We start from the raw sequence: 54,015 nt of genomic DNA, 5'->3' as shown, positions 1-54,015 counted from the left end.
CAGGGCGTCTCGCTTGTCGAAAAGGCCAGACTTGATCGCGGACAGGTGGGCCGTTTCATCGAGCATCCACGCCTGACCATTCCAGATATATCCCTCTCCTGGCCAGAGATCGGCAGTGAGGTCATCCGGTAGCTCACCGGGTTCATCCCAGATCTGTTTCGCACCACTGTCCTTTCTGTAAACCACTCCCCGGTGATCGGTCACTTCACGAGGAACGCCGTTCACCAGAACCCAGACACGGCCATTTCCAGGCGATGGCAATTCGAAAGGCAACTGCATTGAATTGCTGGGCAACTGAACGCCAAGTCCAGGCGTCTCGACAAACTCAAAGGGACCGGACAGGCAGCCCACATGATCGAACAGATAATTAAACATGAGCACCTCAGATAAGTTTGATCCGGCCCGGATAGGCAATGTTTCGAGGACGGGTGATGCCGCCATGATTCAACAGGTCTGCGTCGGAAATCGGCGAAACCGTTTCAGAAGGGGTGATGTATTTGACCGTGGAGCCCGCATAATCGGTGTAATTCCCCACGTCGAACCCCAGCAGGGCCTTCTGGGAAATGATGTTCGTTGCGAACAGAATATTGTCGCCAACGCCATTGTCGCCCTGGACCAGCGAGCCTTTTTGCCAAGACCCCGGCACACGTCCCGGATCGATCAAACCGCCTTCAGACAGTACCCGCAGGAACTCGCCGCGGGCTTCTGGCAATCGGAAGTTTGTGGCTCCATCTCCAGAGGACCATGCACCGCCGCGATCAGCTTCGGAACGCAACATGCCGGACTGCTGCGCGTGATCCCAGAGCCACGGCCAGTCCGAGCGGCTCACTAAAGAGCCATTCAAAGTGGCATAGCCACCCGGTAAAACGGAAAGAGTGGTCTCGAAGGCAATATGCCCCAGCGACGAGCCGTCCAGGCGTCCGACAGGCCACCAGCTACCCGCTGCGTCACTGCGCAGATGCCACCAGTCGCCGCCACCCATCAACACCAAAAACGGATAGCCGCTGGGTGAAAGATGTGTGTGAAAACGGATGCGGTCGGAACCCGACGCCTGAACGATCAATCGGTTGCCGCTGTTATCCATGCGCCGAACAATCACATCGCGTATACCCAGCCCCGCGTTCGCCGGCGGCAACGTCACCGTCACAGCACTGGATCCGCCATCAATCAGCACCAGGCCCAGCTCCGGGTCAGTCAACGCCCTGGATGCAGTCAGCCGTGTTACCACCGAACGCATCGGACTGGCATTGCCGACAATCGATTGAATGGCTCTGAGCAACTGACCGGTATCGGCCTCGGCGGCTGTCAGCCCGGCGCCGGTAATCACGTTAAGAATTTCTTGTGTAACGCTGTTGCCCCACACCGCCGGAATCAAGGAGCCGGGCGTTCCGGCCACCGGATTTTCATCGACGAACCGGCCATCGACCAGGCCGACGCTGGGGACGCTCTTCGGATAATCCATTGCGTTATTCCCTAGTCATAGTTGATATGCACCTTGGTATGCGCCGGTGCCGCCCGGTGGATCAGGCATTCCAGCGCCGACCCCGGATTCACGCCGAAGCGCTCGCCCCAGTAACTCGCGCCGAAACGCCGGCCGAGCAACAGCCGCCCGCCAGTGTTGAGCGTCCACATGAACTGCGCTTCCCAGGTGCCCCAGTGCGCTGCGCCGAAACGCGAACGGCCCATGCGCGGGGCTTCGAGTTCGGTGATGGTGGCATTGGGATAACCCTGGCTTTTGGCGATTTCCAGGTAGTAGCCGACGGCCTGGCTGCCGACCGCCAGCAAGCGGCGGCGCACAGCGAGGCGACGGTCGTCGAACAACGGTGTGGCGCCGAGGCACGGGTCGGGCAGGTTCATCACCTGCTCCCAGTCCGGCACCAGTTCGCTGACGCCAGCCGGGTCCATCTCGTTGAGCAGGTCGGCGGCACGGGCGTCGAGGCGCGCCAGTTCGACGGCGACGCCTTGCAGCACTTCCTCGAGCTCCGGCACGCGCTCCGGATCCCATGCCGGACCGCTCGGCAGCAAGGCGCGCAGTTGCGCCTGGTATTGCGCGGCGGTTCTTATGGCAGCCATACGCAACCCCCGAAGGTGAGCAGTTCGCTGTCACCCGCGGCCACGTTCGCCACCGGGGCCGAAAGCACATGATCGGTTTCACCCGCCGCACTGCTGATCGCTTCGCGGATATGGCTGATCAACAGATCCTCGCCCAGGTCGGCTTCACGGTTATGCAGGTCGCGCAGCTGAGTTTCGACGGCGGCACGCACGGCAGTGGTGTCGGGGATCAGCTTCAGTTGATAAGTCACCGGCTTCTGCACCGGCGGGCGTACATGCACTTCGGCGGTCACCGGGCGCAGCGGCTCAATGTAGGCCTGCACTTCGGCCAGTTGCTCGGCATTCGGCACCGGTTGCGGATCGTCGTCGCGCATGATGTACACGCCGACGGTGCCCGGCCCGAGGAAGCCGCCACGGCACCACGCGCGAGTCACGCCCGGCACTTCCAGTGCCCAGGTTTCATAGTCGCTGGCGGAACCGCCGTGGGGGATCACGCGATAGGAACGGATCACCCGCGAGCGCAACGACTCCAGGCTTTCCCGCGCCACGCCGCCATTGAGTCCCGGCGCCAGCACCACAAAACTGTTGCTGACCACCCCGGCGATCGGCTGCACCGGCGTCAACGCCAGCCCGGCCTCGGCGTTGCCCAGGCTGCCGGCATCCAGCGCGGCGATGCTGGTGCTGTTGACGCCATTGACGGTGGTGCGCGCGACGGTGACTTTGAAGGTGCGACCGTCACTCGCCTGCAGCAACGTATCGGCGTCCAGCACCGCGCCCGCCGTGGCGTTGAAGCTGACCGTGCCGGTGGCAACCTGCGCCGGTTTGCGCGGTTGGTTCAGGCGCAGGGCGGCGATGCGTTCCAGGGTCGATTCATCGGCGGTGTCGGGCAGGATCTGCTCGGCAATCCAGTCGAGGTAGCCGTACAGACCATAAGCGGCGCCGCCGAGTGTGCGGGCCAGGACTTGCGCATCGGACTGGCGCAGCGAATCGCCGGCCAGGTCGCTTTGGGTGCGCTTGATCAGCACCGGCAGCGAAGGGGTTTCAAACGGCATAGATCACCTGCCAACTGTTATCGGGGTTGATGTCCAGGCGTTCGCCGTCGGCCAGGGTCAGGACCGTGCGCAGGTTCAGGCGCTGGGCGTCGAGGCGTTCGCTGATGATGTCGATGGCGCTGCAATGGCCGTCGTCGATCAGCCATTGCAAGGCTTCGCGGGCATAGAACTCGGCGTCCATCTGGGTCTGGCGGGTCAGTTTTACCCGGCGCAGCAGCCACAGCCGCGAGCCGATACGATCGTCGGCCACGGTGGGAAAGGTGTCGCCCCACCAGCCGAAACGCTCCTCGTCGTCGAGGGCATCGTCGTCGGCGGCGCGGCGCCAGGTGAACAGGCTGATCAGCACCGCACGGGTCAGCGCGGCGTGGAGGTTCTGACTGAAGAGCATCACTGACCTCCCGCCGGCGCGCCGGTCTGGCCACTGCCCGCCTGCACGCCAACGTGCACGTGCTTGATCTGGCTGATGCCGCCGGCCACCTGATCGCCTTTGGAAACGATCTTGCCGGTCTGGTTGATCACCGGCGTGTCGAAGTTCACGGCGGTGCTGGCGCGGATATTGAGCGTGGCGGTTTCGATGTCGATGATCCGCCCGCGCTTGAAGTGAATCTTGTCGCCCTCGTCGGTGTAGATCGCCACCTCGCCGGCCGCCAGCGATTGCAGGCGGTAACGGCGGTCGGCGACCACCAGAGCGATGGCGTGAGAACGGTCACCGCCGAGAAACGTGACGACGCCTTCGGCACCGGCCAGCGGATGGCTGGTAAAGCCGTAGGGCTCGAAGTGCTCCATGTCGTCGTTCACTTCACCGGCGGTGAGGCGCATTTGCAGCGATTGCAGCTTGGATGCCGAATTGGCGAGCACGACAGTGCCGCGCGCCAGCAGGCGTGTCAGTAGGCTCATGAATTGTCCTCAGGACTTTGCCAACACAAAACCTGTGGGAGCGGGCTTGCCCGCGATGGCGGTGTGTCAGGCAAAGTAGTGTTTGCGGTAACCACCGCTATCGCGGGCAAGCCCGCTCCCACAGGGTCAGGTGATGCCAGTCAGGTTCTGCGTCAGGCTCAGGTCTTTTTCGGGGGCGTCGGATTGGCGTCGAAGGTATGCGGCGGCGCCACTTGCAGTGTGGTCAACGAGCCTTGCGCCGACAGCGAATACGTCACCTTGGAGATCAGCATGTCGCCATCGAAGCCGAGCACCGGATCCTTGACCTTCACCAGCGTGTTATGGCGCCACAGATCGCCGTTGGACTGGCGCCAGCCCTGCACCTGATAAGTGGTGGTCAGCGCCCGGCCCATGCGCGTGGCGCTTTCCCACTGGGCCCGTTGCTGGGCCAGTTCGAACGTCAGTTGCGAGCCTTCGTTGATGATCGTGGTACGCCGACGCTTGAAGCTCAGGTCGGTGGCGCTGGATTCAACCTCGCTGACCGCCGCCCCGCTCTTCTTGTCGTTGCCCTTTTGCTGGCCGATCACCTTGTATTCGGAGAACACCTGGCTGTGATCCATCGGCGCATTGGCCGAGAGAATGTTCTTGCCCAGCTCCAGCGCATCGCTGGCGCGGCCGCCGCTGCCCGGTTTGGCCAGCACCAGCCGACCTTCGGCGTCATCGGTGGAAAACACCCGGTACAGCGAGAGCAAACGGTCGATCGACTGAAACACGGTTTCACCCGGAACGATGGTGTGTTTGCTCAGGCGCGCAGTCTCGGGAATTTCGTTGACCACAAACTGCGAGTATTCCCCGGCCAGGGCCTGGACGATGTTCAACAGCGGCTGCTCCTGCCATTGGCCGGGGATGTTTCGCGCCGCGCAATCGACCAGATCCTGGGTCTTGGAACTGCCTTCGATGCTCAGGCTGATCTGCCGCCCGTCATAGCTGATCGGGGCCTTGAACACATAACCGGTGAGCACCAGATCCTGGCCGATCCGCACTTCGCACGGGTCGCCGGCCTTGATCCGCTGATCCACGGTCTGCCCCGGCCATTGCCAGGTGATGTCGAGTTTGAAGGTGCGGAACTGGCGCTCCAGGTCCGCGGTGATCTGCACGCTTTTCCAGCCGCCGTACTCCATGTTGTTGACGGTCAGCGTGACGCGGTTGTCAGTCTCATTCATGGCTCACTCCCGGGAAACCTTGACTTCGTTGGGTGAGTACCCCGGATGAGACAGACCGTTGCGCTGAATGACCTCGGTCACCCGGGTGGCGTCGCCAAACTGCTTGTAGGCCACGACCACTGCCGGAAAGGTTTCCTGGAAAGTTTTGCTGACCAGTCGCACACCGGACGAAGCCACAGCCTTGAGGTGCGCGATCAGCGCTTCCTTCACATCGGCGATGGCTTGATAGTGCGCGGGGTCGGCCTTGTCCTGGGCCTTTTGCAGCGCGTCGCTCAACTCTTTTTGCAGGACTTGCAGATCGTCGGTGACCGGCACTTCCTGACGGCTGACCGGCTGCTTCGATTGCTGATCCAGCGAAGGTGTCGAGTTGAGTTTCACCGGTGTCGACGCCACCGGCATCGAGGCCACCCACTGCGCCACTTTGACGATCAAGGTGTCCTGCACCAGGTTGGCCATGGCTTGCGCGGCGGCGTTGGTGTCCTTGCCGGTGGTGATTTTCGGCGCGTCGGCCTTGCGGATGGCTTCGATCTGTTGGGACACGTCGGCAATCACGCCACGGTAGCCCTCCTTCGCGAATGCCTTCAGCTCCTTGATATCGCCGAGCAACCCCTTGAACTCCGCCGCCACTTCCTTGGGCAGCTCCTTCACGGCCCTGACCAGCTCGGTGATCTGCTTGTACTGCGCGATCAGCGGTTTGAGCTGTTCCTTGATCACGTCGTACACCCCGGTGAGGCTGTTGCGCAGATTGGCGATGCCGATCCGCGCGGCCTTGATCAGGGTCATCGCCTGTTCGAAACGCGCCACCGCCGAACCGAGCAAACCGTCGGCCTTGATCAGCAGGACTTTTTGCGTGCTGACCGTCGCCGTCGGAAACGGCAGCGGCCGGTCGGGGTAGAACTTCAGGCTGAACGTCACCATCCCGCCGTCCTGGCGGGTATGGGTCATGTCGCACTCGCCGACCTTGACCTGCAAGCGTCCCAGCCACGGGTGCACCAGTTCGCCGCTGCCCTGCTCCAGGGCCTGGAGCAGCTTGTCGCGCTGTTCCAGGCAATCGGCACCGATGATGAACGCCGTCAGGTCGTGGGTCTTGGCCTGCTGGCCGAGGTCCTCGAAAAACGGCAGGTCGCGTTGCGGGTATTCGTGCAGCTGCCCCTTGCGACCGACCGGGGTTTTCGCCTGGTCGATCCAGAAACCGACACCGCGAAAGGATGCCGGCAACAAACGGTCACGCCAGTTCATTGGAACCTCCCATGGACAGCGAGCGATAGCCGATGCGCGAACTGAGCGCCAGCCCCGGTTGATTGGTTTGCGGTTGATCGGTGCGCAGCCCCGCCGGCGCGTTTTCGAAGCGTACTGTCAGGCCACCTTCGAGTTGCGTACGGTTGTTGGCGGCGCTTTGCTGGATCAGGGCGCTGGAGGATTGCGGCAATGAACCGCCCTGCAACGCACTGCCGCCCTCGGGTTTCGCACTGGCACCGAAGAAGGCCGGCGCCAGTTCGCCCTTGCCTTCGGCATTGGTCTGGCGTTGCGCTTCAGTCAGGGTTTCGACCTTGCCGGTGACCTTGGCGATCAGCCCGGCGAAACCTCCATCGAACAACTCCTTGATCGGCGCGATGACGGTTTGCAGCTTTTGCCACAGCTCGCCGAACCACCCGACAATCGGCCCCCAGCTCTCGATGATCTGATCCAGGGGTTTCCATTCGAACAGGCCGTGCAAAAAGTCCACGACCGGCGCGGACAGCGCCAGCACAACACCCCACAGCGCCGAAAAAACCTCACCGATCGGCTGCCAGTACTGCGCAATCTGCTCCAGCGGCGACCACTCGAACAGACCGGTGAAAAAACCTTTGACCTGTTGCACTGACGTTTGCAGTGCCGTCCAGATCGGTTCGAAGAATCCGACGACACCACCCCAGGCGCTGGTGATCATTTCCATCGGGAAAAAATCGAACAGTGCCCGCAACGTATCCCGGGTGCTTTGCACGGCCGATTGCAGCGTCGTCCACACCGGCTGGAAGTACGCAACAACACCGCCCCAGGCGCTGGTAATCATCTGCATGGGCGAGAAGTCGAACAACGACACCAGAAAATCTTTAGCCGGTTGCGCGACCTTTCGCAGGCCGCTGAACATCGGTTCGAAGAACCTGACAACACCGCCCCACGCACTGTTGATCATCTGCATCGGCGAGAAGTCGAACAGGTCTCTAAGGAACGCCATCACCGGCACACTCAAGGCCTTGAGCAGTTCCCAGATCGCCGAAAACAGACCGGTCAACGGCCCCCAGTTTTCCAGGATCAGGCCTGCGGGCGACCACGAGAAAACCGACTTGAAGAAGTCGATCACCGGCGCGGTCACGGTCTTGACCTTGTCCCAGATTCCCGAGAAGAAACCGGTGACCGGTTCCCACAGCGCCGCCAGTGCCTCCAGCGGCCGCCAGTCGAGTACCGAGCGCAACGTCGCCATTGCACTGGCCCCGGCATTTTTCACGCTCTCCCATAATCCGCTGAAGAACGCGGAAATCGGTGTCCAGTTGGCCACGATCAAACCGGCCGCCACGGCAATGCCCATGGCGATCAGCATGATCGGGTTGGTCTTGAGCACCATGCTCATGACGTCCATCACCTGAGTCATACCGGTGACGGCGGTCTGCATGGCGGAAAACGCAATCGCCCCCGCTGCCAGGCCTTCGACCAGTTTCGGGTTGTCGGCCATCAGGCTGCCGACCTGGGTCAGCACCGGCTCCAGCCCGACCACCAGCGCACCCACGGCAGGTACGAGTGCGGCATCCACCGCAGCGGAGACCTTTTCCATGGATGCGCTGAACACGTTCATGTTCTGCGCGGCCGCTTTCGGTGTTTCCGGCAGGTCGACGGTTTTCGCCGTCTCGCTGACTTCGGTCAACTTGCCCTGAAACGCCGCAGCCGATTTGATGCCGTCCACGAACGGCGTAATCACGCTGCCGCCCTTGAACAGACCGCTGATGTCGAGTTTGCCGAGGCCGGTCTGTTCGAGGTTTTTCTTGAAGTCATCGACCTTCACTCGCAGGGCGCCGAGTTTGGGTGACAGTTCGTCGATGCCCGTAAGCAGTACCGACGCTTTAGCTTTGGTTTCTTCTGCCATCACTGCACCTGCTGCATCGCATTGATCCGTTGCGCGTGCTCCAGCGATTCGCGAAGCACATCCAGTGGCCTGGCCATCATCTGTTCGGGGTCAACCTTCCAGAACCAGGCCAGGTCATAGGCGACCGAAATCAGGTCGGTGATGGCTCCGACGCCGCACTCATGAAAAAACTCGCAACGGCCCAGCTCAGCGCGTTGAGGTCAGCCAGATCCAGCTGGTTGACCGACGACGGCGGAATGCCGGCGCACACGGCGATGTATTTGGCCGCCACGTCCATGTCGAGGCTGACCTCTTCGCTCTTGTCGATCTTGTACGGCAGCGCCTTGATCGCTCGCACTTCCTGCACCGTCGGACGGCGCAGGACGAGTTCGGTCAGGGGCTCGCCGTGAGCTTCGATCGCAACTTGAAGCTTCACGGCGCCGCTCATTGCCAGGTCCCCTTGATGCCTTCGAATTTCAGTTCGATGGTGGCGTCATCGCCTTTGGAGACGGGTTCTTCGACCAGGTAGGCACCGGCCAGTACGTAGACTTTGCCGTTGCTGAATTCGCAAGTGACGGTGATGTCGGTGCCTTCGATCAGCTTCTTCAACGGGAAGTCTGCGGTGTGCAGCGCGGTCACCTTGAACGATGGCGCGATGTCGGTTTCCTTGTAGAAACCCGGCACGACGGTTTCGCGTTTGACGGCCATCAGCGGGGCTTCGCAGCCGCCGTTGATAGTCAGTTGTGCACCGTCGACCTTGACGTAGCAGGTGCCTGCAATCAGTTGACCCATGGTGTTACTCCCTTCAAATAAAAAGCCCACTCGAAGTGGGCTGGATTCACAGATTCAAACGGGCCGGTCAGGCCGCGTCGTCGTACTGCAGGCGGAACTGGTTGAGCAGTGCGAACACGCGCAGACCGTTGATGTAATCCGGCGGGAACAGCACGTTTACGCGGCTCGGGTCCTGCACGTCGCGCTCGACGATCAGGTGCTCGGCGAACAGCTCGGCGTTTTCCACGTGGCCTTCGAGTTCGAGCTTGGCGTACTGGGCGATCAGCTCGCCGCGAATGGTCGCCGGGGTGACGATCGGCTGGCCGGCGCCGAAACGGGTGCCGTCGGAAGCCAGTTTGTGGCGACCGTACTTGCTGGTGATCACGCTTTGCAGACGACGCACGATGAACGCCGACTGGTGCATGGTTTCGCTGTCCAGGTACGAGTTGTCAGCCTGGCCGTAAGCGTTCTTCTGGTAGGTGGTGATCGAGCGCTGGATGCGCACGTAGCCGCCTTCGTAGTACGCGGTGGCGATGCCGTAGTTGAGCAGCGACTGACGCTCGGTCAGGGTGAAGCGCTCGCTGGCCGGGGCCGGATCGACGCCCGGCAGACTGCCGCTCTGGGTCGGACGGCTGGCGTCGGCGGAGATGAACACCGCAGTGCGCGCGGCCAGTGCTGCAGCTTGTACCCACACCGGTTGCGGAACGCCCGGTTCCAGCGCCTGAATGGTCATGTGCTGGTCGTTGCGTGCCTGACCGGCTGCCACCAGCGTGCCGACGGTGCCGCGCTTGGCACTGTAGACGTGACCGAACAGTTGCTTGGCCCACGACCAGCGACCGGTGCTGTCGTCCATCACCGCTTGCCAGGTGTTGAGGGTGGCCAGGTCGGACCATGGCAGTGTGATGAACTCGAACGGCTCGTCGCCCAGTGCAGCAACCGCTTCAACCTGGTCAGGCACGCCGACGCCGCCGGTCATTGCGGTGATCGCGGTGGTCAGGCCGGCCGGGGTTTCTTCGCCGTTGCTCTTGCCCAGGCGATTGAATTGCAGGCTGATGTCGTTGCCGCTCTCGCCGGTCCATTTGGCGTTCAGAGTGACGACGCCTTCAGCGGCGGCTGCGCTCACCGGCAGATCGGCGGTGGCGTTGATTTTCTGTGCCAGGGCGGTGGCCGCCTGGGCAGCAGTGGCACCGTTGACCACGGTGGCCTGGACGCGGACGCCGCCGACATACAGGTTGAGCACGCCAGCCTGGGTCGCGGTGCCGGTCAGGGTCAGCACGCCTTTGGCGATGGCGCCGGTGGCGTTGTGCAGCGGCAGGCACCAGATCTCACCGATCGGGTCGGCCTTGCGGAAGGTCTCGTACATCGACGCCAGCATCGAGCCCTGGCCACCAATGCTCTTGGCCAGTGCCACGCTGGAGACCAGCACCAGTTTGCCGACTTCGCTCGGGGCGATGTTGTCGTTGACCTGCGCCACGATCAGGCGGCGCATGGACGAGGACGCGCTATTGGCGGCCGAGTTGTCCATTTCGGCATAGAACAGCGGTACACGAATGTCCGCAGGGATGTTGCTGAATCCGATCGCCATTATTTGGCTCCCTTTTGTTTGGCTGTTGCGGTTTTGAGGGTGATATCGCCGTCGGCCAGACGTCGGCGCCACCAGGCGCTGTCCAGCACTTCACGGCCTTCCAGTGGCAGCAGGTCGCCGGCTTCCGGGTCCGGCACGGCGCGGCCAGGGGCCGGCACTACGGTGATGCGGTTGCTCATGGGGTTACGTCTCCAGAGAAAGTCATTTCCACGCGCCCGTCAGGGCCCGGGTGTTTCAGGTTGGGGTCGGCCGGGTCAATCGCATCGACCCGCACAGTGACCCCGGTAAAGGACGACAAACCGTCCAGTTCGCGTTCGTGCCAACTCTCCGCAGGCTGACTTGGCAGATTGCGGCCCAGCTGGAACTCGGCAAAAAAGCGCAGCCGGTAGAACGCGCGGCTGCTGTTGATCGAGACCGTTTCGCCGCCGTCGTAAACGATGGCGCTGTAGCTGGAATCGGGTTTGAAACCCACCAGCGCACGCCACAGTTCGGCGCGCAGGTCGTGCAACAGATCCAGCGCTTTTGTGGCTTCCGTGGCATCCAGTGCCAGGATGATTTCAAAGCGGTCGCGGATCGGTTGGCTGGAGGAGTTCTGTGCGGTGCTGGCACTGGCCACGTCGGCCAGCGGTAAAACATGGGCCGAGGGCGTCGGCAGATTCGGGTCACCTTGCAACAGCGCCAGGTCGACACCTGTCGCGATATGGCCGGCAAGGCTTGGGCATTGCGCACGCAGCTGCGTGAGGATCGGGGAGATCTTCATGGGAGCGTTCCAGGTTTTATGAGTGACCACAGAGAGGTGTGGCGGTGAGACCGGGGGATCAGTCCTTGGCTTTTGCCTCGGGATCCCGGCCGTTGGCTTCGATCAGGCAGCGATAGCTTTCCTCGCGCTTGCCACTGGCGGTGACCTTTTCAATCGACCAGCGCCCGCGCATGAAATCCGGCCAGGTATCGTCGAGCACCAGCAGACCTTCGGCCGCCAGCAACGGATCGCCCGGGCAGGTGACCTTCAGCTTGTATTTCTCGCGCAGCATCTTGCGCACTTCGGCCTCGCCGATGGCTTTGGCTTCTTCTTCGCTGGCCAGTTTCTGGCGAATGACCTTGTAGGGTTCGGAACCGGTGATCACTTCGCGCAGCTTGCCGAGCGCACTGTCCCAGAATGAGGTTTTGCAACCCTGATTCTGGGTGCGGGCGGTTTCTTCCAGCGTGGCGCTGATGAAGGCGTGATCGCCCGGTCGATTGTTGTGGGTGACCGACAGCCTGACGTCCGGTATGACCTGTCCCGACAGGTTTTTCAGTTGCGCCGGTTTCGCCAGTACGTAGAGGTCGTTGAACGGTTTGGCCACCGCGTCGTACTTTTTCGCCAGGCGTGTGATGAAGCTCATGTCGGTTTCGTTCGACTGGTCGACATGGGCGATCCTGATCAGCGCCAGTTCGGGATCCACGCGCGGCGAGAATCCGTGTCTCGAAACCAGCTCGCGAAACAGTCCGCCAAGGGTTGTAGGGCCATGACTGGCCGTGCGCCGTTCCTTGAATCCGGTGTCGTCCTTGCCGCTGAAAGGCGCGGCGGTCGCGACCAGCGTCAGGCGTAGCGGGAACAGCGTCGGTGTCAGTCGAGTAACCTTGAACTGGCCTTTTTCGACCAGCCCGGTCTCCAGATAACCCACCCGCAAGCCGATGGTTCCGCCCAGGGTCGGCAAGCCTTCCAGGCCTTCCAGATCAAGTACCAGCGTCAGTTGATCGGACTCCATCCCGGCGGCATCGATGTGTTCCCAACTGATCAGACGCTGGTTCAGCAAGGCTTCGTTGGCGCCGTAGATTTCGATCGCCGGCGTAAATCCCTGTGCCATGCAGCCTCCTTAATCCCAGGCCAGAACCGGTTTGATTGCGACCGGTTTCGCGTCGAGTTCCGGCAGCGTCACCCAGACACCTGCCGGCAGGATCGGGCCGTGCTCGGCCAGGGTCGGGTTGAGTGTCCACAGGGCTTCTTCGGCGCTGTCATCACTGCGACCGGTTTCGCGGTACAGCAAAAGATTCACCGAGTCACCGGCCACGCTTCGTACTTTACGCATTGTTGAACTCCGACAATCCGATGACCCACTTGATCACCATCGCGGTGCCGTCATCGATGACCTCGCTCTGGTTTTCGTCGATGCTGTTGATCCGCCACAAACCCCAATTGCGACCAATGCCGTCAATCAACGGCAGCGGCACTCTCAACGCTTGCAGCGCACGCAGTTCATCGAGCCGCTCCATCGCCACGGCGTACATCGAGGTACCGGTGATGGTCAGGGTTTCAGGCTTTTGTCCTGTCTGATGGGATCTGGGTTTGCTGTTGAGGATCTGCAGATCAGTCCAGCCACCCTCGGATTTACGCGTCAGCGTGCTGTACGCAAAATTCCGGGACAGACCGAAGATGAAACTGCCCAGTGCCATTTGTTGTTTCATCGGGCGACTCCATCGGTCAGGGCTGCGTCACGGCGGGTGGCGAGCGGGTTGTTGGTCAACAGCGGCAGGAACTGGCCGTGGAATTGCCCGCTCAGTTGCTGCCCGATGATCGTGCGAATCTGCTCGGCAGTGTCCGGTGCCGGACAGGTGACCTGGATCAGTGGGGAGAAGGTGACTTGCTGGTTTTGACTTTGGGTGGGAGCGTTGACCAGGTTTTTCGCGACATCTCCCGGCGCAGCGAGTTTGTCGGCGGGCGGGTCTGCGAGTAGATCTCCTATCCATGAGCCCGCCATTCCACCCAAAGCACTCCCGATGCCTATGCCGAGACCTGGAAAAACAACCCCGCCGATCACAGCGCCAATGGCTGCCCCTGCCAGCTCGGCTTTTGCGCTTCCCACCGCTTTTTCATCACCTTCACGCAGGCCTTTCAGGCCTGTGTAAGCGGCGTGCGCCAGCACTACCGGGGCAGCGACCCTCCCCACCAAAGGTGCCATCCGGGACAGCATCGGCATGACCTTGGGTCCGAAGCTCCGCACTGCAGGCAAGACCCTGGCAGACGCACGTTTGATCGAAGGCATGACCTTCATCGCTGCACCGCGCAGTCGACTGCCCAGGCTTTGACGAACAGCGGGCGTGCGGGGCCGGGCACCTTTCGCAGAGGCTTTGGCCTGCTTGCCCTGACCCGACTTGCGAGCCGATCGTTTCTTTTTGCGACCGCCGCCGTTGTCATCGTCACCGGTGATCATATCGCCGATTTCAGACGGTAAACGTGCCGCGGCCAGGCGCAGAAGTCTCGTGGAGACCGCATCAAGCACGGCAGACACGCCGGTTTTCAGAGCGCCCGCCACGAACGGCGTGGCAGCCACACCCAGCAATGTCAGTGCTGCGGTGACGAACGGGAAAGTTTCGGCGGCTGCGCTCAGTCCATTGACCACCGCAGTGAGCCCGATGGCGAAGCCGTCCGTCACCGGGGCCAATGCATTGCCGACTGCCGTGGACAGCCGGTTTAGACTCGCATCCAGCGCATTCCAGCGTCCCTGCGATGTATTGCCATAAGCCTCAGCGGTTTTTCCCGTCGAGCCTGCATACAGGGACTTGTCAGCAACCAGCTTGAACGCCGTTTGAACATCCTCAGGCTTCTTCAACAACTCGAGGATTGCATCATTGTTGCCAAACAGCGTTTTAGTCAGCGAAGCCTGTTTCTCCTCAGGCTGTTGCTTGAGTTGTTCCAGAACCAGCTGGATCGTTTCGGGTGCATTGCCACTCATCCCGTGCGCGAGCGACTCCGGGTTCAGACCTATGTCGGCCCAGGCCGAGCGCTGCGCCGATGACGCGGACTCTCCCTTGCCCAGAACCGTCGTGAAACTCTTCAGCGCCGCTCCGGCATCGGTCTTGTCAGCGCCGCTGTTGAGGAACGCCGCCGCAAGTGCAGCCACTTGCTCAGGTGTCATCCCGGCAGCCTTGGCGTCCTCACCGGCGCTTTGAACGACGGAGCCGATGTCCGCGGCTTTGACGTTCAGGCCACTGTTGCCAAGGTAGTTGGTTGCGTCTGCCAGATCCTGGCTCTGCACCTGATCAAGCTTCAAAGCGGTGCGCCAGCCCGACAACATTTCGCCAGCCGCCTTGACATCCATCTTGAAGGCCGAGGCATTGATGGCGGCATCACGGGAGAAATCCTGCAACGCCTGCGTTTTCTGCTCGCCCTTCAGACCATCACTGATGCCGGACCGCAGCCCTGCGAGTTGCACTTGCAACAGATCCGCGCCGGTAGCCCCGCTGGGGGCAACCCGTTTATCACTGGCGATTTCCAGGTTCTTTTCCGAAAGAGCCTGAAGCGATTTCGTGCTCAGGTGCAGCACCTGATTCAATTCAACCAGCGCCGTCTCGTTGGCCATCGCCGATTGCAGTCTTTTCGGTGGCGGACGCTGCTCGATTTCCGCCTTGAGTTTTGACTTCGGCTCACTATTGGCGGCTGGCGGCGCCGTGACGACCTTGAACAACGACTGCTGGCTGACCAGCAGTTCCCGCAGCTTGATCTGCTCCTGCGTGAGTAAGCGAATATCCACGCTGGCCAGCGCTATAGTCAGATTCAAGTCCTGCAGCGGTTTGCCAAAGCCATCAGGCACCGCCAACCCGGATGCTGCGTTGCCACGCTCATTGGCGTATGTGAGCGCAAATTTGCTCTCTGCCATGCCGCTCTACTCCTGTTTCACGCCAAGGCGAGTGATCGCTATGTCGTAGCGGCGCAACGCCTTTTCGGCGTCCCACTCCAGAATTTCCGCCTCACTTACCGGGTAAATGAGCGGCACGATATCGAGGATTACTTCGATGTCGCGTTCTGAAAGAAGGCCGCCGGCTGGTTTAAAAAATCGTCGATGCGCACCTGCAATTGCGTCCAGTCCGGCACGCTCAACAGGGCCAGATCGGGGATCATCAGGCCGGTGCAATGGGCGGTGATGAACTCGGCGCGTTCCTTGGCCGTTTTCAGTTTCTTCATCACTTTGGTGGCCCGCAGCGCCGGCATTTCCAGGCTCAGCGAAGTCACGGTGCGGCCGGTGACGGCGAGCGGCAACAGCAGTTGCACCTGATCGGGATCGTCGGACTGTTCCGCGTCTTCGACCTGGTCGAGAAAGAACGACGCCGGACGGGTCGAGAATTCGTGCACGTACTGCGCGATGGTCACGTAGTCCGGGCGCTTGAGCTGGTCGAGTTCCTTGACCGACAAGCCGGTGGCCAGCAGCGCCAGTTCGAAGAACTGGTCGTCTTCGTCGTCGCCGGCGCGTTCCAGTGCTTCTTTCTGGGCGGCGTAGAACAGCGGCTTGAGCTGGATCGATTCGATCTGCGAGCCGTCGTCGCCGGTAATCGGCGACAACAGATCATGCTTGGGTGGCATCCACGACATGTATGAATTCCTTGGTGATTCTTGAGGGGGTGTTGCAGTCCCTTGTGGGAGCGGGGTTTGCCCACTCCCACAGGGTTTTGTGTTTGCCTTTGGCCGACGCTTACGGCATCAGCACCGCACGACGGGCATCACCGAGGATGTCGACGCCGTTGAGCACGAACTTCTGGGTGCGCACGTCGATGTCGATCACCGGAATGCCGTTTTCCAGGCGGGTGTAGGTGCGGCAGGAGAGCTCCAGCGTGGTCTTGGGTTTCTCGCCCATTTTGATCGTGCCCTCATCGAGGATCTTCAGCTTGCCGCCCACGGTGTGGTAGGTGAACCAGGTGTTGCCGTCCTGATCCTGACCGGCTTCGCGCACGTTCAGCAGGATGTCTTCGCCCAGCTTCACACCCAGTGCAAGCATGATTTCCGGGCCGGTGCCCTGCAGGATCAGCTTGGCGCCGAGTGCCTTGGCGCTCTTGGCCATTTCCTCGACGATGAAGCGCCCGCCCGTCATGTTTTCCATCTCGAAATCGATTTTCGGCGGAGTGAATTCTTCCACGGTCGCCGACAACGGCAGGCCTTGCAGGGTGGCCGCGATGGCCTGTCTTACGCGGTTGGTAAACATTAGAGAACGTCCTCCAGGAACTGCTCGATGATTTCATCGCGGGCGTTGAGTTGATAAACCATGTGTTCGTTCGGCGCGTAGCGGCCGTAGTCGATGACCACGTACCAGGTGCCGTTCTTGTACTTCTCGACGCTGTTGAGTTCCGGGTGCAGGTACACGCTGCCGCCGGGAATGGTTTCGTCGGCGACCAGGGTTTGCAGCCAGTCGTTGATGCGTTTGACTTCCTGATCCATGAACGACTTGGTCAGGTTCTTCGCCATGGCTTTCTGGCCGGCCTTCACCAGCTTGCGGCTGATGGCGTCTTCCAGACCGACGTAGCTGATGAACTTGCCGGTGATCGAGCGGTTGCCCAGCAGCGAGAAGCCGCCAAGGATGGTGCGGGCGTAGTAGCTGACGCCGTAGCGGTTGAGCAGATCGCCTTCGGTGGAGGTGTCGAGGATGTTGTATTCAACGACCCGGGACACGTCTTCGGCGTAGGTCACCTGGTTGCCCGGGCTTTCCCATTGCTTGACCTTGGCCAGCGCGGCAATCGCCAGACTGGATGGCGCGAGGAACACGTTTTTCTTAGCGGCTTTCGAGTACACGGCAGGCATGTTGTGCACCACCAGGCAACGGTCGAAACCCAGATCCGCACCGCCCAGCTCCTGGCTGTACAGCACCTGGTCGGCGACCGAGGCGTCCTTGCCGTCCAGCACCACACGGGCCTTGATGCGCTTGCCGAACGAGGCGAACTCGCTGGCCACAGCCTTGGTGCCGGTGAAGCCCGGCGCGCCGATGATGGTCAGGTCTTCCGGGACACTGCCCAGTGCCGCCAGACCGAGCTTGCGGCCGGTGGCCGGTTCAACACCGCCGATCACGGCGTTGACGGTATCGGCCGGGGTCGCGCCCGCTTCGACAATCACCACGTACACCGGCACCTTGACCACTTTGAGGATCTGGTAAACCGCGTGGTACAGCGTGCCTTCTTCGGAACCTGTCGGATCGAGCAGCGCATGGGTGGTGAAGCTGTTGATACGAAACGGTGCGTTACGCGGAATCAGCGGATCGGCTTTCGGCGCGGTGCCGACCAGACCGATAACGTTGTCGCCCAGGCCACCCATGGCCTCGGGGGATTCGGTGGCATTGACGGTAATGCCGTTGTGCTCGAAGTTCAGAACCTCAGCCATAGTCAGTCAGCCTTCTTGGCAGCGGCCTTCACGGCCTTGGTGGTAGATGTTTTCAGCTCCAGTCGACCGGCGCTGTGCAGGGCACTGGCCTCGACATCGAGCAGATCGAGTTGCTGGCCGACGCTCGACCAGTGCCCACCGCCGGTGGGGAATGGAACGAGCACGGTATAGGTTTGGCGGGTTGCCATTTTTCGTTTCTCCATAAACGGGAAAGTCCCTCATTGGGAGGGGCTTGGCGGGTGTTGAATTTTTTTTTGGGGGAAAGAAAACGCCCCGGGGTTCGAGGCGTTTATTGGAGGTTTTCAGGAGGCGTTTGCGGCGCGCCTTCCGGCCATCCCTCAATCAGCATTTCACTATTGCAGGTACCGGCTCGAGCGGCTTCGGACAAAGCTTTTTCCCGGTCGAAACAGGCCTGTACATGAGATCGGACAGCCTTTGCGACTTGCAGAATCTGTGGTCCCCTCAGATCTATGAATCCGGCAACGGCCTTGTAACTGCATTGATAAGCAGGATCGAGAATGGCTGAAACAGCCATGCCGGCGATCAGCGACTGGCTGTCTCGGGATGTGTCGATAGCGACGCCATCGACTACGATGCCCGAGCTTTCGCGACGAAATCGCTCTTGAGCAATCAACTCCAGTTGGCGTTTTACAACCAACTCTCCGGTCGCGAAACCGAACGCATCCTCCAGTTCCTGGACAGTGGGCTCATGGTCAAACAGAATTTCACCATCAGCCAGCGGCCAGTCCTGGGCAACACAACGAAAGGCCGTACCTGAATTTGAGTAGGCTCTCAACATAGAGGACTCCTTAGAAAGTGTATTGGGAGATGTGGACATCGTTGGCACGTGAGACCGACGAATAGAGGCGGTAATAGATGGTCTGTGGCGTCGTCATGACCAGATCCGAGAACGGACTGAGAACACCCTGTCCGCCGACTCCACCGATGCCGCATCCTTTCAGCCCCACCTCGGTAACATCCGACGAAAGCCCCAGTAAGCCACCACCCGGAGAATCAATGCTTCCAATGTAATGAATGTAGCCACCGACGGTTTTCGCATTCTTCGGAACAACAGAGGCCAGCGAGATAGGGGTCGGCGACATCGATAAGCCGTTTTCCAGCACAGGCGCCTGGGTAATGGAAATTGAACGCTGATGTTGAATACCGACATTCATCAATCGATTGGCATCGGTTTGCCAAACGCTGACCAACGCACTGGCGCTATAACCGGCAGGCATATTGGTGCCAGCGTAAGTCTCTGGAACAGAAGTCGATGTCGCATTGACGACCAGCAGCTTTGCAACCCTCGACTCAGGGTTGTAAATGACATAAATGCCGACACTACCGTTGACAGGTGCAGCGCCGCTGTCCATTCCACCGACGCCGGTAGTTGTCAGATTTAGCGATAGATTGAGATTCGACAGCGTGTACCGGCCGACACCCGGTTGCTCGACAACAAGTTGGTCGGCGGTCAACGTTGCAACCGACGCGGCAGCAGACAACGACATTCTCAGATTGCGCGCGGCGCCTACTTCTGCGCCGTTGAGACGACTCAGTTTGGCCTCAGTAGCCAGTGCGGCTACGTCGATACTCCCCTGATTGATCGGGGCGTTCCAGGCCTTGATGCACCACATGACGGCGAGGTTGCGTGGTCGAGCCTCGCTCCCTCCCGACGTGTTCATGTAGCTGGCAAAGTTGGAATTGCCCGCTTGCGTTCCATTGTCGGCAGCGATACCCGCGGCGTTGGCGCCACCGGTATTGCCGAAAACGGGAATCCGGGTGTAGGTGTGGGCGTGAGCCTTGTTGTCATCCGCCTGCCAGCTACCGATCCCTCGACCGACATCGACCCCTCGCCCATGGTCCCAGCCTCGCAGGAACTCACCGCGAGACTCCGGCAAACGGAAGTTACCGGTGCCTTCATCGCCCTTGTTGAATTTTGTACTCAGGTACGCCGCCAGATCCGGATAAGTCGCAATGCTCTGCACACTGCCATCCAGCTCCAGAAAGCCAGGTGGAACTATCCCCGTCGGGAATGCCATGACGGCACCCACCGGAACGGCAGATCCGAGCCGGGAGACTTCCTTGACCAGTGCCGCTACGTCGATGTTTCCCTGATTGACCGGAGCGTTCCAGGCTTTGATGCACCACATCACTGCGAGGTTGCGGGGACGTGCTTCTGCTCCACCCGAAGCCTTGGTTACAACATCATCCATATTGTTGTATTGCTGAAGAAAGTTACGCCTGGTCTCGCCGGGCGCGAATGTATCGACAATAACGTCATAGACCGTCCCGTGTGTATGCGCCTTGTTGTCGTCCGCCTGCCAGCTACCAATCGCCCGACCGGCATCCACTCCCCGCCCATGATCCCAACCCCGCAAGAACTCCCCGCGCGCTTCAGGCAACCGGAAATTCCCGACGCCCTCATCGCCCTTGTTGAACTTGCCGCCCAGATAGGCGCTCAAGTCCGGGTAGGTCGCGCTGCTCTTGACGCTGTTGTCCAGCTCCAGAAAGCCCGGCGGCGGCGTATCAACGGGGAACGCCACAATCGAACCCACCGGCAACGCCGAGGCCTTGGCAATCAGCGCTTCAACTTCAGCCTTGGTGTAGGAGTCCTTGATGCCGAAACCGGCCAGCGTGTCGGGATTCGAGCCGGCCGTCGCGCGGCCATATTCGTCGACGCTCAGACTTTTGTAAGTACCGGCAGCAATCCCGGTACGCCCCGCGAGCATCTTGAATGTCAGCGCGGTAGTGCCAAGAGTGATCGGCGCGTTGGTGGTCAGGTGCCACAGCGAATCGCCGTTGAGCGTGCCCTCTTCCACCATCACCGTCAGGCCTGGCGTGACCTTGGCGCTGACGTTGGCATCGTTGGCCCGAGTCCAGTCACCGTTGGCGACGATCCACAGACCGTTGTCTTTCGCCAGGGTCTGATTCGGCAGCAGCACGCGGTCACCCGCAATCACCGCCACGCCATCGATCTGCTGCGCACCGTTCAACACCACATTGGCGGTGGCGGCGACGCGAACCGACTGTTTGCCATCCAGTTTGCCGAGTTCTTCGGCGAGGTAGCTCATGACCCAGGCGCGAGTGGCCTTGACCACAGTGTCATCGATCAGCAGCGTCACCAGCGAGGCATTGCTGGTCTCGAAAATCGAGCGGATGTAGAACTCTTTTCCCGACCCCGACGTGGCCAATACCGGCTTGAACGACTCCGGGTATTTGACGATGGCGTAGAGAATCCCGGTGTCGGTCCACAGGCCGGCTTCACGCACGTACCAACCGCCGACGTCCGGCGGAATGGTGACTTCGGCGAGCAGCCAGCTCGGATTCTTCTCGTCCTGGAACAACGCGTTGAGCGGACCGCGCCAGACTTCGCGTTTCAGCGCGGTAGCCGTCGCGGCCGGGTTGTAGACCGCTCCGCCGCCATCGCCGACGGAAATCTGCGTCAGCTTGATCGGTACGCCCGCTGCCTTGCAGGCGGTTTCGTAGGCAATCCCTGCGTTGGTGAGCAGGGTGTAATAGTCAGCCATTCAGGCCCCCTGAGGATAAATAGTGGATGTTTCGACGGTGTACATGCCTGCGCCCAAGAACGTCTCTCCCGAGGCTTCGAGCCCTTCGATGAACACCGGATAGACCGTGGTCAACTCACCGCAGAAGGTCGCGGCGCCAATGACGTGACTGCCAAAGGCGCTGAGGCCGACCGATACCGACAGCACGTCACGCTCGCTCTTGGCATCAGCCAGACGCCGGTCGAGACGGGCGTCGATTTCTTCGCTGTAGGGTTGTTCGCTGAAGGCGCGCACGGAAAAGCTGTAGGGTTCGCCGGGCGGTGTCTGTTCGTACCAGGCGCGAATTTCCGGCCGGAGTTGCAAACCCTTGGCGGCATTCTCCAGCGCCTTGCGAGTGCCGGCCTGGCGCGCGGTGGGCCAGGCCAGTTCGACGGTCAGGCGCTTTTCCGCTTCGGGTGCGTCGGTGCTCCATTCGGCCACCCCGCGATCCGCTGCGAGATACGGCAGGAACGCGATGGGTGTCGAAGCCGGATTCATCAGTTCGGGAAACGGCGGAGCGACGCGATCAAGCAAAGCGCCGAAGCCGATGTCGAGGGCCCGTTCCAGCGCCGAGCTGTTGGCCGGCAGCAGGGTCGGACGCGGTGTCTGATCAGTCATAGCGTCTGAACCTCGACCTCGACCGCCGTGCAGTACGGTGCTTGAAACGCGCTGCACACGATCGGTGTCAGCGGCTCAAGAATCTGCAATTGCACGGCGCCGGCGCTGTGCAGCGTGTAGTCGATCCAGCTCGGATCGACCCGGCCTTCCAGGCGATGGCAACTGTCGGCGTAGGCTTGCAGATGCTGCTCGGCGGCGACTTTGGTCAGGCCCGAATCCGGGCCGGAATTGATCTTCGCCACGACGCGGATTTTGTAGCGCTGAATCTCGGCGCCTTTGACCGTGACCTTGTCGGTCTCCGGACAGACATCGGGCCGGGAAAAGTGTCGGCGCACGCCGTCGAGCAAGGTCGGGGACGGCATACCGTCGCCCTCGCGGGCAAGCACGGTGACTTGCACTTCGCCAGGCGCGGTGCGACGACCATTGCCGTCCTTGACCTGCGCGGCGAGGCCGTCCGGGTCGAAGGTGTAGGTGACGTTCACCACACCGGCCTCGGTGGATTCGACTTTCACCGTCGGCCGTTCACCGAGGGTGAAGACCTCGCGGCGATACTGCATACGCGAACCCGCCGCCGGCGCATGGGGTGCCAGGTAATAGCGTAGCCGGGCGTCATCGTCGCTCTCGTAAATCGCCGGCACCGGCGGAAACGCTGCCGGGTCGCCCGGATCGAGCAACTGTCGCTCCAGGCCCATGTCCGCCAGCCGCGCATCGAGGTTGCTGCCGGTGGCCCACCACGCCAGCATCTGCTTGATCCGGGCGTTGTATTTGCGTTCGTGGGTCTGCAGGCGAACGCAAAACGCTTCGAGCGCCATCGTCAGCAGTTCGCTTTCGTTGTCCAGGCTGGTCTTGAGCTTTTCCGCGCTCTGCGGCGAACGTGCGCCGACGTACTCGACCACGAAGGTCTTGAACTCGGCGAGCAGATCCTCGAAGGCATCGACCTTGATCAAGGAGGGTTCGGCCAACTGATTCTGGCCGGGGATCAACATGCTCATGTCACGACCTCGAAAGTCTGTTGGCGGTTTTTCCAGGTGCCGGCAAATCGCAACAGCAATCCCGCGCCCTGTCGGGTGGCGACGATCACGCCGGGCTGGAAATCGCCGATGCCGTTTTGCGGGTTGTAAAACGCCTGGGCTGCGTGGCTCTGGGCGAGCAACAGGATGTCGTCGCCCAGGTTCTGCCCCAGCAACGTGGGGATCAACGATCCATAAAGGGGCCTTTTTTGCCGGGTGCCCAGCGGCGTGGTCAGGGCTCGTGTCGCGCGCTGCACGAATTGCAGCCAATCGTCGACCGTGGCCCCGCTGTCTCTATCGATTCCGATCATGGGAAGCTCTTGATTCAGGGGCTGATGACGCGGCCCTGGTGATCCACCAACGGGCCGCTGAAGTGCACGCCCGAGGCGTCGATGGTCAGGCCGACCGCGCCCAGTTGCAGGTTGATCGCTTGCGGGGTCATCGCCAGCCGTGCCGGACCGATGCTCAGTTCAAGCGACTCGCGGGAACCATTGAAGGCGGCCGGCCCGTTTTGCCAGTGCAGCGTGTGCGTGGCGTCGTCGTAGCCGCTTTCGCTGCCGTCCTGATGAACACGACGAGTCAACGTCGGCACCGTCGAGGTTGGTGGAAAACGGTCACTGTTCAGGCCGAACAACGCCACGCTCTGCGCACCGCTTTCACCGCTGCCGTAGTTGAACAGCAGACACTGCTCACCCACCGTCGGGATCCGCGATTCGCTCTGCGCACCGGCGCTGGGGTTGAAGAATTTGATGGCCGGGGTGAGCAATCCACCGTGACTGACCCGGCAGGTGTTGCTCGCGGCGTCGACGTCCTGACAGATGCCGATGCGGCAATAACTCTCGGCGCGCCGGTGCAGGTCTTCGATCTCCGCTTCCATCTCGGCCAGGCGTTCGATGATCGGGCCCAGTTGCATTCGCAGTAATGCGTCGAACATCGATCAGGCCTCCAGCGAGGTGTATTGGTCGGGATCGTCGATGTCGCTGACTTCCCAGGTGCGGGCAAATTTCGGTGTGCCGAGCGGGTCGTCCAGCAGGGTCGGGCCCAAGTAGAGGGTCTGGTTGAACGACAGCGTCCAGGCTTTGTTCGGCTGATCGGCGCGGACGAGCAATGACGGCATTCCATCGATGTTCATCGGCAGATCGCATTGCTCGCCGGGCAAGCCCCAGCGGTTGTCGGTGATCAGGTTTTTCAGGGCGGCGATCAGATCGCACGCGGCAAACGCCGTGGCAGACAGCGCCGGAATCACTTGCAGCGACAACGTGAGCACATGGGCGATGCGACCGTTGGCGGCGCGTTCTCCCGGTGCATTTCGCTCGATGTCGATCAGCACCCATGCCTTGTCGCCGGGAGCTGTGAAGTCATCGTGATTGCCGACCTGCACGTTCAGGTCGGCGTTGTTACGCAAGGCTGTGGCCATTGCCGTGAACAGCTGCGAAGGCTGCTGGATCGGTGTGGGCATGCTTGACCTCCTTTTCTGATGTCCACGCGAAGTCCCGCCGCACGGCGTGCAGCGAGACAGGAAAGTGAATGGGTTATTGCGGGTCGCGCGGCGGAACTTCGCACACGCCGATGCGCTTGGCAGCCCAGCGTTCGTAAAGGCCGATGGCGACGTCGGCACCGGCCATTGCAGTGAGGCAACCAAATGCCCCGGCGGCCCAGATCGACAGCCCGGCGGCATACAGCAGCATGATCGCCGAGACACCGCAGATCATGCAGGCGCCGGAGCGCAAGGCCAGGCGCCGCAACAGTGACCAGCCGCGAGCGCCCTCCTTGTCGGCACGCCACATTTCGCCGGACACCCCGCCCACGACGGCCAGGAGGATGACCAGCCAGATCGGCATGTCCGCCAACGCTTGTTGCTCGTTTGTCATGTCACGCCTCCTGAAAGCGTTGATGAATGAAGAGAAGTGAAGAGGCGACACCGGACGGGTGTCGCCTCTGAAGCGGGGAAGAACAGCTACAGGTTCCGCGCATTCATCAGTTACAGGCGCTCGACAATGACGTTGTCGATGAAGGCGTAGTTGGCGTACGGGTTCTGCTCGTTGGAAAACGCCAGAGTTGTCTGCGCGGTAATCGCGGTGAACTCGTAAGTGACGGTGCTCCACTCGACCGCGACGCCTTTGGCTGTCGGTGTGTTGAACGTAGCGGTTTGCCCGGCCACTTTCACCTGAATGACACCGTCGCCGGAGCGGCTGGCGAATCGGGAGTTGCCGGCACTGAAAGTCAGACGGTACTTGGCGCCCGGAGTGGTCGCGAAATTCTGCTGAATCCCGCCACCGTTGCCATAAACGTAGTTGGCCAGGTCGACGATCATCACGCCATCTGCTGCCACGGAACCGCCGATGGCATTGGGCATGTTGAAGTATTCGGCACCGGACAGGAACGTCGTCCAGCCTGTGATGGCATTGGTTTTTGCCGGGGTGTCCAGAATGCAGCCACCACCGCATGTCGATTGTTCAAAGCTGCCGTTCACCAGGAGGTTGGCGGCGATTGCGCTGCCGCCATTGCCCAGCAGTGCAATAGCGAGAAACGGAGCTACGTATTTCTTGAGAATATTCATGTCTTTACCTATGAGGAGATTGATCAGGTTGTGCTGGCGATGCAGCACGCATGTCGCTCACAGGCGATCGCTCGAGACTCGTGGCCTTCACATGATTCAACGTTCCGCAGCGGGAACATTTGATCTGGAGTTCTGTGTACTCGCCCACCCGGGCGAGCAGTCGATTGCAATGGCCGCAGCGGCATTCTTTCAACATCGACAAATCCTTTTGATTCCCTGCGGGGCCTTGCTCATGCCGCGAAACCTTGTTGAAGCGCCTGCCTCAGGCAGGCATTCCAGAAAGCCCGGCGCCGGGGCCGGGCTTTTAGGTCATACAGACCAGAACAATCGGGTCGTCGATTCAAACCAGCGAAAAAGGCTCTGTCGGCCAAATCATGGTGTACGGGTAACCCGGTTGATTCCTGTAATCGCACACGGCGATGACGTATTGTTTGTAAGCCAGCAACGCCGCTTCTTCCTCCGGCGTTGCGATGCCCAGATCCTGCTTGTAATCCAGCGGGTTGAACGTCAGCCAACCTTTGGCATTCGATAGCTTCTCAGTGGCGAGGAACTTGACCTGGCTTGCCACCTCTTCGAAAGTGGGTGCATGCAACTCCCACTGGTTGTTGACCAGTCGGGCATTCCATCCGACCACAACGTCCGTGTTTCCCGTGGCATCCACCCACAGCCCCCCCAATCCGTCAGGAAAGCTGACCGGTTTCCCTTCGTCGGTATCAACCACCCGATAAACCTTGGAATTGGGCATCGTGATGAAAACGTATCGATTCATGCTTATCGTCCTTTTTGATTGCCGGGATCCCGGCATTTCCGTTCCTGCCGGACAGGCAATCCAGAAAGCCCGGCTATACGCCGGGTCATTCAGTCATGCGGTCCGTATGCAGCGTCATGAAACGGTGATTTATGGAACTTCAGGCCAGGTGATTGCCAGCGGGTAACCTGGCTGTTTGTTGACGTTGCTCATATCAACGAAAAACTGCTTGTAGGCCTGCAAGCCCGCGATATCGGCAGGCGTCGCCAGACCCAGTTCAACCTTCTGCTCCAGGGCGGTAGCCAGCAGAGTGGCGTTGACTCGATCAAATCGGCGGGAGCGTTCGGCGCGCAGCTGCATGGACAACTGCGATGGCTGACCCCACATATCGCTGTCGGTAAAGGTCCAGACGCCATCGGTATTCACCGCGTTCCAGGAATAGTCGATCTTTGGCAATGCGGTGACATCCACCCAGACTTGACTCGCCGGGAAATCGTCGGTGATCGGGTTGTTGGTTTCGAAGATGTTGTCGACTTTGCCATCCACAACACGCACGTACTTCTTCATGGTCATCATCCTTTTTGATTGCCGGTCTCCCGGCATTTCTGTTACTGCCCAGAAGGCATTCCAAAAAGCCCGGCATCTGGCCGGGCTTTTCAGTAATGCGCTCCTTCGCCTTCCTTCCATCCTGTGTCCGTGAAGGAAGCTGACTTTTCGGCGCTACTGGCGCGGTACGAGTCCATTCAAATTGTTTTTCCGACCGCGGTCCCTGCCCGCCGGATAACTGCTTCTGGTGCTTTACGCTGCACACCCGGGTCAGTTGCCAACCCTCTGAACCGTTGAGGCCGGTTCATCGCTGCCTGTTCTTGTGGAACTAAAGAGCTGTTGTTGCCAGCCGCTTTTTCGAGCGGCTTGGTGGCAAGAATATGCATGGATGCATATCCAGTCAATGCGTAAATGCATTTATTTATGCACGAGAAATGCACTCACGCATGGAAGCCGCGCCGATCAAGGGCTGAGCGGTTTTCGAGAGGCGAAAAAAAACCCGCCGTGGACGGGTTCGTTGAAAAAAGGGGGGTGCTATCGGCCGTGCACGCCCTCCAAAAGACATGACCCAGGATGGCGGTATGCGCTACCTGCATACGCTGGAAGCCGTCCTCATCCGGACGCTCAGGTTCAAGTCCTGAAGTCGATAAATAAATCGCATGCCTGTATGATCGCGCGCAACCTCGCGCTTGCCCGATAGCAAGCGCTCTGTAAATTACAAGTTTAAACAAGGATGCAACTATGTCCGATTCAACCAGAGGGCGAATCGTTTTTCTCGATTACATGCGCGTATTTGCTTTTGTCAGCGTGCTCATCGGTCACAAGTTTTTTAATATTCTTGTGGATACAGCAAGTGACGGAACGCAGCACATCACTATTCGAGTTATTGCAGAAATCCTTATTCCGCTCTGCTTGGGAGGAGCTGCCGGCGTAGTGGTGTTCTTCCTGACATCCGGATACATCATCACTCACGTACTGCAAAAAGAAGTTGCAACCGAGTTTCTTATAAAGCGCATTTTCAGAATTTATCCACTGTATGTGGCTGCGATCCTGCTAGAAGTAGCTCTCGCCCACTTTGTATACGGGGGTGCCGTCCCGCCCATCAGCGTTCTAGTCAAGCGCGCGCTTCTTATTGGTGACTTCTACAATATGGAACCAGCCCTGGCTGGCGTGGAATGGACATTGCGCATTGAAATAATGTTCTATCTATTCATGTACGTAATGAAATCAACCCGAACCTTGAGTATTCCAAAGCTGCTGCCGTTCATTTATCTATTGGCGGTATACGCGCTTTACGAATCTCCCGCCTTCCCTAGCTGGGGCGTGTTCTCCTTTGGTTACTTCAACGCTTATGCTCCATTTCTATTTGTGGGCTCGCTTCTGTATCTGGCAGAGCGCCGATTGACCTCCAGAACTGTGTGCATCCTGGCGATCGGCGCCATGCTCTATATGTCCATGGATTCAATAGCATCCAGCCACCCATACTGGGGAGCTAGCCACTACGCAGTGTATGCTCTGCTTATCTTCTTGACGGGTTTGCTTTTCCGCGCACACCTGGAGGACAGTAAAACACTTCGACTGATGTCTGATCTTACTTATTCGGTGTACTTATTCCATAACTGGATGTGGGAATATTTTGCTATGCCGTTCAAGGCCATCGGACTGTCAGGAGCCTCGGAGCAACTCGCGATTGCTGTGACTTTCTTCGTGTTCTGCTACATCACGCACAAAACCATCGAAGCCTGGGGAATAAAGTTGGCGCGTCCCGTAATACAGCAGGTTCGCCGCATAGATGTATCGGCCTTGATACGCCAGATCAGAACACCTGCGCAGCATTAATATTGTTCGTCACCTGGTGGCCGCAGAGCGTCAAAGATCTGCGGCAACTCTTGCTTACAGTCAGTGCCCTCAGCAGCGATAGCCGACAGAAACTCATGAATGATGATATCTCCGGCTGTGCTCGTCACCATGAAAGCTCATTTCTCGTTATAGCCACACATACTGACAAGAGGATTTTCAAGTCCTTTATTTAACTTTAGCGCGAGCGATGACGGCTGCCAGTCATCAAGTCGCGACGGGACTTGTATTCCTCGGCCGTAGAAAAGATCAAGTACTTCTAGAGATAAAAAACCCGCCGAAGGCGGGTCTTGTTACCGGGCGTACATGCCCCACCAGAAGACGTGACCAAGGATGACGATCTGCTCTTCCTGCATATCCTGGAAGCTGTAGTCCTCGTCCGGATGCTCATCGCGATTGAAGCTGCGCAGGCGGATACCGGTGGGCAGGCGATAAAGCTGCTTCACTCGCAGTTGACCGTTGTGGTTGATCGCATAAAGGTCGCCATCAATGATGTCGCCAATACCGCATTTTCCCGCGTTGACCCCAACCGTGGCACCGTCGCGCAGCACCGGCAACATGCTGTTGCCCCGCACCGTCACGCATTTGGCCTGGTCGAACTGCACGCCGTTATGGCGCAGGCTGCGCTTGCCGAAGCGCAGGCTTGAGCGTTCGCTCTCTTCGATGACGAATCTTCCTGATCCAGCAGCCAATTCAACCTCGCGAAGAAAGGGCACCGACACCTCGTCGTCATCGACGGGGGTGTCGTCGTCCCACAGGCTTATGTCCTTGAGTTCGGAATGCAACTCGTCGCGTCCGGCGTTGGCGGCGGGCGCAACATCCGCGCGCCCGCGCAACTGATCGGTGCTCACGGCAAAGTACTCGGCGATCTTCGAGATGTGCTTATCCGAAGGATCGACGATCTTCCCGCTGAGAATCCGCGAGAGCGTGGATTGAGGCACGCCGGTGCGACGGTGGAGCTCCGTGGGGGAGATCCCGTGCTGGTCGAGCAGTGCTCTTAAGACGGAGGATACGTTGCGTTTTTGCATAACGCGCATAGTGCTTGAAGTTTTTCGCGAAGACAAATGCTGATTTGCATAAATCGTGCATAGTCGACGTTTTTTCCACCAGATAGATGTCACCCGGCCGCGATGCCTGCGTCCGACAGACCGCCCATGGTAACCTTGCGCCCATAGCGGAAATGCCCGGCCGCTGCCGCGCTTTTGCCCCACACCTTTGAACGAGTTGCCTGACAATCCGATGAATAAAGCCGTCTCCGACCTGTCCTCCCACACTCCGATGATGCAGCAGTATGGGCTTGAGCAGTGCATAGGCCACGATTTACGCGGCTTTCAGCGTTTCACTGTCTAAAACTTTACTATCATTTAGCTGCGGTTTTGGTCAATGAGAGCTCGGCAGCATGAGGTAGTTTTAGACAGCAAATTCCCCCCATCCTTACACCGACTTTCCATCAATCCGCACACTAGCCTTGCCGCTCCCCGAGTTCGGAATTCGCACCTCGACCCGCTTGCCCGATTCTGTAGTAACCATGATGACCACGCTGCTGGGAGGCGGGCGCATGTCATCACCACATATCAGTTCGACAACGTCCTCGCCTGACGCGTTCTCATCGAGCGGATCCCACAAGTCGCCATTAACAAGTGGTGCAGTTACTTTGATCGACATCCCGTGCTCCTGCCTGGCTAGGTTGATGCTTCGACGCTACCAGATGTGCCGGAAATATTCCTGCGACATACCAGTGGCTGCAAACAGCGCGGATTTGCTGGCGTTTTTGGTCTGGGGCTTTTAAAGGGCTTCAGGGGGCATTCAGCCCCCTAAATCCCCCTCAAAAACGCTGAAATGGTACAAAAAGTGGTACGACCTCAACGGGCTTTAGTCGTTTTCCAGGCAGATAATTCTATCAATACAGCTGCATCTCCACTGTCATTCCATATAGGGCTTTTGGTATCCCAATAAATGTGATGCCACTTGACTCCGCTCTGCAATTTTTCATTGTCTACACCAACTCTCGTATGCAGAGATATTCGCTCGCCCTTTTTCACTTGCTTATCGTGAAACCATTTCGTGTGACGGTTCTTGTTAGATAGCATTCCATCATTAGTGTATGTAGCATCACACACCATGTAACTGCTCAAGTTGCAATCCTCAAGAACAGTTAATACCACTCGCTCCTCGCTGGCATTACCGTGCCCGTGAACAAAATCAATTTTCAGATTCATTTCAGCTTCCATGTCGTAGACGTGTTTGTTGGACAGCTGAATGTATTTGATCGAGTGGCTTTATGCCACCCAAGCCGCTACCGGACCATGCTGGATTCAATCGCATCATTCAAAATGTGCGGGCGCCAGCGATCTGATATAGGCCTGACAGGCCTGCAGGACAATCAATCCCCAATCGCCGATGTCGATGGAGGAGACAACTCGTCGAGAAGGCGCCGTGGCATCCGTACGACGGATGGGCGTTTGCATTCTGCAGGGAGTGCTACGATTTGATGCTTGTGCGGCTTTCATCTCTCCAATCGCTGGGCGCTCGCTGCAGAGACTGATGAATCTCACCAACTCATAGAGATGTAACTGCACGCCGAAATCAGACCCTAGGATTTAATATGAACGAAGACTGCGAAGTGGTGTTCGTAGCGGGTCTGGCCAAGATGCTTGGCCGAACCGAGGCATCGGTCAGAGAGGGGATTCGCCGGGGCGCGGACTGGCTGCCAAAGAGTTTCAGGATGGGCACCAGACACTGTTGGCTTAAGGAGGACGTGCGGGAATACCTGCGAAAGTGCGCTGATGGCGAGAACAAGGCGTCAGAGGTTGGTAGACCACGGCGGACGCCTCCAACGCTGAGAGATATCAGAAGATGACAGAAAACATTGATCGTTTTCTGCGCCTCGACGATGTGCATCACATCACCGTCCTTGGCAGAAATACGGTCTATCGTCGTATCAGGGAAGGTACATTCCCAAACAGGGCAAGATCGGCCCCAACTCGATGGCCTGGCGTCAGTCGGCAATCGCGAAGCGGATGTTTGCCTTACGCCCAGTCGATTGAAGGATTTGTCGGCGGAACTCAGTTTTGTGCAAATACTACTCCGCGAACGATCTGAGCCAATCCACGTTATCCACTGGGTAAGCGACATGACTCTAATATCGATTGCTGAAACCGCTATTCTATTGGGCATTGGGCGCACCACAGCCTATCGTCTCGCGAAAGAAGGCCGGATTCCCTCCGTGCGAAGTTTCGGGCCTCTGAGAATCCACGCGGAAAAACTTCAATCCATGATTGATGCAGAGGCTGAGGCAAGTATTGCGCCCGAGTCTGGCTCTATCCCGATCTGCAGCATATCCCCCCCCGTACGGTCTAGAGCGGGCGGTTCATTATCGTCGGCTCAAGCTGCACGAAAACTTGACGAGCTACTCAAGCCCAAACTTAAGAAGTAGAACGCCTTTTAAGTCTCACTAAAGTGGCTGTTGATCACAATTGGGAGCGCGGAAGCAATGCGCTATTTGACTGTCAGAAAGTTCTCTAGCGAATCGGGATACACGGAGGCCGCAATACGGTCGAAAATCGCCGACGGGACCTGGATTGAAAATCGAGTATGGCGACGAGCACCAGACAAACGGATTTTGATCGACGTACAGGGGTATGTTGAATGGGTCGAAAGCGAATCTGGGCCACAACGACTGACTCAAAAAGCACCGCGAAAATTACCTAAAAACAGAAAACACGTAGTTCTTAGTCCTTCACCTTTGGTGTGAGAAAATCTCGACCAACGCGGAGATTCACATGGAAGCGTCCAAGTAACTCAAGACCTGAAGCCCGACCCGAAGAATGAGGGCTGGTACCTAGGAAGGGGGGGTAGTAAGAAACAGCCCCTGGCACCTTGCTGCCGTTTGCGCTTCTGAAGATGAGGCCACTGCTTACGTCCAAAAAAACTTGTTGAACCCTACCGAATCGGTTTCGGTAGCCATCGACTAGGAACCGATGAATTCATTTTTTCTGAATGACCCAGATTGGGCCTTGCGACGCCGCCCACCATGATGCGAGAAGCAGACATGACAAGGATTTTCCTGTAGTCGAAACCTTCTCAAGTCACCTTGCACATCATCAGGTGACTTCGGAATGAACGTAAGCTACTGATATAAAAAAGAAACAAACTTAAAATCGAATGGTAAAAAATCGCTATTACCCCTTATAAGAATCAACAACTTAGCGCTGTATTTTCCAACAGTGCTTTGCCCTCCTAAGGCGTTCATCCGACCAATCATTCCCCTGCTACTCTGGTTTCGTCCACGGAGGAAACCGCAATGTCCAACTCTGATCTACTCCCTTCCCTGCTCTACAAAATCAACGAGAACCAACTGGCCCTCGAAGCCGCCATCATGGAGCTCACCCTCTGGGTGGAGCAGCGCGGATCCGCCGACGTAGCAGAAAACGTTCGCGCGTCTTTGACCGCAATCGATCGGAATGAGGAGTTCATCAAGATGACCCTGGCCGTGTTGATGACGCCCGATTAACAGCTCGTCGCCTCACCCTCGCTCACCTTGCATGACTCGATTACTGTACATGCATACAGCATTTGTACAGTGAATCCGTTCCCATGAATTTCGACCAGGCGAAAGCCCTCCGACTCCAGCGATGGCGCTCAACTCTCGATGATCAAGATTTCCGCATGCAAAACCCAGAGGGGCACCGCCAAACCCTTCATGAGATGTCAGCTGCGCTGCAAACAGAGGGACTTATCGACCGGTTTGAACAGTTCGACATGAACGAGATGGCAGACGCTGCTTACTGGCATGCCGTCGAGGAGCTGCAGAATTCGCCTGGCCATTACCGCGGCGCGTCGACTTACAAAGTCGTGCAGATCGATAACGGAAAGCTGCTGGGCACCATCAGCCGGTCCATATTCAACTTCGCATCTCCCACGCCGCGAGGCGCGTCATCCGCGTACGACGGGAAGATTTACTCTGGTCCAGAAGGCATATATCTCAACCTGGGTCTCTCCAGAAACATTGGCAAAATTTCAGGACTGATCCTGGCCATGTATGGGCAGCGATACCAGTTGGTCGAAACTGAGCGAGTAATCGGTGGCGTCGACTACAGCCCCATCGACGACCCAGACACTTACCGGGCACTGGTTGATGCTGGCCAAGTCGCACAGGAAGAACGCGACCTGCGTACTTTTGAAAAGGTGCGACCACACATTGAATCAGCGGCGTTCTGCATATGCCCCGCATGCCTTGACCGATTTGACGTGCGTGATGACTGCCCGACCTGCGCCGGCAAAGGTTTTGTGAGAAAGCCCGTAGGTTGTTTGCAAACAATGCGGTGAATTGATCGATTTCCGACGTGAAGATCGCAGATTTGATCTGAAGGAAGCAATTTCCTGTACCTTTCCAGTTCTGCTTCAAAATAGGTGTACAACCCCTCTGCATTGCCTATTGGGCCGTATGTGGAGCTACTGAAAATGATCATAGTCTCACCCCAGAAGATTTACTCAATTGAACGAGTGGGGTCTGGTAAGAATCAATGTGAGCGGCATCAAACACGTCAGCTATCAAATCGACTATTTCATTGCCGGAGAAGAATGCATGCCTCTCAGTGACACCATCGCCAAAGCATCTTTAAGCGCAGATGAGCGTGCCTCTATCGCGGAAATTGAGGCGACTACAAATATTCTACAGCTCGTCACGCGCTTGACAGGAGCGCGTTTCGCGGCAATCGCAAAATTCACTGAATCGGAATGGATAGTCTGCTCCGCATACGATCCGATCGAGCTTGGGATAAGCACCGGGGATACACTTGAATTGGAGACCACGCTCTGCAGTGAATTCCGACGAGACCCCCAAGTGCTTTTTGTGCCACAAATAAGTCAAGACGGTAGGTTCTCGACACGTCCCGTTGTGAAGCAATATTTGATTGAAAGTTATGCGGGCGTTCCAATCTTTCTTCCTGATGGGCAACTTTGGGGAGCGCTATGCGCTTTAGATTCAAGGGCTGTCATATACGATGATCCCGATCTAGCCGACACCTTAGGCCTGTTTGCAAGACTGATCGGGTGTATCTTTTACTCAAATTTGACGGGATTCGGGAGCGGGTATAGCAATGCCGAATCATCTCTTACGGGTCAGAGAGGCTCCTGATATAGCCTTGGCAGGCTTTCAAAGCAATCAATCCCCGGTCGCCTTCGTCGGTGATGGCGACAATTCGTTGAGCATGCGCTGGGTCAAGTTCGGCTCGTACGGTTGCATGATCCACGCCGCCGGCGCCGGCGGTGGCTGGCACTGAACAGCCACCGGCTGAAGCCGAGTCGATGAGGACTGACAGCCGCAGATCAGAAGTGGCAAGGCGATCGCGCAGAAGAGCCTGGGCTTTTTGAGCATTGGTCATTTTCTCGGAGTGGGTTTTGTCACTGGCCGCCAGCCGCTGCACGAGCGCCAGCCGCTTATCCTGCTCGGCCTGCTGCGCGGTGGCGGCCGCCATGGTCAATTGATTGAGGGTTTCGGTGTGCAGCCGGGCCTGCTCGGCCAGTTGCTTACCGTAGCGCCAGTCCTGGACCTGCCAGGTGCTGGCGACACCGCCGAGCACCAACGCCACCGCGCAGACAGCTTTCCACGGGACCACCATCACGGCACATCCTTGAAGAAAACGTGGCCGCCCAACTTCAGCGTTTGCTTCGCCTTCGCGGCCCAGCCAGGTGGCGTCTTCATGGACAGCGCGTAGTAGTGAGTGGCCCCACCGGTGGGATCCGGCACTTTCCCGTCGATCACCTGATCAGCCGCACCACGCGCTTGGGCCAGTTCACGAAACGGGATCTGTCGCGCACCGATCAGGAACGGATAGTTCGGGTCGTTCTTGTTCCAGCAGCTGAACTGGTAAGGCTTCTGGCACACACCGGCGTAGCCCTCCCCCCACCATGAATTGCTTTTGCCGTCGAACACGCGGTTTCGAATGGTCCACGCCACAGCCACTTGGCCGGCCAACGATTCGCCGCGAGCCTCGCCCCAAAGAGTTCGGGCAAGAATGTCGCGGTCTTTCTCGGTAATGGTCATCAGCTTTCTCCAGACAAAAAAATACCCGCTTAGAGGCGGGTTGCTTTGGTGTGGCGTTGTTTACGGGCGGACTGGGCGATGGTCTGAATCGGGGAAGTACTCGGCGCCATCTTTCCAGTTGCTCAACTGGCCGCGGTACTTGAGCCAGTCCTTGCGGGTTCCGGCCAGCAGATCCGCCGGCGGCACATCAGCCTCAGCCTCTTCCAGGGCTTCCAGCTGTCGCGCAGTCACGGCGAGCTCTTCGCCACGCCAACTGGCCTCCCGCGCGATTCGACCGGCCACCGCGCCCATTTCTTCGAGCTTTCTCAAGAGCCAGTCCGGCAGCTCGTCCACCAGCGTTTCGTCAGCTTCAAGCGCCATGTCCGCGCTCACCGAACGAAGCTGGCCGTCTTCCTTTATTGCATACGGCATGTTGTTACCTCTCAAACAGGTATCCGTTCGCGTACACGTTGAACAAGGCACTGGCCGCCCCGTCGTGACGCCATTGGAATGATTGGGTGCTGCTCAGGGGCAAGTCGCAGTAATAGGACCCGCCGGCCAGTACGAAGAAGCTGTGCGCGGATGAGGAAACCGGGGCCTGGAGATCTGGATTCCCCAACCTGGCGATCGAGTCTGTCGCGGCGTTTTGAAACAGACAGCTCAAATGCGAGGCCGTGACGGGCACAACGGTAAGGCAGCTGACGGTCTGCGCGACGATTACCGCGCCGGATACCAGCAGGAACGGTGCCCCAAACAGGTTTTCCCCATAAGCAATGCGGTCCCCGGCATGCGTGAACTTCATCAGTGTGTTCGCAGTTTTCGAAAGCACAGAGCCAATGTACCGCCGGGAGGTGTCGCCGGACTTCGCCCGGGCGGTTCCGGAGTAAAGCACCGGGGCCGTGGTGGACACTTCAATGGCTGGCACTCCCGCATTGCTGTACAGGTAAACGTGATACATGGTGCTTGCACTGAGGGTCAGGCCGGAAACGGTAATCGCGGCCGGGACGATCAGCGGAGCACCGCCGGAAGGAATGCTGGCAATCCCTGTCGTAACCGATATCGAGTTCGCACTCACCCATTTCATGCGAAGGCCTTCGATGTACTCTTTTCCAACGCCCTGCTTCGACGCGTTTGCAGCCGCCGCTGCGTTTTGGGATGCCTGAGCCTGGAGCTTGCCGAACGCAGTCAGAATCGGATCAGTGCCCGAAATGGCTGCCGGATCGGGGACAACAAGCCCGGTCAGCGTTGTGTTTCGGACTCCGCTTCCTGTCATGTATTTGTTGACGGCCCCCTCGGGCAGGCCGTCGGAGCTGGATAGATTGAGTGCAGCTCGCACGCCCTCGGTGGTGCCTGTGTTGCCCAGCACCGCGAGTACGCTGCCGAATTGATTCATCAGAGCGCGCAGCGAGTCGGCCGAGTCCTTGACGTAGCCCTGCATCGGGGCCAGCGCATACACCCCGCCCGTCGCAGTTGATCCCTGATAACTCGGCGAGATGGCCAGCGCGGTATCACTGGCAATGTTGACGACTTCATACCAGTTGCCGTCCGGACCGCGAAAAGCATCGCCCACACGACCGTTTGCAAGAAACGCCGTGCCGGCGCCGATCACGGCACTGGAATTTTGGGTGACAGACACCGTTCCTGATTTGTACCAGGGCATTGAGTTTCTCCAGAATGCTTGAGTTTCAGGCCAGCAATTTGGCGCAGAGGAAAGGCCGGTGGCCTTGATCGGTCCAGGCTGTAAAGGCAAGGCTGTACATCATGATTCGGCCATTTGCGTAATCCACGCCTAACGCGCAACCACCACCGGTGCCGTCGTTGTGGCAGTTCATCGTGAAGGGGTTGAGCGAAACGTACTCCCCTACTCCAAGGCTCTTATTTATCCCCCAAAAGTACCGGCGCCCGACGCTTAGCTGCTCGGTTCCGAGGTAAGTCCAGTTTCCGGCGGCGTATGTCACAACAACGGCCGGCGCTCCGCTGTCGTAAACCAGTGCACCGTTTGGCCCCCAGAGACGCATACCGTATGAAGCTGTTCCCATGGATGCCCAAGCGGCGACGAAGTACTGACCACTCAAGGTTTCGTTGACCTTTGAGGCGTTCATTGAAAAACCGGTCCAGTTACCCGGGCCACCGGTGAACCACACCGATATCGGCACCTGAATCGCACCGGTCTGGGTCGGACGAATGAATACCAAAGGCGGATCTTGGCTGGTTACAGCACGTGCAAACGTGCCCGTTGCGGTAGCGACACCTGAATATGTCCCTTTGGTGAGCAGGCACAGCCTTGGCGCCTCGGAGTCGATCTGAACAAACGAATTGTCATTGATGCTCTGAAATCCATATGTCACGTCGAGTACCTGATCGCGTATCCCTTGGCGACAATCCTTGACTGAGTCGTGCCGCCAGGGGATGAAGGGTTTTTAGGTAGAACAACCACTTGGCCGGCGGATGTCGATACATAAGGGTACGACTTGCTGTTCCCCAATCCGTCCGTTTCAGACGCCTGCACATCCTGCGCTCTTGTGGGGATGATCATGAACACGCAGTTGGCCGGGTTGAAACCGGGAATGTTCAGGGTGTAACTGGGCACCGTTCCGCTGAAGTCGATTACGCCCTGCCACAGCACCTGGTAAGTAAACGAGTTGGTGTCCATGGCGAGAAATCCATTCTCGTCAAAGACACGCAGGCCAAATAAAGCCATCAATCACCCCAAATAACCGAGACGGACACGCAGCACGTTATTGGCGTCGTAGACCGAGACGTTCAGCGAGTTGATCACCAGCCGTCCCTGACCTGGCACGATGCCGTTGATCTCCAGCGTTCCGTCTTTATTGAGAATCCAGCCTTGCTGGCCGGCGATGTAGTTGGTCGAGCTGATGTAGCTGCCGATCTTGGCGCTGGTGATTGTTCCGTCGGCGATGAACGCCGACTTCATGAACACCTGGCCACCCTGCACCGCGAACGGTACCGAGATGGCCCCGCCGGCAATCGTATTGACGATGGCGAACCGATCTGCGGCGACCAGAAACTGGCTTTGAAACACGCCGTTCACGTTTTCGATGCCCAGGCCAATACCGGCAGCAACGTATTGCCCGTTCGCCGTGACCTGCATCTTCACCGACCACATCGTTTTGAGATTGCCGTTTACATCAGCAAAAGCCGTGGCGGTTTCCTGAATGGCGGCAGTGTTCTCGCCAACCTTCGCGGTCACTTGAGTGATGGCCTGCGCAGTCGCCTCCTTGTCGGTCGCAACCGTCTGACGAAGATCGGTAACATTCGCCTCGTTTTCGCCAACCGCTACAGACAGGGTCTCGGTTTTCTGTGCGAGTGCCAGATTCTCCGACGCCCTTACCTTCTCCTCGCTTGCGATTGCGGCCGTGCTTCCCCACTCTTTTAGAGCGCCATCGAGATCTCCCTGGCCGTCGTCACGCCAGGAGGCTCGAAGCGCTTGAAACGCCGTCGCCTGCGCCGTGACCACACCATCGAGTTCAGTGATTTCAGCGGTATTGGTCGCCACCTGCTGCGCAAGCCCGTTGGCGGCCTGTACCGTCTGGCCAACATCGCGCCAGTAACCCGGGTTCGGTGGTGGTGTATCGAGCGGCACCGGGCCGGTTGCCTGGTAGATGCGTTTGCCCAACACGACAAGGTCGTATTCCTCGTAGGTTGCTTCCGGGTCGTAGCCCTTCAGCCCGTCGAGCGCATCGATTTGCGCCTGCAAACCTGGGATTTTGTCGATCTCGTCGAGGATGTCCTTGCCCAGTTCAGTGCGGCCGATCTCGCCGGCGATCATTTCCAGAATCGCCGCAGCATCCGCGCTCGACTGCCCCTGCACACCGATGCCGATCGGATACCACGGCCCGATGTTGCCGATCTTGTCGACGATCCGGCCCCAGAAGTAGAAGGTGACACCCGCGCGCAGTCCGAGCATCGAGAAGTCGCTTTGCGGGTACGCCAGATCGGTCAGCTTCGTGGCGGCCTCCAGGCTGGTCGTCGGGCCGTACCAGATCTCCGTCCGCTGGCTGTCCTCGGCACCCGCCGGGAAGCCCCACTTCAGGTAGATGCCGAACAGCAGCGGCGTGGCCGTCAGATAGCTGAGTGCCGGTGGCAGACCCTGCTTACCGCTGAGGTTGGTCAGAATCGAGTTGCGCCAGATCGACGTGATGTCGTACGCGCTCACCGCGCGGACGCGGGCCACGTAGGCACCGGCGTAAATCCCGACCACGTCCACGTTGGTCATGCCAGTGCGCTGGAGCTTGATCCAGTTGCCGCTGTCCTTGCGCCATTCCACGTCATAGCCGACGGCGCCATCCACGGCGGGCCAGCTGATCGTCATGGTGGCCACGGCCAGCCCCTGCACCACCGACGACGTCGACGCCAGGGTGACGCTGGCCGGCGGCGGCACCACAGTGATCGGGATCACACTGATTGGCCGCTCCTCCAGGCGGGCACCGGTGTCGATGTGCGCGAACTTGCTCGGTTCAAACTGCAGCGCGCTGATCTCGAAATCGCCCTCGGTGGTGCGTTTGGTGCGCAACACGCGGTACAACGGAATGGCCAGGTCATCGGCATCCAGCGCCCATTGCAGTTGCGCTATCGGTGGCTCGCTGTAGCTGGTGGTGACGGTCACCGCGCGGCCGTTGACGCTCTGCACGGTGCGACCCTCAGCGCGCCCGCCCGGCAAGTTGATGATCAGTCGATCACCGGCCTTGGCCTGGGTGTCACGGTCGAGCGTCACCACGCGGCCAGACGCCGACGAGATCCGGCCGCCGACCTCCCGCCCCGCCAGCAGCGAATCCGCGACAGGAATGATGTGCCCCGGCAGCGGGATAACGCCCTCCATGCCGGTCTTGAACGACACAGTGCGGTCCTGATTGTTGCTGAGGATCGCCCACTTGCCACGGCGCTGCGCCTCGGAAGCGCGGGTGCAGCCAATGGCGCTCAGCTCGGTTGGCCTGTCGCCGTAGCGACGTTGCAGGTCCAGGTCGGCGAACGGAATGACGTCGGTGTCGTAGTTGTTGGCCGGGTTGTCGTAGCTGACCAGCGCCCGGGTGTACCGCGTCTTCGCCGAGGCGCTGCCGTACGAGAATTTCCCGTCGATGACGTTGGCCCGGGTAAAGACGTAGTCGAAGTCCTGCGCGCGTGGCATGTCAGCCTGCATCACCAGCTGGCCCTGAGCCCAGTAGGTCATGCCTCGGTAAATCGCCGAGATGTCGCGCAGCAGTGACCACACGTCGGCCTTGCCTTGCAGGTTCATGTCACAGAGGAAGCGCGGTTCCTGACCGCCCAACCCGTTCGGCACCAGCTGGTCGCAGTACTGGGCGATCCGGTACAGCTCCCATTTATCGACCATGAACGGCTTGATGCGCTTGCCCAGGCCGAAACGCTCTTCAGTGCAGATCCCGTAGGTGATCCACGCCGGGTTGTTGGTCCAAGCCGACTTCATGGAGCCATCCCACGTCCCGGTATAGGTGCGCAGGATCGGGTCGTAGTTGCTCGGCACCATCCAGCGTCGAGCCTTGCACTTCACAGTCACGGCCGGGATGTTGGTGAACTGCTCGGCGTCGAACTCGATGTAGAGCAAAGCGGTGTTCGGGTAACGCAGCTTCGCGTCGATCACCTCGGTGTAACCGGCCACCAGCATGGTGTCAGCGATCTTGTTGCTGTTCTGGTTTGGCGTCAGGCGGCGCACGCGGATCTGCCAGCCCGTGGTGGCGTCCGGCAGATCGATGCGGCGCGATCGCTCGTAGCGTGTGGTGGTCTTGCCGTCGACCGCGTCCACCAGCACCTGCTGATAGGCGCCGCCGTCGGTGGCCACGTCGATGGCATATTCGATCCGATAACCGCCGATATTGCCCTGGTCATCCGAACGCTGAAGCGCTGGCCAGGCCAGACGCATACGCACGGCCGACAGCTGGGTGTTGGTGATCGAACGCACCCACGGCGCATCGCTGCGCAACTCGATGTTCAGCGACGTCTCGTTCTCAACGGACGGGATGCCCGGGATGTAGGTCTGATCCACGGAGCCCGGGCGCCAGTCCCACTTCACGCCCGGGAAGTTGTAGTTGCCGCTGGCATCGCGGATCGGCGTGTTGTCCAGGTAGATGTCGTATTCAGTCGGTACGGCGTCGAACTCGCCCTCGCCCACGGCGATCAGCAGCTTTGCCAGGTTGGTCGAGCGCAGACTGTCGCTGGCTTCAACCGGCGATTTCGGCTTGCTGCTGCCGCCCTTCTCGCCGTAGATCTCGATCTGTTCCGCTGCGCCCATGCTTTCCTCCAGGCATAAAAAAACCGCCTCTTGGGCGGTTGGTGTGCTGCTGTCCTGCTTACACTTTGTCTTCGGCCAAGACAGAGGCAGAGATGATCATCCCGCCCCACCGGCGCTCGCCGATGCAGATCGGTACCGGGTTGCCACTGGCCGTTGTGTTCTTGGCGCTGCCGAAGGCGTAGGACGGGGCGTTTTCGGGGGATGCGCTTTGAGAAAGCCCCTTGGCCTGTGGGCTGAGCATCTGTACGACGCCGCCAGCAACGAGGGCAACACCCATTTGGACGGCCCAGGTTTGGCCGAAATACGTGCCGGCGACGACTAACACAGCTCCAATTACTGTCTGTAATAGCCCTGCACGCTTGCTCCCTGAAATCACCGGAACAATTCGAATCTCTTGGGTTCCGCCGAGGGCGAAATCTTCTTCAGCTACGTTTTTCCGGTTTCTAAAAATCGCAAAACGCATCCCTTTGCGCTCTAGATCTTTAATGGCGCCTTCGAATCCTTCGAGCGTGCACTTCAGCGCTTTGAATGCCTCGCCCACGGACTTGCTGCCAAGCTCGCGGTGATGGATACGACCAAACAGTTTGATAAGCGGCCCTGAAAGAAGAATGGTCGTCATGGCTGGGTTGTTACTTGCCGTCGCTGCCACAGCTTTCTCCGGTCATAAAAAAACCGCCCGTAGGCGGCTTTGTCATTGCATTGTGGGTGATAAATCCATGCTCATTGATGAGTCGATGGATATCCTGAATTTCTTGGTGGCACCAGCCTTTATGTTGGCTTCCCGCTCTTTAAGCCCGCTGCCGCATGATGATGCACCGACGATGTGCTCACCGGCGGCGACGTAGAACTTTGCAGTTTCACCGGAACTGATCTCGGCAGCTTTTCGCCCGTCGATGCTCACGGATGTGTTGCAGCCGCCACCAACAAAGCCGGAATCACGGGTAACGATCAAGACAGAGGCACCGGAGGCCGGCTCCTGATATGCGAACAGGCGCGATCTCGGAACAGGGTCAGCCTTTTCGGACGGCACCGGCGAAGTCGCGCACCCCGTCAAAAGCGCCACAGCCAAAGCTCCTAATATCAGTTTCATGCAGGTCACTCCTGTGGGAAATAGCCCACGATATCACTGCGCGTCCTTGTGCCGCAGCACCAACCGTGTGCGGTCGAGCCACGGGCCACCGAAAACGATAACCTCGGACGGCCGGCCGTACAGGTGGTGCAGCAGGAATGGCCCAGAGCCAAACGTCGCGGCATCCTCGCCGGGAAGTGCCGGATCGGCGCCGAGGAAGATCCCGGCGTGGTTCGGGTAAACCGTACGCCCCACTTCCATCACGATCATGTCGCCGCGCTGTGGCTGGTCGACCCGGTAGAAACCGGCGGCCTCGTAGTTCACCTCGTACAAGCTGTCGTTGTCCTTGCTCTCCCACCAGCCGTCAGCACGCTTGAAGGCTTCGAACTCCAGTCCCCACTCGCGCTTGTACCAATCGGCGCAAACCTGCCAGCAGTCCCAGGCACCGTGGACAAACGGACGTTTCAGCAGCGGCACCTCACCGGTAGGCATGACGGTACGCAGGTCACCCTCGGGCCAGCTCAGGATGTGCCAGGGCATGGCCGTTGCCTCGCACATGGCCAAGTCGCGCGGCGACGGCCGGCTGGTTGCATTCGGATGCGAATGAACCACGCCGATTACCTCGCCGACGTCCTCCGCCGCCGCGTACTCCTCGGGATCGATGCGGAACTCTTCGTTTGGCTCGGTAGAGACGTTGCGGCACGGGTAGTACTGCTGTTTGCGGCCAACGGCGATCAGCAGCCCGCAGCACTCTTTCGGGTACTCGCCCGCCGCGTGCGCTTTGATCGCGTTGAGAATGTGTTTGCGCATGTCAGCTCCGTGCGATCAGCGAAACGGCCGGGAAGCCACCGAAAGGCAGCGGGTTGCCCTCGCCGAAGCGTGGGATGCAACCCTTGCCCAGCGTGGCGTCGCACTCGTCGAGTTCAGGGTTGTCAGTAACGACGCCGTCCTTGGTCACGTAGGGGCCGGTGTAGCCGCAGTTCGGCCCTCGGTAACCGCCAGTGATGCACCAATGGCACAGCGTCGTAGCCTGCCGGCCGATGGACTCGTTACCGACATCGCCCGGGCTGGCAAGCTCCCAACTGACCGTTTCCCCGTCCTCGTTCGTTTTCTGGTCGATGTACCAGACCTCGATCGTCTCCTGGGTAGGATCCGCCGTTGGGTTGCCGGCCGGAAAGTTCGCCGCGTCCAGGTACGTGCCCAGCGTGTGGCGCATGGTCAGCTTGAACTCGAGCAGATCCTCGAACGCCAGACAGAGCGCTGTGATGCGCCCGTTGACGTTGCCGACCGACAACGTGGGCCGAACCGCCGTGCCGTCACCGTTCGCCTCGATGCCGTCGATCTGCATTGGCCAGGCGCCGTACTCGTTGCCCTGCCAGTAGATCGCCTTCGCGGGCAGTTGATCGGCATTGGCGCCGGCGGCGATCAGTTCGGCCGCCGTGTAAGGGATTGAATGCCCGTGGAAGCGCAGAACATCCGCGCCGTAGTCCGTGCCGTCCAACTCAAAGAGCAGCACATCGCTGCCAGGTTCAAGCACCTGGATGTCACTGATCAGCGGCATGATTACCCCTTATGGAAGAAACGATTGCGTGAATGTCGTGGCGAGGGAGTACATCCCAGCGCCGAGAGACGTGACCGCTGGAGCAGAAGCGCGGTAGAACGACAGATCTCCGAGCGGCGGGGTCCACAAGAACGATTTGTGACCGGCGTGCCGGTCAAGGAAGTCCTTGATCTGAAGCGCGACCGCTTCCTTCACGACGAAGGTCAGCGGCCAGGCATCTTGCCGATTGTTCGGGCCATCTCCGACTACCTGCTCGTACCCGTTGCCGAACTTGGATGTCCGGTTGCGGTACTCGGGCGCGCTGGTGGCCGAAACGAAAGGGCACCAGCTGAATGTTTCAACGGCCATTTACAAGCCTCCAGATCTGCCCGCCGGGCTGGGTTTCTTTGGCGATTTCCTGCTGGGCACCGCGCCTTGCGACATCGGCATAGGCCTGGCCAAGCGCCTGCGAGTCCTGCTGTGAAGTCCCCTCGCCAGCGTTCTGCACCTGAAACGACTGATTGATGACGATCTGCCCAGGCGCTGCCGGTGCTGACGACGAACCGCCAGACAGACCGACATAGCCACCGTCCGCATATCCGCGCTTGTTCAGGCGCGTCAGGTATTCCTTCATCCCCGGCTGGTCCACCACTTCCTTGCGGATGACCACCTCGCCGCCGTGCACAACACCGGCCGGTTCGTATTTGCCGCCCGGTCCGGTGTAACCACCGTCATCGAAGCCTTGCCATTTCGACAGGACGTCAGCCGAATAACCGGCGGCCGTACTGCCCGCCGAAGCAGCTGCGCCTCCACCGCTGCCGAAGGCGGCACCGATCGCGCTCCCGGCAATGCTGGAAAACACATTGGACGCGGCAGACTGCAAGGCCATCTTGGCGATCATGCGGGCAAAGCTCTTGGCAACATCGCCAAAGCTCTGATCGGCGCCGAACGCCCAATCGACTGCAGCATCGGTCAGCCCGTCATACAGCGACGTGAAGGCCGATTTCGCCTGCCCGGTTATATCCCGAGCCTGATTGAGGTAGTTGTCGAATGCCGCCGAGGCACCCAACTGCCAGTCGCTGCGGGCCGCGTCTTCGTCCTCGTAGTACTTCGCCTGCATGGCCAGGCGCTGGTCAAGCGCCGACCGCAGCGCCTGGGTTTCCTTGTCGTACAGCTCGGTGCTGAACTGGTCCTTGTTGCTCTTGTTGTAGTCGGAGGTCAGTTTGTCGAGTTGCGACTGATACGACTGTTGGATGTTGCGCTGTTCCTGCAGACGCTTGCGCTGCTCGTCGCCCAGGCCGATGCCGGCCAGGTTGTTGTCCAGACCCTGCTGCGCGCTGGACAGCTGACTTTTCAGGTTCTCGTCGAACGCCGCCAATTTGCGGCGTGTTTCCAGCCCTTTCTCACGCAGCGTGTTCTCGGTTTCGAGGGCCGCGTTTCGCTTGAGCTGGGCGGTGATCAGTTCCTGGTTGGCCAGCAGCGACTGCTGCTCGGCAGTGAGTGTTTTCTTGCCCTTGATGTCGGCGAGCTGCTGCTCCCACTCGACCAGTTTTTTCGCGTTCGTGCCAAGGGTCTGGCTCGCCGCCGACTGGTCGCCGATGAGTGCGCTCTGCTGCTGAAGCACGGCGTATTGTTGTTTCGCCTGATCCAGCGCCTTGATACCGGCGTTTTCCTGGTACTTCGGCGTCTTGGCGGCCTTCGGATCCTTGTATTTCTCGTTGATGGCGGCGATGTCTTTCGCCTGCTGATCGGCAGAGATCAGCAGCGAGTTGTCACCTTTGGCTTTGGCCTGGGTAACCCGGCGCTCCACCAACAGTCGGTAATCCGCAAGCTCTCGCTCACGCTTTACCGAATTGCTTTCCGTTTCCTTGCGGAGTTTGTCCAGTTTGAGCTGGTCATCCAGCGCGGCCTGTTGCTGCTGCTGGGCGTACCCTTTGGCGGCCGCGCGACGATCCTGCTCGGCCTTGAGCAGCAGCTTTTCGGTTTTCTCCCGCTCGAGCGCTTCCGTGCGGAAGCTGTCATCGGGCGTCAGGTTGCTGAAGGGATCCGCCGGCTTGCCGCGAGAATTGCGTTTGTTACGCGCTGCCGCGTTCTCGGCGATCGCGTTCAGTTGCTCGTCGAGTTTGGCGATCTGCTGATCGAGGGTTTCCTCGCGGCCAACGTTCAGCGCCGCATCCCACGCCCCCTTGGCGGCGCTCTTGACCGCACCCCAGCTCGCCTCGAGGTAGCCGAGGTTCTGCTTGATGGACGTGGATGTCCGATTCAGACCGTCCTCATAGGTCGCGGTCGCCAAAGCGGCCGCTTCCTGAGTCCTACCCTGCTCCTGCAATGACTTGATGTTTTCGTACGTGGTCGCGGTCAGGAAGTTCATCGACTCGTTGAGTTTCAGAATCTCCGCAACCGGGTCCTTGGCGATCTTCTCGAAGTTTTCGACCGTTTTGCTGGCCGCAATCCCGGTCGCCGATTCGTACTTGATGGCGGCCTCGGCGATGGACTCGAAAGCCGCTACCGGAATCCGGGTAGTCGCCGCCAACTGCGCCAGTACCTCGGACGCCTTGCCAACCGTGCCACTCACACCCGAAACCTGCCGCGCCATCGACGCCAAACCGTTCGCGGTGGTGCCGGCCGTGTTGCCCGTCATCGCCAGCGAGGTATTGAACGCCGTGGCTTCGTCGGAACCTTGCTTGTAAGCCAGGGCCAGTACCGCCGCCGCTGCCGCCGCGACCGTGAACGGGTTCACCAGCCCCAGCACGTAACCGCCCAGGGCTTTGGCCGCCGGCACCACACCGCCGAACATGTCCTTGAGCTGACCACCCTGCTGCAGGAAGACCGTCAGCGGGTTTTGACCGGCCTGCAACGAAACGGCGATGTCGGTGAACTGAGCCGGGACTCCCCGAAGGTTCGCCGCGTACTGCTTGGCGGTCTGGCCGTTCTTGGCCATGACCCGGTCTACCTTCTCGACCGCGTCGCGCTGTTCCTTCAGCTTGTTGAGGTACACGGTGAAGTCGGCATTGTCGAGCCGACCAGCCGCGCGATGCTTGCGCAGCTGTTCTTCCATTTTGTCGAGACGGCCATAGGCCCCGATCACCGGGTCAATCTGGCCGACCAGTTTGTCGAGCTGACCAGCCTGATAGGCCGCTTCCTTGGTGGCCGACTTCAGCGCACGCTGGGCACGGTCCATGCCCTTTTCGAAGCCACCGGTGTTGGCCACCAGATCGACCGTCAGTTGGCCAAGTGAATCAACCGCCATAAATCACCTCTTGACCGACTGCAGCAGTCTGAATAGATCCTGCGCCGACGCCTCGGCTTCTTCGACCACCTCGCCACGTTTCGGCAGGAAATCATCGAAGGTGGCTTTGCCGCCGTGCAGGTTATTCAGGATCGTGGCAAGCAACGCAAAACCCTGCTCAATCCGAAGCCCGAGATTCAGCGAACCGGTCTGTTTGGCGTAACGAATCCAGTCCAGGGCTTCCTTGTAGGTCAGGTTTTTCTTGGCTTCCGCGATCGTGCGGCCGCCGATGCCGGCGAGGACGATTTCGTGCCAGAACTCGTCCTCCGGCTCGATTTTTTTTCGAGGATGCCCTCCGGCACCTTATTGACCTCGCCGATCGCAGCGAGCAGCACAATGGTCAGTTGCGCACACAGAGGGCCGTGACCAGTCTCGGCACCGCCCACGATATCGGCGACGGTGAATACCGGTTTTCCGTCCTTGTCGAGGATGCAGGACGCAATCTGCTGTGCAGCGACGTCTGCTCCCTTGTTTTCAGCGTCCCAGCGCCGGGTCACGGAGATGAACGACTCATGGGCGACGTACACCGTGGCTTTTTGCAACTGACCGCCGGAGTGCCACTCAATGTCCTTTTTCACCGACGGGGCGGCGAAAGCGCCGGCGGCTGCCAGCGCTGCGATACTCAGATCCATGGGGCTTCCTTATGGAGTGATGACTTTCGGGACGAAAACCGGATCACCGGACACTTGGATGCCGACGGTGGACTTCACAACGTCGTTCAGCGCGAAGCTGAACGGGAAGCTGTTCATGTAGCCATCGAAGGTGATCCAGGTGCGGGTCGTCGGCAGGTTGAAGTCGACACCGGCGTCGATCACCGCGCTTGCCGCTGCACCGGTGCCAGCACCGCCAGTGAACGCCACGGTCGGAGGCGAGGTGTAACCGCTGCCCGGGTTGGTGATGGTCAATCCCGTCACTTCGCCGCCAGAAACAGTTGCGGTTGCAGTTGCGCCGGTACCGCCGCCACCAGTCAGTGCGACAGTTGGTGCCGTGGTGTAACCGCTGCCCGGGTTGGTGACCGCCAGAGCCGCCACCGAGCCTGGCTGGCTGATGGTTGGAGGAATGCCAACCAGTTCGCCGTTGCTGTTCAGCACGCGCCCGTCGGACCAACCGATCGCCCACAGCAGCTTGGTGCCGGCGGTCTTCAGCTGGTGAAGGCGAACGTGCGCCGGGGATTGCGGATCGATGTTCAGTCCGAAGGACGCCGAGCCAGGCTCTGCAAGACCGGCCTCATATTCCCGGGCGCTGGAGTTCATGCAGGTCGTTTCGATCTGCGCAATGCTGGTGTCGATCCCGTCCAGGGAGGTGAAGCAGCCAACCACCAACAACGTGTTGTTGGCTGGGTCGATGGCATAGAGGTCCGTGCCTTGGGTCTTGATGGTCAATTTGATACTCCCAGATTTCCTTCGAAATCACTTGTGAGCGGGCATAAAAAAACCCGCCGGAGCGGGTCGTTCTTTCAGGTTCCGCCTACTGGCTCACAAGCCAGGCGACGTCGAAGCCTTTGCGGTAGTTGTGCGTGTCCTTGTCTTTGGCGTCGACGCCAAAACCTGTGATGTACGCGTGCTGCGCGATCGCGTTGCGCATTGCCGTCACAACAGACGCTGCTGCGGACGCCGTATCGGCGTACACGTCAACCTGCAGGCCGTAGCGATCCGTATCCGGCACGCCGTTGACGTAGTTGATCGGCGAGCCGCTGACGACTTGCCACACGGCGTAAGGCTTTGGCGTGTTTTCCGGCGCCTCGCCGTGCGGGTAGAGCCGCGTCGGGCCGGTGCCGAGCAGCGCCGTGACGGCCGGCGCGGCGGCGCACACCGTGAAAATGGGTGCAGTCATCAGTTCACTCCCAACTTGATCAGCTGGTACTTCGCCGAGCTGAGGAATTCCTTGAACAGCGCTTCGCGGTTGTTGGCCAAGGCCGGTCGGAGAAACGGTTTTGCCCGGTTCTTCTCGGTGCCCAGTTCAACCCACCACCAGTAGAACGTGTTACCGCCCTTCTGGCCGCGCTTGCGCATGCGCACGCCAACGGAAATGACCACGGCGCCTACTTCCTCACCGATCGCCTTGCGCTCGATCATGGCCAGGTTGGCCGGAATAAAGTTCGCGGTTTCCGGGTCATCGATCCGCGCAGCGCGGTCTTTCGCATCGAGCAGAACGATGTCCATGGCGTCCTTGGCCGCCGGCAGCACCACCTTGCGGCGCATTTCCTCGGTCAATCCTTTGAACCTGGCGGACAACTCGTCGGCGCCCTTGAGGTTGAACCGAACAATTTCATCCATCGCTTACCCCCGAGGTAACCAGAAGCGTCAAATACTCCTTGCGAGAATTCGCGTCAGCCAGTGGAGGCCCGACGATTCCGCAAACGGTGCCGTCATCCAGCACAACACGCATTTGAGCGGTGATACCTTCGCGGCGGCGAATGACGACCCGGCTTTTCGCCTCGGACTGGCCGGCCTGGGCGGCGATGAAGTCGCGTGCACTCAAATCCTCGACCGAGGCCCATACCTTGGCGAACTCGACCCATTGATCAGTCAATTGCTCACCGTTTTGCGGGTCCTGGCTCGTAACCTTGTGCTGGATTTGAACCCGATGCTTGAGTTTGCCGGCCTGCATTAGAAGCGCTTCCTGTACCAAAGCAGCCGTTCGACTGCGAGAGGGACGGCAGAGGCCGCACCGCCGACTACCACCGCTTCGCGATTCGCGTACCAGTGCCCAACCATAAGCAAAATTGCCTGCTCAACGTCCCGAGTGAGGCCCATTTCTTCAGGCTCAGCAGGATCTGTTTCGACCAGCTTGCGATCGCAGTGCTGCTCTACGTGCGCTTTGGCCGCTTCGAGGTAGCCACCGATCAACGCGTCTTCTTCGTCGCTATCGACTCGCAGATGCAACTTCACGGTGGTCATGTCGAGCATTTACTTGGCCTCTTTGGCGGCTTTATCAGCAGCAGCCTTGTCCGCCGCTGCTTTCTCGGCTGCCTTTTCAGCAGCGGCTTTATCAGCGGCAGCCTTGTCCTCAGTTGGCGCGGCGGGTTTGGTGTTCTTCGGCTTCGCAACTTTCGGTTTTCCGTTGGCATCGAGCTCAACGGCCAGGCCTTTGCCGAGCAGCACATGGGCATACTCGTCATCGACGTTTTCGAACTCCTGCCCACTTTTCACCTGCGGCGAGCCGGCGCCCAACAGTTCGGCGTTACCTACAAAACCCCACAGAGCTTTGATTTTCATGCTGCCTCCAGAAACAAAAAGGCCGGCGAATGGCCGGCCCTGAACGGTGGTGGTGAATTACGGCGCAACGGTGAACTGGCCCTTGACCAATGCTTCCTTGCGGCGAACGCCCAGCCCCAGACGCTCTTCAGCAAGAAGAGCGATCTGGTTCTTGATGAACATGTCGTTGATCAGGCCCATCTTAAACAGGTAGGTCATGCGGTCGAACAGGATGGCAGCACGGGCAAAGTTGGCGATCAGGAACTCACCGCCAGTGTCGGCATCCCCTTCATCCATGCTGTCGGAGGTGATGACCGGACGCCCCCAAAGAACTGGGGTCACCAAGCCTTGCAGGTTGGCGAACAGATAGCGGTTTTCACCGTCTTTCTGCAGTTCGATGTTCATCCAGTCCAGCTCGCTCATCACGACGCCATCAGCCGACAGCTTGGACTGTTTGCGCACCTGGTAGATGCCACGACGCACGATGTCGATCGAGGTATCGCCGGCCTTGGTCAGGGCGGCGTCGTAGATGGTAGCTTGGGTCATCAAACCATTCAGGTTCTCGCCAGTGCCATCACCCTTCAGGATTTGGTTTTCTTCTTCCAGCTTCAGGTCGTAGCGCAGCAGCTCCTGGATGTAGCCCTGCATTTGTGGGACATCGTCCAACGCTTCTTCGGTGACCGGCATCCAGACCGCAATTTTTTTCACGCGATCGGTGGCGGCTTCGAAGGTCACATTGCTGGTTGGCTTGGTACCGCCCTCTGCCACCGGAGCTGCGCCGCGAGTGTGCAGCAGTTCTCGGAAGTAGGTGTACTGCTGGCCAGTGACCGGGATCGCAGTGAGCAGATCACGAATGCGCAGCTCCTGACGAATGCCCGGCTGAATGACCGGGTCGTAAATCGGCGCGACAATACCGGCGCTGGTGACCTTCACTTCCTTCATGCTTGCCAGGTCGGATTTGGTGACTTCGATCTCGGCACGGTTGGCCGATTTTTGGGTGAGAGCCTTATAAGCGTCGTCACCCTTGATCATGTCGATGAAGGACTTGCCTTCGCCCGGAACGCCACGCAGCTTGACGCCCTTCTGCTCCAGGTCCTGAACCTGATCGATGACCTTTTGCAACTCGCCCTTCTGGTCTTCGATTTGCTTCTTCAGGTCACCGGTGACCTGGTTGCCTTTCTGGACCTCGTCCATCGCGGCGTCGTACTTCTTCTGCAGCTCGCCGAAACCGGTTTTCAGTTGCAGCTCGAGGGAATCCTTGATGTCTTTAACTTCGCTCATGGCGATACTCCGAAATGATGGGTGAACAGTGTGGAAATGTCTTTCAGCTCATCCACGATCGCCGTGGCCTCGCTCCCGCCATCACGGCGTAGCGCGGTATAGCCGAGCGAAGCGACCGCCGCCGCTTCCTTCTGCGAGAGCCCCACGCGTTCGCGAAGAGCCTTCTCGAAAAGCCTGATGTCGGACTTCACGCTGAGGACTTGCGCCTCGGGGTTCATGCCGAACGGTACGAAGGAAGCCTCCCAGAGTTCGGCCTCCTTGATGAGGCGAACACGCCGGCCGGCGCGATCCTCGAAATCTGCCTTAATGGTGTTGAAACCGATCGACATGCTGTCGAGGATTTCTGCTTTCATCAGCTCGTACGCATCGCGGGCGTAGCTGACGTTTAAGTTGACCCGCCCTTTGAGCAGAAGACCGTGATCGTCCTGCGTGTAGTCGGCCGCCCCCACCAGTCGAGTCAGGTCGTGATAGAGCGCGAGTTTGAGCTTGCCCCCGCGAGTCGCCTTAACCCGGGTGAACGCACCCGGCAGGATCACGTCATCGCCCAGGTCCACGTTATTGAAAACCGCCGCGTAGCCCTCGAAGTTACCGGCTTCGTCAACGGACTTGAGCTCAAACGGAACTTCAAGATTGGACATTCTTTTCCATCTCCCACCGGGTGACCCGGTTGTATTCGGCGCCTTCCAGGGGAGGCAGGTTTTCCTTTACGCGGACTTCGTTGATGGTCATCCATCCAGAGCCACCTGAACCTCCAAGCGCGCTGCCGTAGTACGTAGCGCGGCCAGCGCTATCAGCACGCAGCAGCCCCTCGACGGTGAACTCAGAGAAGCGCGATTTGACCCGGTAGAGTTTGTCGTTGAGCTCGTCCTCCACCGCGTCGACGTAGGGTTTGAGTCCGAAGGTGATGAACCCGGTGAGCTGTTGCTCCAGATTCGAGCCCATGATTGATGTTTTGCCGGCGCGGTTGGCCAGCCATAGCGGCACCCCGTAGATGCCGGCAATTGCCTCTTCCTGGAACTGCTGGGACTCGATGAACTGGGCATCCTTCTGGCTGATACCCGCTGGAACGATTTTTGGGTTTCCCTGCAGGATGGCCATTTTCCCAATGTCGTCGACGTCGGCCTTACGCACATCGGGAAACTTCTCCATCACCTGGGCCTGCTGGGCCTTGGTTAGGAATTGCTCATAAATCACGTAGCCGCCAGTGAAACCGCCTTTGCGCATGAACCGCGCCGACCATTGCTGGCCAGCCTTGGCCAGGCCCATGGTTTCAGCCTGGTGCTCAATAGGAGAAAGGCCGATGATTCCGTCCAGGCTAAACAGCTTGAAGTGGAGCATGTGCTCAGGAGACACAGGGTAGGGGTCTCCCTCGCTTGGCGTGACCAAGTAGAGAAGGTCGTCTTCAGTGTCGATCCTGACGGTCCGACCATCCAGTGGCACCAAGCCGATCGGATCGCCGTTCCTGTTTCGCTCGATCAAGGCGAACGCATTGCCGCGCAATGCCATATTTACGACCACGAACTTCAGAAAGTTCAGCATGGTCATGTAGGGATTTGGCTTTCTCAGCAGCTTGAGCATCCGATCATTGCTGTCGACAAGCGATCGCCCTCCCTGCTTGTCTTCATACAGCTTGAGCGGCAGGCCGCTAAGCGATTCGGAAAGGATCTTGACGCAGGACCAGACC

Annotated in this window: 67 protein-coding genes (2 of these 67 cut by a window edge); 5 read left to right on the top strand and 62 right to left on the bottom strand. The window is 59.4% G+C overall.

All coding sequences use genetic code 11. The annotated features are described in order from the left end of the window. From QLG12_RS16000 to QLG12_RS15830, 35 genes are all read right to left on the bottom strand, one after another. Positions 1 to 375, bottom strand: the 5' portion of a protein-coding gene (locus tag QLG12_RS16000) for a tail fiber assembly protein (protein WP_197868711.1). It extends 192 nt beyond the left edge of the window; 375 of the gene's 567 nt are visible here — the first part of the coding sequence; the start codon lies at positions 373 to 375; its stop codon lies beyond the left edge, outside the window. A 7-nt stretch (positions 376 to 382) separates the two neighbouring features. Further along, positions 383 to 1,462 (bottom strand): tail fiber protein, encoded by a 1,080-nt coding sequence (locus QLG12_RS15995; RefSeq protein WP_197868712.1) that lies wholly within the window; start codon positions 1,460 to 1,462, stop codon positions 383 to 385. 11 nt (positions 1,463 to 1,473) lie between these two features. Continuing rightward, complete coding sequence (locus QLG12_RS15990) at positions 1,474 to 2,073, bottom strand: putative phage tail protein (RefSeq protein WP_085697370.1); 600 nt, start codon at positions 2,071 to 2,073, stop codon at positions 1,474 to 1,476. Next, a complete protein-coding gene (locus QLG12_RS15985; protein ID WP_282474898.1) occupies positions 2,061 to 3,104 on the bottom strand; it encodes a baseplate J/gp47 family protein in 1,044 nt (347 codons plus the stop codon). The genes QLG12_RS15990 and QLG12_RS15985 overlap by 13 nt, the downstream gene beginning before the upstream one ends. Further along, complete coding sequence (locus QLG12_RS15980; protein WP_007954906.1) at positions 3,094 to 3,492, bottom strand: phage GP46 family protein; 399 nt, start codon at positions 3,490 to 3,492, stop codon at positions 3,094 to 3,096. The genes QLG12_RS15985 and QLG12_RS15980 overlap by 11 nt, the downstream gene beginning before the upstream one ends. After that, positions 3,492 to 4,001, bottom strand: coding sequence for a phage baseplate assembly protein V (locus QLG12_RS15975; protein WP_197868716.1), 510 nt, complete (start codon positions 3,999 to 4,001; stop codon positions 3,492 to 3,494). The genes QLG12_RS15980 and QLG12_RS15975 overlap by 1 nt, the downstream gene beginning before the upstream one ends. A 158-nt stretch (positions 4,002 to 4,159) precedes the next feature. Continuing rightward, positions 4,160 to 5,203, bottom strand: coding sequence for a phage baseplate assembly protein (locus QLG12_RS15970; RefSeq protein WP_236194249.1), 1,044 nt, complete (start codon positions 5,201 to 5,203; stop codon positions 4,160 to 4,162). A 3-nt stretch (positions 5,204 to 5,206) separates the two neighbouring features. Next, positions 5,207 to 6,442 carry a DNA circularization N-terminal domain-containing protein gene (locus tag QLG12_RS15965; protein ID WP_282474897.1) on the bottom strand — a complete coding sequence of 412 codons (1,236 nt, stop codon included), beginning with the start codon at positions 6,440 to 6,442 and terminating at the stop codon, positions 5,207 to 5,209. Next, a complete protein-coding gene (locus QLG12_RS15960; protein ID WP_282474896.1) occupies positions 6,429 to 8,324 on the bottom strand; it encodes a phage tail protein in 1,896 nt (631 codons plus the stop codon). The genes QLG12_RS15965 and QLG12_RS15960 overlap by 14 nt, the downstream gene beginning before the upstream one ends. A gap of 130 nt (positions 8,325 to 8,454) precedes the next feature. Then, positions 8,455 to 8,751, bottom strand: coding sequence for a phage tail assembly protein (locus tag QLG12_RS15955; protein ID WP_003222226.1), 297 nt, complete (start codon positions 8,749 to 8,751; stop codon positions 8,455 to 8,457). Further along, the gene (locus QLG12_RS15950) at positions 8,748 to 9,095 is read right to left on the bottom strand and encodes a phage tail tube protein (RefSeq protein WP_007908779.1); all 348 of its coding nucleotides are present in this window, start codon (positions 9,093 to 9,095) and stop codon (positions 8,748 to 8,750) included. Before QLG12_RS15950 ends, QLG12_RS15955 begins: the two co-directional genes overlap by 4 nt. Positions 9,096 to 9,162: 67 nt before the next feature. Further along, positions 9,163 to 10,659 (bottom strand): phage tail sheath subtilisin-like domain-containing protein, encoded by a 1,497-nt coding sequence (locus QLG12_RS15945; protein WP_236194246.1) that lies wholly within the window; start codon positions 10,657 to 10,659, stop codon positions 9,163 to 9,165. Then, a complete protein-coding gene (locus tag QLG12_RS15940) occupies positions 10,659 to 10,838 on the bottom strand; it encodes a DUF2635 domain-containing protein (RefSeq protein WP_039771254.1) in 180 nt (59 codons plus the stop codon). The genes QLG12_RS15945 and QLG12_RS15940 overlap by 1 nt, the downstream gene beginning before the upstream one ends. Beyond that, entirely contained in the window at positions 10,835 to 11,419 is a 585-nt protein-coding gene (locus tag QLG12_RS15935; protein ID WP_282474895.1) for a hypothetical protein, read from the bottom strand. The genes QLG12_RS15940 and QLG12_RS15935 overlap by 4 nt, the downstream gene beginning before the upstream one ends. Before the next feature lie 58 nt (positions 11,420 to 11,477). Beyond that, positions 11,478 to 12,506 (bottom strand): phage late control D family protein, encoded by a 1,029-nt coding sequence (locus tag QLG12_RS15930; RefSeq protein WP_282474894.1) that lies wholly within the window; start codon positions 12,504 to 12,506, stop codon positions 11,478 to 11,480. Positions 12,507 to 12,515: 9 nt separating this feature from the next. Continuing rightward, positions 12,516 to 12,728 (bottom strand): tail protein X, encoded by a 213-nt coding sequence (locus tag QLG12_RS15925; protein ID WP_282474893.1) that lies wholly within the window; start codon positions 12,726 to 12,728, stop codon positions 12,516 to 12,518. Then, entirely contained in the window at positions 12,721 to 13,104 is a 384-nt protein-coding gene (locus tag QLG12_RS15920) for a phage tail protein (RefSeq protein ID WP_282474892.1), read from the bottom strand. The genes QLG12_RS15925 and QLG12_RS15920 overlap by 8 nt, the downstream gene beginning before the upstream one ends. Beyond that, positions 13,101 to 15,296, bottom strand: coding sequence for a phage tail tape measure protein (locus QLG12_RS15915; RefSeq protein WP_197868725.1), 2,196 nt, complete (start codon positions 15,294 to 15,296; stop codon positions 13,101 to 13,103). Before QLG12_RS15915 ends, QLG12_RS15920 begins: the two co-directional genes overlap by 4 nt. 128 nt (positions 15,297 to 15,424) lie before the next feature. Then, positions 15,425 to 16,006, bottom strand: coding sequence for a phage tail assembly protein (locus tag QLG12_RS15910; protein WP_102686571.1), 582 nt, complete (start codon positions 16,004 to 16,006; stop codon positions 15,425 to 15,427). A gap of 100 nt (positions 16,007 to 16,106) precedes the next feature. Beyond that, positions 16,107 to 16,613, bottom strand: a complete 507-nt coding sequence (locus tag QLG12_RS15905) for a phage major tail tube protein (protein ID WP_282474891.1) — start codon at positions 16,611 to 16,613, stop codon at positions 16,107 to 16,109. Next, positions 16,613 to 17,779: a phage tail protein gene (locus QLG12_RS15900; RefSeq protein ID WP_074691321.1), complete on the bottom strand. Its 1,167-nt coding sequence runs from the start codon at positions 17,777 to 17,779 to the stop codon at positions 16,613 to 16,615. Before QLG12_RS15900 ends, QLG12_RS15905 begins: the two co-directional genes overlap by 1 nt. A gap of 2 nt (positions 17,780 to 17,781) precedes the next feature. Next, positions 17,782 to 17,967 (bottom strand): hypothetical protein, encoded by a 186-nt coding sequence (locus QLG12_RS15895; protein WP_282474890.1) that lies wholly within the window; start codon positions 17,965 to 17,967, stop codon positions 17,782 to 17,784. Positions 17,968 to 18,068: 101 nt separating this feature from the next. Then, on the bottom strand, positions 18,069 to 18,578 hold the full coding sequence (locus QLG12_RS15890; RefSeq protein ID WP_282474889.1) for a DUF4376 domain-containing protein: 510 nt from the start codon (positions 18,576 to 18,578) through the stop codon (positions 18,069 to 18,071). A 10-nt stretch (positions 18,579 to 18,588) separates the two neighbouring features. Next, positions 18,589 to 21,306, bottom strand: coding sequence for a phage tail protein (locus QLG12_RS15885; RefSeq protein WP_282474888.1), 2,718 nt, complete (start codon positions 21,304 to 21,306; stop codon positions 18,589 to 18,591). Then, on the bottom strand, positions 21,307 to 21,942 hold the full coding sequence (locus QLG12_RS15880; protein WP_282474887.1) for a phage tail protein I: 636 nt from the start codon (positions 21,940 to 21,942) through the stop codon (positions 21,307 to 21,309). Beyond that, a complete protein-coding gene (locus QLG12_RS15875; RefSeq protein WP_282474886.1) occupies positions 21,939 to 22,934 on the bottom strand; it encodes a baseplate J/gp47 family protein in 996 nt (331 codons plus the stop codon). The genes QLG12_RS15880 and QLG12_RS15875 overlap by 4 nt, the downstream gene beginning before the upstream one ends. Further along, the gene (locus tag QLG12_RS15870; protein WP_007954853.1) at positions 22,931 to 23,263 is read right to left on the bottom strand and encodes a hypothetical protein; all 333 of its coding nucleotides are present in this window, start codon (positions 23,261 to 23,263) and stop codon (positions 22,931 to 22,933) included. Before QLG12_RS15870 ends, QLG12_RS15875 begins: the two co-directional genes overlap by 4 nt. A gap of 14 nt (positions 23,264 to 23,277) precedes the next feature. Beyond that, positions 23,278 to 23,886, bottom strand: coding sequence for a phage baseplate assembly protein V (locus QLG12_RS15865; RefSeq protein ID WP_064593819.1), 609 nt, complete (start codon positions 23,884 to 23,886; stop codon positions 23,278 to 23,280). Between the two features lie 3 nt (positions 23,887 to 23,889). Further along, the gene (locus QLG12_RS15860) at positions 23,890 to 24,411 is read right to left on the bottom strand and encodes a hypothetical protein (RefSeq protein WP_282474885.1); all 522 of its coding nucleotides are present in this window, start codon (positions 24,409 to 24,411) and stop codon (positions 23,890 to 23,892) included. 73 nt (positions 24,412 to 24,484) lie between these two features. After that, positions 24,485 to 24,823, bottom strand: coding sequence for a phage holin family protein (locus QLG12_RS15855; RefSeq protein ID WP_039771226.1), 339 nt, complete (start codon positions 24,821 to 24,823; stop codon positions 24,485 to 24,487). Between the two features lie 110 nt (positions 24,824 to 24,933). Then, positions 24,934 to 25,512 (bottom strand): DUF642 domain-containing protein, encoded by a 579-nt coding sequence (locus tag QLG12_RS15850; protein ID WP_064384039.1) that lies wholly within the window; start codon positions 25,510 to 25,512, stop codon positions 24,934 to 24,936. A gap of 4 nt (positions 25,513 to 25,516) precedes the next feature. Further along, positions 25,517 to 25,708 carry a Com family DNA-binding transcriptional regulator gene (locus QLG12_RS15845; RefSeq protein ID WP_197868733.1) on the bottom strand — a complete coding sequence of 64 codons (192 nt, stop codon included), beginning with the start codon at positions 25,706 to 25,708 and terminating at the stop codon, positions 25,517 to 25,519. Between the two features lie 144 nt (positions 25,709 to 25,852). Next, positions 25,853 to 26,281 carry a tail fiber assembly protein gene (locus QLG12_RS15840; protein WP_197868734.1) on the bottom strand — a complete coding sequence of 143 codons (429 nt, stop codon included), beginning with the start codon at positions 26,279 to 26,281 and terminating at the stop codon, positions 25,853 to 25,855. A 129-nt stretch (positions 26,282 to 26,410) separates the two neighbouring features. Beyond that, the gene (locus QLG12_RS15835) at positions 26,411 to 26,827 is read right to left on the bottom strand and encodes a tail fiber assembly protein (RefSeq protein ID WP_085748125.1); all 417 of its coding nucleotides are present in this window, start codon (positions 26,825 to 26,827) and stop codon (positions 26,411 to 26,413) included. 176 nt (positions 26,828 to 27,003) lie between these two features. Continuing rightward, a complete protein-coding gene (locus QLG12_RS15830; protein ID WP_282474884.1) occupies positions 27,004 to 27,192 on the bottom strand; it encodes a hypothetical protein in 189 nt (62 codons plus the stop codon). A 355-nt stretch (positions 27,193 to 27,547) separates the two neighbouring features. Between QLG12_RS15830 and QLG12_RS15825 the strand changes: the two genes are divergently transcribed. Beyond that, positions 27,548 to 28,645 (top strand): acyltransferase, encoded by a 1,098-nt coding sequence (locus QLG12_RS15825; RefSeq protein WP_197868735.1) that lies wholly within the window; start codon positions 27,548 to 27,550, stop codon positions 28,643 to 28,645. A gap of 311 nt (positions 28,646 to 28,956) precedes the next feature. On the opposite strand, the gene QLG12_RS15820 is transcribed toward QLG12_RS15825, so the two are convergent. From QLG12_RS15820 to QLG12_RS15810, 3 genes are all read right to left on the bottom strand, one after another. Then, entirely contained in the window at positions 28,957 to 29,691 is a 735-nt protein-coding gene (locus QLG12_RS15820) for an XRE family transcriptional regulator (protein ID WP_045121746.1), read from the bottom strand. 406 nt (positions 29,692 to 30,097) lie between these two features. Further along, positions 30,098 to 30,328 carry a hypothetical protein gene (locus tag QLG12_RS15815; protein ID WP_282474883.1) on the bottom strand — a complete coding sequence of 77 codons (231 nt, stop codon included), beginning with the start codon at positions 30,326 to 30,328 and terminating at the stop codon, positions 30,098 to 30,100. Between the two features lie 197 nt (positions 30,329 to 30,525). Then, positions 30,526 to 30,882: a hypothetical protein gene (locus QLG12_RS15810; protein ID WP_282474882.1), complete on the bottom strand. Its 357-nt coding sequence runs from the start codon at positions 30,880 to 30,882 to the stop codon at positions 30,526 to 30,528. A 637-nt stretch (positions 30,883 to 31,519) separates the two neighbouring features. Here QLG12_RS15810 and QLG12_RS28700 point away from each other — a divergent pair. From QLG12_RS28700 to QLG12_RS15785, 4 genes are all read left to right on the top strand, one after another. Next, the gene (locus QLG12_RS28700; protein ID WP_349016999.1) at positions 31,520 to 31,765 is read left to right on the top strand and encodes an AlpA family phage regulatory protein; all 246 of its coding nucleotides are present in this window, start codon (positions 31,520 to 31,522) and stop codon (positions 31,763 to 31,765) included. Between the two features lie 1,201 nt (positions 31,766 to 32,966). Continuing rightward, a complete protein-coding gene (locus QLG12_RS15795) occupies positions 32,967 to 33,176 on the top strand; it encodes a hypothetical protein (RefSeq protein ID WP_236192789.1) in 210 nt (69 codons plus the stop codon). 83 nt (positions 33,177 to 33,259) lie between these two features. Then, positions 33,260 to 33,991: a hypothetical protein gene (locus tag QLG12_RS15790; RefSeq protein WP_282474880.1), complete on the top strand. Its 732-nt coding sequence runs from the start codon at positions 33,260 to 33,262 to the stop codon at positions 33,989 to 33,991. A gap of 259 nt (positions 33,992 to 34,250) precedes the next feature. Continuing rightward, positions 34,251 to 34,802, top strand: a complete 552-nt coding sequence (locus QLG12_RS15785; protein ID WP_236192951.1) for a GAF domain-containing protein — start codon at positions 34,251 to 34,253, stop codon at positions 34,800 to 34,802. Here the strand turns inward: QLG12_RS15785 and QLG12_RS15780 are convergent. From QLG12_RS15780 to QLG12_RS15665, 24 genes are all read right to left on the bottom strand, one after another. Further along, positions 34,780 to 35,286: a lysis system i-spanin subunit Rz gene (locus QLG12_RS15780; protein WP_282474879.1), complete on the bottom strand. Its 507-nt coding sequence runs from the start codon at positions 35,284 to 35,286 to the stop codon at positions 34,780 to 34,782. The genes QLG12_RS15785 and QLG12_RS15780 overlap by 23 nt on opposite strands. Further along, on the bottom strand, positions 35,286 to 35,711 hold the full coding sequence (locus QLG12_RS15775; RefSeq protein WP_282474878.1) for a cell wall hydrolase: 426 nt from the start codon (positions 35,709 to 35,711) through the stop codon (positions 35,286 to 35,288). The genes QLG12_RS15780 and QLG12_RS15775 overlap by 1 nt, the downstream gene beginning before the upstream one ends. Before the next feature lie 60 nt (positions 35,712 to 35,771). Further along, positions 35,772 to 36,122 (bottom strand): hypothetical protein, encoded by a 351-nt coding sequence (locus QLG12_RS15770; protein WP_282474877.1) that lies wholly within the window; start codon positions 36,120 to 36,122, stop codon positions 35,772 to 35,774. Positions 36,123 to 36,126: 4 nt separating this feature from the next. Then, complete coding sequence (locus QLG12_RS15765) at positions 36,127 to 37,350, bottom strand: hypothetical protein (RefSeq protein ID WP_282474876.1); 1,224 nt, start codon at positions 37,348 to 37,350, stop codon at positions 36,127 to 36,129. A 25-nt stretch (positions 37,351 to 37,375) separates the two neighbouring features. Further along, positions 37,376 to 38,038, bottom strand: coding sequence for a hypothetical protein (locus QLG12_RS15760; protein ID WP_197867881.1), 663 nt, complete (start codon positions 38,036 to 38,038; stop codon positions 37,376 to 37,378). Continuing rightward, positions 38,035 to 38,343: a hypothetical protein gene (locus tag QLG12_RS15755; RefSeq protein WP_282474875.1), complete on the bottom strand. Its 309-nt coding sequence runs from the start codon at positions 38,341 to 38,343 to the stop codon at positions 38,035 to 38,037. Before QLG12_RS15755 ends, QLG12_RS15760 begins: the two co-directional genes overlap by 4 nt. Positions 38,344 to 38,394: 51 nt before the next feature. Further along, the gene (locus tag QLG12_RS15750) at positions 38,395 to 41,955 is read right to left on the bottom strand and encodes a host specificity protein J (protein ID WP_282474874.1); all 3,561 of its coding nucleotides are present in this window, start codon (positions 41,953 to 41,955) and stop codon (positions 38,395 to 38,397) included. 58 nt (positions 41,956 to 42,013) lie between these two features. Then, positions 42,014 to 42,574 carry a tail assembly protein gene (locus tag QLG12_RS15745; protein ID WP_282474873.1) on the bottom strand — a complete coding sequence of 187 codons (561 nt, stop codon included), beginning with the start codon at positions 42,572 to 42,574 and terminating at the stop codon, positions 42,014 to 42,016. Between the two features lie 72 nt (positions 42,575 to 42,646). Next, positions 42,647 to 43,045, bottom strand: coding sequence for a hypothetical protein (locus QLG12_RS15740; RefSeq protein WP_282474872.1), 399 nt, complete (start codon positions 43,043 to 43,045; stop codon positions 42,647 to 42,649). Between the two features lie 33 nt (positions 43,046 to 43,078). Beyond that, positions 43,079 to 43,834, bottom strand: coding sequence for a C40 family peptidase (locus tag QLG12_RS15735; RefSeq protein WP_282474871.1), 756 nt, complete (start codon positions 43,832 to 43,834; stop codon positions 43,079 to 43,081). A gap of 1 nt (position 43,835) precedes the next feature. Further along, a complete protein-coding gene (locus tag QLG12_RS15730; RefSeq protein WP_282474870.1) occupies positions 43,836 to 44,585 on the bottom strand; it encodes a phage minor tail protein L in 750 nt (249 codons plus the stop codon). Positions 44,586 to 44,594: 9 nt separating this feature from the next. Beyond that, on the bottom strand, positions 44,595 to 44,933 hold the full coding sequence (locus QLG12_RS15725) for a phage tail protein (RefSeq protein ID WP_282474869.1): 339 nt from the start codon (positions 44,931 to 44,933) through the stop codon (positions 44,595 to 44,597). After that, complete coding sequence (locus tag QLG12_RS15720; protein ID WP_282474868.1) at positions 44,923 to 47,814, bottom strand: phage tail tape measure protein; 2,892 nt, start codon at positions 47,812 to 47,814, stop codon at positions 44,923 to 44,925. The genes QLG12_RS15725 and QLG12_RS15720 overlap by 11 nt, the downstream gene beginning before the upstream one ends. 3 nt (positions 47,815 to 47,817) lie before the next feature. Beyond that, positions 47,818 to 47,958: a hypothetical protein gene (locus tag QLG12_RS28695; protein ID WP_349016998.1), complete on the bottom strand. Its 141-nt coding sequence runs from the start codon at positions 47,956 to 47,958 to the stop codon at positions 47,818 to 47,820. A gap of 86 nt (positions 47,959 to 48,044) precedes the next feature. Beyond that, positions 48,045 to 48,485, bottom strand: a complete 441-nt coding sequence (locus tag QLG12_RS15710; RefSeq protein WP_282474867.1) for a phage tail assembly chaperone family protein, TAC — start codon at positions 48,483 to 48,485, stop codon at positions 48,045 to 48,047. Between the two features lie 9 nt (positions 48,486 to 48,494). Continuing rightward, positions 48,495 to 49,235, bottom strand: coding sequence for a phage tail tube protein (locus QLG12_RS15705; RefSeq protein WP_282474866.1), 741 nt, complete (start codon positions 49,233 to 49,235; stop codon positions 48,495 to 48,497). Positions 49,236 to 49,320: 85 nt separating this feature from the next. Then, entirely contained in the window at positions 49,321 to 49,686 is a 366-nt protein-coding gene (locus QLG12_RS15700) for a DUF3168 domain-containing protein (protein WP_282474865.1), read from the bottom strand. Further along, positions 49,686 to 50,129: an HK97-gp10 family putative phage morphogenesis protein gene (locus QLG12_RS15695; RefSeq protein WP_282474864.1), complete on the bottom strand. Its 444-nt coding sequence runs from the start codon at positions 50,127 to 50,129 to the stop codon at positions 49,686 to 49,688. The genes QLG12_RS15700 and QLG12_RS15695 overlap by 1 nt, the downstream gene beginning before the upstream one ends. Next, complete coding sequence (locus tag QLG12_RS15690) at positions 50,122 to 50,463, bottom strand: phage head closure protein (protein WP_282474863.1); 342 nt, start codon at positions 50,461 to 50,463, stop codon at positions 50,122 to 50,124. The genes QLG12_RS15695 and QLG12_RS15690 overlap by 8 nt, the downstream gene beginning before the upstream one ends. Then, positions 50,463 to 50,762: a head-tail connector protein gene (locus QLG12_RS15685; protein ID WP_282474862.1), complete on the bottom strand. Its 300-nt coding sequence runs from the start codon at positions 50,760 to 50,762 to the stop codon at positions 50,463 to 50,465. Before QLG12_RS15685 ends, QLG12_RS15690 begins: the two co-directional genes overlap by 1 nt. Next, positions 50,763 to 51,071 carry a hypothetical protein gene (locus QLG12_RS15680; RefSeq protein WP_282474861.1) on the bottom strand — a complete coding sequence of 103 codons (309 nt, stop codon included), beginning with the start codon at positions 51,069 to 51,071 and terminating at the stop codon, positions 50,763 to 50,765. A 57-nt stretch (positions 51,072 to 51,128) separates the two neighbouring features. Beyond that, positions 51,129 to 52,331, bottom strand: a complete 1,203-nt coding sequence (locus tag QLG12_RS15675; RefSeq protein WP_282474860.1) for a phage major capsid protein — start codon at positions 52,329 to 52,331, stop codon at positions 51,129 to 51,131. Further along, on the bottom strand, positions 52,328 to 52,969 hold the full coding sequence (locus tag QLG12_RS15670; RefSeq protein WP_282474859.1) for an HK97 family phage prohead protease: 642 nt from the start codon (positions 52,967 to 52,969) through the stop codon (positions 52,328 to 52,330). Before QLG12_RS15670 ends, QLG12_RS15675 begins: the two co-directional genes overlap by 4 nt. Next, positions 52,956 to 54,015 carry the 3' portion of a phage portal protein gene (locus QLG12_RS15665; protein ID WP_282474858.1) on the bottom strand. Its footprint extends 155 nt past the window's final position, so 1,060 of the gene's 1,215 nt are visible here — the last part of the coding sequence; its start codon lies off the right edge, out of view — the gene reads right to left on this strand; the stop codon is at positions 52,956 to 52,958. The genes QLG12_RS15670 and QLG12_RS15665 overlap by 14 nt, the downstream gene beginning before the upstream one ends.

It is taken from the genome of Pseudomonas sp. V88_4, from assembly GCF_029967985.1.
GTDB classification, from domain to species: Bacteria; Pseudomonadota; Gammaproteobacteria; order Pseudomonadales; family Pseudomonadaceae; genus Aquipseudomonas; species Aquipseudomonas glycinae.
The sequence above is the reverse complement of the archived record's forward strand: the minus strand, read 5'-3'. Positions and strand labels throughout refer to the sequence as shown.

Coding starts and splice junctions, on each gene's coding strand:
- QLG12_RS15745 (WP_282474873.1), bottom strand. CDS start 42,574: ATGACGACCATTCTTCTTTCAGGGCCGCTTATCAAACTGTTTGGTCGT.
- QLG12_RS15965 (WP_282474897.1), bottom strand. CDS start 6,442: ATGAACTGGCGTGACCGTTTGTTGCCGGCATCCTTTCGCGGTGTCGGT.
- QLG12_RS15875 (WP_282474886.1), bottom strand. CDS start 22,934: ATGAGCATGTTGATCCCCGGCCAGAATCAGTTGGCCGAACCCTCCTTG.
- QLG12_RS15825 (WP_197868735.1), top strand. CDS start 27,548: ATGTCCGATTCAACCAGAGGGCGAATCGTTTTTCTCGATTACATGCGC.
- QLG12_RS15670 (WP_282474859.1), bottom strand. CDS start 52,969: ATGTCCAATCTTGAAGTTCCGTTTGAGCTCAAGTCCGTTGACGAAGCC.
- QLG12_RS15975 (WP_197868716.1), bottom strand. CDS start 4,001: ATGAGCCTACTGACACGCCTGCTGGCGCGCGGCACTGTCGTGCTCGCC.
- QLG12_RS15895 (WP_282474890.1), bottom strand. CDS start 17,967: ATGGCAACCCGCCAAACCTATACCGTGCTCGTTCCATTCCCCACCGGC.
- QLG12_RS15990 (WP_085697370.1), bottom strand. CDS start 2,073: ATGGCTGCCATAAGAACCGCCGCGCAATACCAGGCGCAACTGCGCGCC.
- QLG12_RS15850 (WP_064384039.1), bottom strand. CDS start 25,512: ATGAATATTCTCAAGAAATACGTAGCTCCGTTTCTCGCTATTGCACTG.
- QLG12_RS15950 (WP_007908779.1), bottom strand. CDS start 9,095: ATGGGTCAACTGATTGCAGGCACCTGCTACGTCAAGGTCGACGGTGCA.
- QLG12_RS15860 (WP_282474885.1), bottom strand. CDS start 24,411: ATGCCCACACCGATCCAGCAGCCTTCGCAGCTGTTCACGGCAATGGCC.
- QLG12_RS15920 (WP_282474892.1), bottom strand. CDS start 13,104: ATGAAACAACAAATGGCACTGGGCAGTTTCATCTTCGGTCTGTCCCGG.
- QLG12_RS15750 (WP_282474874.1), bottom strand. CDS start 41,955: ATGGGCGCAGCGGAACAGATCGAGATCTACGGCGAGAAGGGCGGCAGC.
- QLG12_RS15730 (WP_282474870.1), bottom strand. CDS start 44,585: ATGCCGCTGATCAGTGACATCCAGGTGCTTGAACCTGGCAGCGATGTG.
- QLG12_RS15675 (WP_282474860.1), bottom strand. CDS start 52,331: ATGAGCGAAGTTAAAGACATCAAGGATTCCCTCGAGCTGCAACTGAAA.
- QLG12_RS15905 (WP_282474891.1), bottom strand. CDS start 16,613: ATGTTTACCAACCGCGTAAGACAGGCCATCGCGGCCACCCTGCAAGGC.
- QLG12_RS15865 (WP_064593819.1), bottom strand. CDS start 23,886: ATGTTCGACGCATTACTGCGAATGCAACTGGGCCCGATCATCGAACGC.
- QLG12_RS15780 (WP_282474879.1), bottom strand. CDS start 35,286: ATGGTGGTCCCGTGGAAAGCTGTCTGCGCGGTGGCGTTGGTGCTCGGC.
- QLG12_RS15830 (WP_282474884.1), bottom strand. CDS start 27,192: ATGCATATTCTTGCCACCAAGCCGCTCGAAAAAGCGGCTGGCAACAAC.
- QLG12_RS15980 (WP_007954906.1), bottom strand. CDS start 3,492: ATGCTCTTCAGTCAGAACCTCCACGCCGCGCTGACCCGTGCGGTGCTG.
- QLG12_RS15940 (WP_039771254.1), bottom strand. CDS start 10,838: ATGAGCAACCGCATCACCGTAGTGCCGGCCCCTGGCCGCGCCGTGCCG.
- QLG12_RS15910 (WP_102686571.1), bottom strand. CDS start 16,006: ATGTCGTGGATGCCACCCAAGCATGATCTGTTGTCGCCGATTACCGGC.
- QLG12_RS15815 (WP_282474883.1), bottom strand. CDS start 30,328: ATGTCGATCAAAGTAACTGCACCACTTGTTAATGGCGACTTGTGGGAT.
- QLG12_RS15855 (WP_039771226.1), bottom strand. CDS start 24,823: ATGACAAACGAGCAACAAGCGTTGGCGGACATGCCGATCTGGCTGGTC.
- QLG12_RS15900 (WP_074691321.1), bottom strand. CDS start 17,779: ATGGCTGAGGTTCTGAACTTCGAGCACAACGGCATTACCGTCAATGCC.
- QLG12_RS15785 (WP_236192951.1), top strand. CDS start 34,251: ATGCCTCTCAGTGACACCATCGCCAAAGCATCTTTAAGCGCAGATGAG.
- QLG12_RS15775 (WP_282474878.1), bottom strand. CDS start 35,711: ATGACCATTACCGAGAAAGACCGCGACATTCTTGCCCGAACTCTTTGG.
- QLG12_RS15810 (WP_282474882.1), bottom strand. CDS start 30,882: ATGAATCTGAAAATTGATTTTGTTCACGGGCACGGTAATGCCAGCGAG.
- QLG12_RS15870 (WP_007954853.1), bottom strand. CDS start 23,263: ATGATCGGAATCGATAGAGACAGCGGGGCCACGGTCGACGATTGGCTG.
- QLG12_RS15960 (WP_282474896.1), bottom strand. CDS start 8,324: ATGGCAGAAGAAACCAAAGCTAAAGCGTCGGTACTGCTTACGGGCATC.
- QLG12_RS15740 (WP_282474872.1), bottom strand. CDS start 43,045: ATGAAACTGATATTAGGAGCTTTGGCTGTGGCGCTTTTGACGGGGTGC.
- QLG12_RS15795 (WP_236192789.1), top strand. CDS start 32,967: ATGTCCAACTCTGATCTACTCCCTTCCCTGCTCTACAAAATCAACGAG.
- QLG12_RS15995 (WP_197868712.1), bottom strand. CDS start 1,462: ATGGATTATCCGAAGAGCGTCCCCAGCGTCGGCCTGGTCGATGGCCGG.
- QLG12_RS15790 (WP_282474880.1), top strand. CDS start 33,260: ATGAATTTCGACCAGGCGAAAGCCCTCCGACTCCAGCGATGGCGCTCA.
- QLG12_RS15935 (WP_282474895.1), bottom strand. CDS start 11,419: ATGAAGATCTCCCCGATCCTCACGCAGCTGCGTGCGCAATGCCCAAGC.
- QLG12_RS15700 (WP_282474865.1), bottom strand. CDS start 49,686: ATGACTGCACCCATTTTCACGGTGTGCGCCGCCGCGCCGGCCGTCACG.
- QLG12_RS15970 (WP_236194249.1), bottom strand. CDS start 5,203: ATGAATGAGACTGACAACCGCGTCACGCTGACCGTCAACAACATGGAG.
- QLG12_RS15835 (WP_085748125.1), bottom strand. CDS start 26,827: ATGAAGAAGTACGTGCGTGTTGTGGATGGCAAAGTCGACAACATCTTC.
- QLG12_RS15915 (WP_197868725.1), bottom strand. CDS start 15,296: ATGGCAGAGAGCAAATTTGCGCTCACATACGCCAATGAGCGTGGCAAC.
- QLG12_RS15820 (WP_045121746.1), bottom strand. CDS start 29,691: ATGCAAAAACGCAACGTATCCTCCGTCTTAAGAGCACTGCTCGACCAG.
- QLG12_RS15720 (WP_282474868.1), bottom strand. CDS start 47,814: ATGGCGGTTGATTCACTTGGCCAACTGACGGTCGATCTGGTGGCCAAC.
- QLG12_RS15845 (WP_197868733.1), bottom strand. CDS start 25,708: ATGTTGAAAGAATGCCGCTGCGGCCATTGCAATCGACTGCTCGCCCGG.
- QLG12_RS15985 (WP_282474898.1), bottom strand. CDS start 3,104: ATGCCGTTTGAAACCCCTTCGCTGCCGGTGCTGATCAAGCGCACCCAA.
- QLG12_RS15690 (WP_282474863.1), bottom strand. CDS start 50,463: ATGCAGGCCGGCAAACTCAAGCATCGGGTTCAAATCCAGCACAAGGTT.
- QLG12_RS15925 (WP_282474893.1), bottom strand. CDS start 12,728: ATGCGTAAAGTACGAAGCGTGGCCGGTGACTCGGTGAATCTTTTGCTG.
- QLG12_RS15955 (WP_003222226.1), bottom strand. CDS start 8,751: ATGAGCGGCGCCGTGAAGCTTCAAGTTGCGATCGAAGCTCACGGCGAG.
- QLG12_RS15880 (WP_282474887.1), bottom strand. CDS start 21,942: ATGACTGATCAGACACCGCGTCCGACCCTGCTGCCGGCCAACAGCTCG.
- QLG12_RS15680 (WP_282474861.1), bottom strand. CDS start 51,071: ATGAAAATCAAAGCTCTGTGGGGTTTTGTAGGTAACGCCGAACTGTTG.
- QLG12_RS15840 (WP_197868734.1), bottom strand. CDS start 26,281: ATGAATCGATACGTTTTCATCACGATGCCCAATTCCAAGGTTTATCGG.
- QLG12_RS15945 (WP_236194246.1), bottom strand. CDS start 10,659: ATGGCGATCGGATTCAGCAACATCCCTGCGGACATTCGTGTACCGCTG.
- QLG12_RS15725 (WP_282474869.1), bottom strand. CDS start 44,933: ATGGCCGTTGAAACATTCAGCTGGTGCCCTTTCGTTTCGGCCACCAGC.
- QLG12_RS15765 (WP_282474876.1), bottom strand. CDS start 37,350: ATGCCCTGGTACAAATCAGGAACGGTGTCTGTCACCCAAAATTCCAGT.
- QLG12_RS15770 (WP_282474877.1), bottom strand. CDS start 36,122: ATGCCGTATGCAATAAAGGAAGACGGCCAGCTTCGTTCGGTGAGCGCG.
- QLG12_RS15695 (WP_282474864.1), bottom strand. CDS start 50,129: ATGGATGAAATTGTTCGGTTCAACCTCAAGGGCGCCGACGAGTTGTCC.
- QLG12_RS15685 (WP_282474862.1), bottom strand. CDS start 50,762: ATGCTCGACATGACCACCGTGAAGTTGCATCTGCGAGTCGATAGCGAC.
- QLG12_RS15735 (WP_282474871.1), bottom strand. CDS start 43,834: ATGCGCAAACACATTCTCAACGCGATCAAAGCGCACGCGGCGGGCGAG.
- QLG12_RS15890 (WP_282474889.1), bottom strand. CDS start 18,578: ATGTTGAGAGCCTACTCAAATTCAGGTACGGCCTTTCGTTGTGTTGCC.
- QLG12_RS28700 (WP_349016999.1), top strand. CDS start 31,520: ATGACAGAAAACATTGATCGTTTTCTGCGCCTCGACGATGTGCATCAC.
- QLG12_RS15710 (WP_282474867.1), bottom strand. CDS start 48,485: ATGGATCTGAGTATCGCAGCGCTGGCAGCCGCCGGCGCTTTCGCCGCC.
- QLG12_RS15930 (WP_282474894.1), bottom strand. CDS start 12,506: ATGGCACAGGGATTTACGCCGGCGATCGAAATCTACGGCGCCAACGAA.
- QLG12_RS15755 (WP_282474875.1), bottom strand. CDS start 38,343: ATGGACACCAACTCGTTTACTTACCAGGTGCTGTGGCAGGGCGTAATC.
- QLG12_RS15885 (WP_282474888.1), bottom strand. CDS start 21,306: ATGGCTGACTATTACACCCTGCTCACCAACGCAGGGATTGCCTACGAA.